The 55805-nt window shown below is 69.4% G+C and carries 64 protein-coding genes (1 of these 64 running past the window's edge); 50 read left to right on the top strand and 14 right to left on the bottom strand.

Going from position 1 to position 55805, the window contains the following annotated elements; genetic code table 11:
- Positions 1-211 carry the final stretch of a shikimate dehydrogenase gene (locus tag E1202_RS20720; protein ID WP_132684807.1) on the top strand. Its footprint begins 635 nt before the window's first position, so 211 of the gene's 846 nt are visible here — the last part of the coding sequence; its start codon lies off the left edge, out of view; it ends in the stop codon at positions 209-211.
- A gap of 134 nt (positions 212-345) precedes the next feature.
- On the opposite strand, the gene E1202_RS20715 is transcribed toward E1202_RS20720, so the two are convergent.
- The 3 genes from E1202_RS20715 to E1202_RS20705 form a co-directional block, all read right to left on the bottom strand.
- Positions 346-609, bottom strand: coding sequence for an HPr family phosphocarrier protein (locus E1202_RS20715; protein WP_132684806.1), 264 nt, complete (start codon positions 607-609; stop codon positions 346-348).
- Positions 610-651: 42 nt separating this feature from the next.
- Positions 652-1908, bottom strand: coding sequence for a PTS transporter subunit EIIC (locus E1202_RS20710; RefSeq protein WP_132684805.1), 1257 nt, complete (start codon positions 1906-1908; stop codon positions 652-654).
- A gap of 88 nt (positions 1909-1996) precedes the next feature.
- A complete protein-coding gene (locus E1202_RS20705; protein WP_132684804.1) occupies positions 1997-2764 on the bottom strand; it encodes a GntR family transcriptional regulator in 768 nt (255 codons plus the stop codon).
- Between the two features lie 244 nt (positions 2765-3008).
- Here E1202_RS20705 and E1202_RS20700 point away from each other — a divergent pair, with 244 nt between their 5' ends.
- The 8 genes from E1202_RS20700 to E1202_RS20665 all read left to right on the top strand — a co-directional run bounded on the left by E1202_RS20700 (position 3009) and on the right by E1202_RS20665 (position 9340).
- Positions 3009-3245 (top strand): glucose PTS transporter subunit EIIB, encoded by a 237-nt coding sequence (locus E1202_RS20700; RefSeq protein ID WP_132684803.1) that lies wholly within the window; start codon positions 3009-3011, stop codon positions 3243-3245.
- Entirely contained in the window at positions 3242-3697 is a 456-nt protein-coding gene (locus E1202_RS20695; RefSeq protein WP_132677596.1) for a PTS sugar transporter subunit IIA, read from the top strand. The genes E1202_RS20700 and E1202_RS20695 overlap by 4 nt, the downstream gene beginning before the upstream one ends.
- Before the next feature lie 155 nt (positions 3698-3852).
- Positions 3853-4434, top strand: coding sequence for a prepilin peptidase (locus E1202_RS20690; RefSeq protein ID WP_132684802.1), 582 nt, complete (start codon positions 3853-3855; stop codon positions 4432-4434).
- A 48-nt stretch (positions 4435-4482) separates the two neighbouring features.
- Entirely contained in the window at positions 4483-5688 is a 1206-nt protein-coding gene (gene aroC / locus E1202_RS20685) for a chorismate synthase (protein ID WP_132684801.1), read from the top strand.
- Entirely contained in the window at positions 5688-6206 is a 519-nt protein-coding gene (locus tag E1202_RS20680; RefSeq protein WP_235878734.1) for a shikimate kinase, read from the top strand. Before aroC ends, E1202_RS20680 begins: the two co-directional genes overlap by 1 nt.
- Positions 6207-6351: 145 nt before the next feature.
- Positions 6352-7461, top strand: a complete 1110-nt coding sequence (aroB, locus tag E1202_RS20675; RefSeq protein WP_132684799.1) for a 3-dehydroquinate synthase — start codon at positions 6352-6354, stop codon at positions 7459-7461.
- Positions 7458-7892: a type II 3-dehydroquinate dehydratase gene (aroQ, locus tag E1202_RS20670; RefSeq protein WP_132684798.1), complete on the top strand. Its 435-nt coding sequence runs from the start codon at positions 7458-7460 to the stop codon at positions 7890-7892. Before aroB ends, aroQ begins: the two co-directional genes overlap by 4 nt.
- Positions 7892-9340 carry a glycoside hydrolase family protein gene (locus tag E1202_RS20665; RefSeq protein ID WP_235878732.1) on the top strand — a complete coding sequence of 483 codons (1449 nt, stop codon included), beginning with the start codon at positions 7892-7894 and terminating at the stop codon, positions 9338-9340. The genes aroQ and E1202_RS20665 overlap by 1 nt, the downstream gene beginning before the upstream one ends.
- Before the next feature lie 37 nt (positions 9341-9377).
- Here E1202_RS20665 and E1202_RS20660 read toward each other — a convergent pair whose 3' ends face one another.
- Together E1202_RS20660 and E1202_RS20655 are read right to left on the bottom strand one after the other, a co-directional pair.
- Positions 9378-10034 (bottom strand): DUF4232 domain-containing protein, encoded by a 657-nt coding sequence (locus tag E1202_RS20660; protein WP_132684797.1) that lies wholly within the window; start codon positions 10032-10034, stop codon positions 9378-9380.
- A gap of 173 nt (positions 10035-10207) precedes the next feature.
- Positions 10208-11155, bottom strand: a complete 948-nt coding sequence (locus tag E1202_RS20655) for a GlxA family transcriptional regulator (RefSeq protein ID WP_207918810.1) — start codon at positions 11153-11155, stop codon at positions 10208-10210.
- Positions 11156-11235: 80 nt separating this feature from the next.
- Here E1202_RS20655 and E1202_RS20650 point away from each other — a divergent pair, with 80 nt between their 5' ends.
- Positions 11236-12525 carry an MFS transporter gene (locus E1202_RS20650; RefSeq protein ID WP_132684814.1) on the top strand — a complete coding sequence of 430 codons (1290 nt, stop codon included), beginning with the start codon at positions 11236-11238 and terminating at the stop codon, positions 12523-12525.
- Between the two features lie 212 nt (positions 12526-12737).
- Positions 12738-13433, top strand: coding sequence for a spermidine synthase (locus tag E1202_RS20645; RefSeq protein ID WP_132684795.1), 696 nt, complete (start codon positions 12738-12740; stop codon positions 13431-13433).
- Here the strand turns inward: E1202_RS20645 and E1202_RS20640 are convergent.
- The gene (locus E1202_RS20640) at positions 13377-13895 is read right to left on the bottom strand and encodes a methylated-DNA--[protein]-cysteine S-methyltransferase (protein ID WP_132684794.1); all 519 of its coding nucleotides are present in this window, start codon (positions 13893-13895) and stop codon (positions 13377-13379) included. The two genes, E1202_RS20645 and E1202_RS20640, sit on opposite strands and share 57 nt — an antisense overlap.
- 180 nt (positions 13896-14075) lie before the next feature.
- Here E1202_RS20640 and E1202_RS20635 point away from each other — a divergent pair, with 180 nt between their 5' ends.
- From E1202_RS20635 to nusB, 3 genes are all read left to right on the top strand, one after another.
- Positions 14076-15185 carry a M24 family metallopeptidase gene (locus E1202_RS20635; protein WP_132684793.1) on the top strand — a complete coding sequence of 370 codons (1110 nt, stop codon included), beginning with the start codon at positions 14076-14078 and terminating at the stop codon, positions 15183-15185.
- 83 nt (positions 15186-15268) lie between these two features.
- The gene (gene efp, locus E1202_RS20630; protein WP_132684792.1) at positions 15269-15835 is read left to right on the top strand and encodes an elongation factor P; all 567 of its coding nucleotides are present in this window, start codon (positions 15269-15271) and stop codon (positions 15833-15835) included.
- Positions 15832-16284: a transcription antitermination factor NusB gene (gene nusB, locus E1202_RS20625; RefSeq protein WP_132684791.1), complete on the top strand. Its 453-nt coding sequence runs from the start codon at positions 15832-15834 to the stop codon at positions 16282-16284. Before efp ends, nusB begins: the two co-directional genes overlap by 4 nt.
- Positions 16285-16677: 393 nt before the next feature.
- Here the strand turns inward: nusB and bldD are convergent, their stop codons facing one another.
- Positions 16678-17166, bottom strand: a complete 489-nt coding sequence (gene bldD, locus E1202_RS20620; RefSeq protein ID WP_010311046.1) for a transcriptional regulator BldD — start codon at positions 17164-17166, stop codon at positions 16678-16680.
- A 288-nt stretch (positions 17167-17454) separates the two neighbouring features.
- On the opposite strand from bldD, the gene pyrR reads away from it, so the two are divergent.
- The 10 genes from pyrR (at position 17455) to E1202_RS20570 (ending at position 28988) form a co-directional block, all read left to right on the top strand.
- Positions 17455-18045 (top strand): bifunctional pyr operon transcriptional regulator/uracil phosphoribosyltransferase PyrR, encoded by a 591-nt coding sequence (gene pyrR / locus E1202_RS20615; RefSeq protein WP_132684790.1) that lies wholly within the window; start codon positions 17455-17457, stop codon positions 18043-18045.
- Positions 18045-18977: an aspartate carbamoyltransferase catalytic subunit gene (locus E1202_RS20610; RefSeq protein WP_132684789.1), complete on the top strand. Its 933-nt coding sequence runs from the start codon at positions 18045-18047 to the stop codon at positions 18975-18977. The genes pyrR and E1202_RS20610 overlap by 1 nt, the downstream gene beginning before the upstream one ends.
- Before the next feature lie 136 nt (positions 18978-19113).
- On the top strand, positions 19114-20412 hold the full coding sequence (locus tag E1202_RS20605; protein ID WP_132684788.1) for a dihydroorotase: 1299 nt from the start codon (positions 19114-19116) through the stop codon (positions 20410-20412).
- Positions 20412-20933: a PH-like domain-containing protein gene (locus tag E1202_RS20600; protein ID WP_132684787.1), complete on the top strand. Its 522-nt coding sequence runs from the start codon at positions 20412-20414 to the stop codon at positions 20931-20933. Before E1202_RS20605 ends, E1202_RS20600 begins: the two co-directional genes overlap by 1 nt.
- A gap of 71 nt (positions 20934-21004) precedes the next feature.
- Positions 21005-22126: a glutamine-hydrolyzing carbamoyl-phosphate synthase small subunit gene (gene carA / locus E1202_RS20595; protein WP_132677579.1), complete on the top strand. Its 1122-nt coding sequence runs from the start codon at positions 21005-21007 to the stop codon at positions 22124-22126.
- Entirely contained in the window at positions 22126-25452 is a 3327-nt protein-coding gene (carB, locus tag E1202_RS20590) for a carbamoyl-phosphate synthase large subunit (protein ID WP_132684786.1), read from the top strand. Before carA ends, carB begins: the two co-directional genes overlap by 1 nt.
- Before the next feature lie 6 nt (positions 25453-25458).
- The gene (gene pyrF / locus E1202_RS20585) at positions 25459-26310 is read left to right on the top strand and encodes an orotidine-5'-phosphate decarboxylase (protein WP_132684785.1); all 852 of its coding nucleotides are present in this window, start codon (positions 25459-25461) and stop codon (positions 26308-26310) included.
- 182 nt (positions 26311-26492) lie between these two features.
- On the top strand, positions 26493-27251 hold the full coding sequence (locus E1202_RS20580) for a hypothetical protein (protein WP_132684784.1): 759 nt from the start codon (positions 26493-26495) through the stop codon (positions 27249-27251).
- 301 nt (positions 27252-27552) lie between these two features.
- Entirely contained in the window at positions 27553-28635 is a 1083-nt protein-coding gene (locus tag E1202_RS20575) for a serine/threonine-protein kinase (RefSeq protein ID WP_132684783.1), read from the top strand.
- Complete coding sequence (locus tag E1202_RS20570; protein WP_132684782.1) at positions 28632-28988, top strand: hypothetical protein; 357 nt, start codon at positions 28632-28634, stop codon at positions 28986-28988. The genes E1202_RS20575 and E1202_RS20570 overlap by 4 nt, the downstream gene beginning before the upstream one ends.
- A gap of 190 nt (positions 28989-29178) precedes the next feature.
- On the opposite strand, the gene E1202_RS20565 is transcribed toward E1202_RS20570, so the two are convergent.
- Positions 29179-29985: a hypothetical protein gene (locus tag E1202_RS20565; RefSeq protein WP_132684781.1), complete on the bottom strand. Its 807-nt coding sequence runs from the start codon at positions 29983-29985 to the stop codon at positions 29179-29181.
- Positions 29976-30185, bottom strand: coding sequence for a hypothetical protein (locus tag E1202_RS20560; protein ID WP_132684780.1), 210 nt, complete (start codon positions 30183-30185; stop codon positions 29976-29978). The genes E1202_RS20565 and E1202_RS20560 overlap by 10 nt, the downstream gene beginning before the upstream one ends.
- 360 nt (positions 30186-30545) lie before the next feature.
- Here E1202_RS20560 and helR point away from each other — a divergent pair, with 360 nt between their 5' ends.
- Positions 30546-32714: an RNA polymerase recycling motor ATPase HelR gene (helR, locus tag E1202_RS20555; protein ID WP_235878728.1), complete on the top strand. Its 2169-nt coding sequence runs from the start codon at positions 30546-30548 to the stop codon at positions 32712-32714.
- 84 nt (positions 32715-32798) lie between these two features.
- Here helR and E1202_RS20550 read toward each other — a convergent pair whose 3' ends face one another.
- Together E1202_RS20550 and E1202_RS20545 are read right to left on the bottom strand one after the other, a co-directional pair.
- Positions 32799-33452, bottom strand: coding sequence for a maleylpyruvate isomerase family mycothiol-dependent enzyme (locus E1202_RS20550; RefSeq protein WP_132684779.1), 654 nt, complete (start codon positions 33450-33452; stop codon positions 32799-32801).
- 169 nt (positions 33453-33621) lie between these two features.
- Positions 33622-34347 carry an alpha/beta fold hydrolase gene (locus E1202_RS20545; protein ID WP_132684778.1) on the bottom strand — a complete coding sequence of 242 codons (726 nt, stop codon included), beginning with the start codon at positions 34345-34347 and terminating at the stop codon, positions 33622-33624.
- Positions 34348-34471: 124 nt separating this feature from the next.
- Here E1202_RS20545 and E1202_RS20540 point away from each other — a divergent pair, with 124 nt between their 5' ends.
- Both E1202_RS20540 and E1202_RS20535 read left to right on the top strand, forming a co-directional pair.
- A complete protein-coding gene (locus E1202_RS20540) occupies positions 34472-35311 on the top strand; it encodes a helix-turn-helix transcriptional regulator (RefSeq protein WP_132684777.1) in 840 nt (279 codons plus the stop codon).
- 36 nt (positions 35312-35347) lie between these two features.
- Positions 35348-36178 (top strand): SDR family NAD(P)-dependent oxidoreductase, encoded by an 831-nt coding sequence (locus tag E1202_RS20535; RefSeq protein ID WP_132684776.1) that lies wholly within the window; start codon positions 35348-35350, stop codon positions 36176-36178.
- On the opposite strand, the gene E1202_RS32255 is transcribed toward E1202_RS20535, so the two are convergent.
- Positions 36165-36536, bottom strand: a complete 372-nt coding sequence (locus tag E1202_RS32255) for a hypothetical protein (RefSeq protein ID WP_235878726.1) — start codon at positions 36534-36536, stop codon at positions 36165-36167. The genes E1202_RS20535 and E1202_RS32255 overlap by 14 nt on opposite strands.
- A 173-nt stretch (positions 36537-36709) precedes the next feature.
- Here E1202_RS32255 and E1202_RS20525 point away from each other — a divergent pair, with 173 nt between their 5' ends.
- Positions 36710-37387 carry a hypothetical protein gene (locus tag E1202_RS20525; protein ID WP_132684775.1) on the top strand — a complete coding sequence of 226 codons (678 nt, stop codon included), beginning with the start codon at positions 36710-36712 and terminating at the stop codon, positions 37385-37387.
- A gap of 122 nt (positions 37388-37509) precedes the next feature.
- Here the strand turns inward: E1202_RS20525 and E1202_RS20520 are convergent, their stop codons facing one another.
- Positions 37510-38088 (bottom strand): dihydrofolate reductase family protein, encoded by a 579-nt coding sequence (locus E1202_RS20520; protein WP_132684774.1) that lies wholly within the window; start codon positions 38086-38088, stop codon positions 37510-37512.
- A 231-nt stretch (positions 38089-38319) separates the two neighbouring features.
- On the opposite strand from E1202_RS20520, the gene E1202_RS20515 reads away from it, so the two are divergent.
- From E1202_RS20515 to E1202_RS20490, 6 genes are all read left to right on the top strand, one after another.
- Entirely contained in the window at positions 38320-39030 is a 711-nt protein-coding gene (locus E1202_RS20515; RefSeq protein WP_132684773.1) for a hypothetical protein, read from the top strand.
- 43 nt (positions 39031-39073) lie between these two features.
- Positions 39074-39400: a type VII secretion target gene (locus E1202_RS20510; RefSeq protein ID WP_235878724.1), complete on the top strand. Its 327-nt coding sequence runs from the start codon at positions 39074-39076 to the stop codon at positions 39398-39400.
- On the top strand, positions 39393-40160 hold the full coding sequence (locus tag E1202_RS20505; protein ID WP_132684771.1) for a hypothetical protein: 768 nt from the start codon (positions 39393-39395) through the stop codon (positions 40158-40160). Before E1202_RS20510 ends, E1202_RS20505 begins: the two co-directional genes overlap by 8 nt.
- 104 nt (positions 40161-40264) lie before the next feature.
- Positions 40265-40711, top strand: a complete 447-nt coding sequence (locus E1202_RS20500) for a hypothetical protein (protein ID WP_132684770.1) — start codon at positions 40265-40267, stop codon at positions 40709-40711.
- A 130-nt stretch (positions 40712-40841) separates the two neighbouring features.
- Positions 40842-41699: a hypothetical protein gene (locus tag E1202_RS20495; RefSeq protein WP_165943923.1), complete on the top strand. Its 858-nt coding sequence runs from the start codon at positions 40842-40844 to the stop codon at positions 41697-41699.
- 2 nt (positions 41700-41701) lie between these two features.
- Positions 41702-41896 (top strand): hypothetical protein, encoded by a 195-nt coding sequence (locus tag E1202_RS20490; RefSeq protein WP_132684768.1) that lies wholly within the window; start codon positions 41702-41704, stop codon positions 41894-41896.
- A gap of 38 nt (positions 41897-41934) precedes the next feature.
- On the opposite strand, the gene E1202_RS20485 is transcribed toward E1202_RS20490, so the two are convergent.
- The gene (locus E1202_RS20485; RefSeq protein ID WP_132684767.1) at positions 41935-43248 is read right to left on the bottom strand and encodes a hypothetical protein; all 1314 of its coding nucleotides are present in this window, start codon (positions 43246-43248) and stop codon (positions 41935-41937) included.
- Between the two features lie 194 nt (positions 43249-43442).
- Between E1202_RS20485 and E1202_RS20480 the strand changes: the two genes are divergently transcribed.
- The 16 genes from E1202_RS20480 to metK all read left to right on the top strand — a co-directional run bounded on the left by E1202_RS20480 (position 43443) and on the right by metK (position 55519).
- A complete protein-coding gene (locus tag E1202_RS20480) occupies positions 43443-44294 on the top strand; it encodes a helix-turn-helix domain-containing protein (RefSeq protein WP_132684766.1) in 852 nt (283 codons plus the stop codon).
- 17 nt (positions 44295-44311) lie between these two features.
- Positions 44312-44527, top strand: a complete 216-nt coding sequence (locus E1202_RS20475) for a DUF397 domain-containing protein (RefSeq protein ID WP_132684765.1) — start codon at positions 44312-44314, stop codon at positions 44525-44527.
- 239 nt (positions 44528-44766) lie between these two features.
- Positions 44767-45165 (top strand): hypothetical protein, encoded by a 399-nt coding sequence (locus E1202_RS20470; protein ID WP_132684764.1) that lies wholly within the window; start codon positions 44767-44769, stop codon positions 45163-45165.
- A gap of 63 nt (positions 45166-45228) precedes the next feature.
- Positions 45229-45738, top strand: coding sequence for a DUF3558 domain-containing protein (locus E1202_RS20465; RefSeq protein ID WP_235878739.1), 510 nt, complete (start codon positions 45229-45231; stop codon positions 45736-45738).
- A gap of 850 nt (positions 45739-46588) precedes the next feature.
- On the top strand, positions 46589-46936 hold the full coding sequence (locus E1202_RS31870; protein ID WP_207918805.1) for a hypothetical protein: 348 nt from the start codon (positions 46589-46591) through the stop codon (positions 46934-46936).
- 298 nt (positions 46937-47234) lie between these two features.
- The gene (locus E1202_RS20455; protein WP_132684761.1) at positions 47235-48008 is read left to right on the top strand and encodes an ESX secretion-associated protein EspG; all 774 of its coding nucleotides are present in this window, start codon (positions 47235-47237) and stop codon (positions 48006-48008) included.
- A 113-nt stretch (positions 48009-48121) separates the two neighbouring features.
- Complete coding sequence (locus E1202_RS20450) at positions 48122-48322, top strand: hypothetical protein (RefSeq protein WP_132684760.1); 201 nt, start codon at positions 48122-48124, stop codon at positions 48320-48322.
- Between the two features lie 69 nt (positions 48323-48391).
- Entirely contained in the window at positions 48392-49297 is a 906-nt protein-coding gene (locus tag E1202_RS20445) for a DUF6346 domain-containing protein (protein ID WP_132684759.1), read from the top strand.
- A 23-nt stretch (positions 49298-49320) separates the two neighbouring features.
- On the top strand, positions 49321-49740 hold the full coding sequence (locus E1202_RS20440; protein ID WP_132684758.1) for a YbaB/EbfC family nucleoid-associated protein: 420 nt from the start codon (positions 49321-49323) through the stop codon (positions 49738-49740).
- A gap of 15 nt (positions 49741-49755) precedes the next feature.
- Positions 49756-50061: a type VII secretion target gene (locus E1202_RS20435; RefSeq protein WP_132684757.1), complete on the top strand. Its 306-nt coding sequence runs from the start codon at positions 49756-49758 to the stop codon at positions 50059-50061.
- Positions 50062-50066: 5 nt separating this feature from the next.
- On the top strand, positions 50067-51320 hold the full coding sequence (locus E1202_RS20430) for a WXG100 family type VII secretion target (protein WP_132684756.1): 1254 nt from the start codon (positions 50067-50069) through the stop codon (positions 51318-51320).
- Positions 51321-51771: 451 nt separating this feature from the next.
- The gene (mihF, locus tag E1202_RS20425) at positions 51772-52089 is read left to right on the top strand and encodes an integration host factor, actinobacterial type (protein ID WP_093154362.1); all 318 of its coding nucleotides are present in this window, start codon (positions 51772-51774) and stop codon (positions 52087-52089) included.
- On the top strand, positions 52086-52688 hold the full coding sequence (gmk, locus tag E1202_RS20420) for a guanylate kinase (protein WP_132684755.1): 603 nt from the start codon (positions 52086-52088) through the stop codon (positions 52686-52688). The genes mihF and gmk overlap by 4 nt, the downstream gene beginning before the upstream one ends.
- A gap of 52 nt (positions 52689-52740) precedes the next feature.
- Positions 52741-53034 (top strand): DNA-directed RNA polymerase subunit omega, encoded by a 294-nt coding sequence (gene rpoZ, locus E1202_RS20415; RefSeq protein WP_132627363.1) that lies wholly within the window; start codon positions 52741-52743, stop codon positions 53032-53034.
- Positions 53031-54281, top strand: coding sequence for a bifunctional phosphopantothenoylcysteine decarboxylase/phosphopantothenate--cysteine ligase CoaBC (coaBC, locus tag E1202_RS20410; RefSeq protein ID WP_132684754.1), 1251 nt, complete (start codon positions 53031-53033; stop codon positions 54279-54281). Before rpoZ ends, coaBC begins: the two co-directional genes overlap by 4 nt.
- A 41-nt stretch (positions 54282-54322) precedes the next feature.
- Positions 54323-55519, top strand: a complete 1197-nt coding sequence (gene metK / locus E1202_RS20405; RefSeq protein ID WP_207918803.1) for a methionine adenosyltransferase — start codon at positions 54323-54325, stop codon at positions 55517-55519.
- Positions 55520-55805 lie beyond the last annotated feature (286 nt).

Below are 55805 nucleotides of genomic sequence, written 5' to 3'. Positions count from 1 at the left end.
GGCCGCGTGCGTGCTCGACGTCATCTACCACCCCTGGCCGACCCCGCTGGCCGACGCCGTCGGGGCCGTCGGAGGCCGGCTCGCCACCGGCCTGGACATGCTGCTGCACCAGGCGTTCGGCCAGGTCGAGCACTTCACCGGGCAGGCGGCCCCGCGGAGCACCATGCGGGACGCTCTGGCCGCGGCGACCGGTCACGCCCTGCCCCTCTAGGGGCTGTTCAGGGGTGGCTCTGCTTGGAGCCCCACACCTGAAGAGCGGCTCCGCCGCCTCCATGAACAGCTGCTAAGACCGACGAACGGCGGCGCCTCCGGGGAAGGAGGCGCCGCCGTCGTGTCGGTCCTGGATCAGTCCATGTCGGTCGCCACGAGCTTGGCGACCTCGTCGAGGGCTGCCTCGGCGCCCTCACCCTCGGCGGCCAGGATCACCTCGTCGCCGTGGGAGGCGCCCAGGGTCATCAGACCGAGGATGCTGCCCGCCTCGACGGGTTCGTTGCCCTCCTTGCGGATGGTGATCACCACGGGCTGGGACGCGGCCGTCTTGGCCAGCAGGGCCGCGGGCCGCGCGTGGATCCCGACCTTGCTCGCTACGGTGACCCGTCGTTCAGACATGTCCCTCCTTCGTCGGGGGCGGGGGCACCGGCCCGCGCCGCCTCACTTCTTCTCAGTGGCCGGCGCGGCGCCCCCACCGGCATTATCCGCATCGGTCGAGGCGCTGTCGTCCTCCTCGCGACCCGGGGTGCGCAGGTTCCACCTGGTGATGACGAACCGGAACACCACGTAGTAGACGACCGCGTAGCCCAGCCCGATCGGGATCAGCCAGATCGAGCCCTGGGAGATGCCGAAGTTGAGCAGGTAGTCGATCGCACCGGCGGAGAACCCGAAGCCGGAGTGGATGTCCAGCGCGTTGACCAGCGCCAGCGACGTGCCGGTCAGCACCGCGTGGATCAGCAGCAGCGGCCACGCGACGAAGATGAACGAGAACTCCAACGGCTCGGTGACACCGGTCAGGAACGAGGTCAGCGCGACCGAGATCATCACGCCGCCGACGACCTTGCGCTGCTCCGGCTTGGCCGACTGCCAGATCGCCAGCGCCGCCGCGGGCAGCGCGAACATGAAGATCGGGAAGAAGCCGGTCATGAACGTCCCCGCGGTGGGGTCGCCCGCGAAGAAGCGCGCGATGTCGCCCTTCTCGCCGTTGTAGTCGCCGAAGAGGAACCAGACCACGTTGTTCGGGATGTGGTGCAGCCCGAACGGCAGCAGCAGCCGGTTGATCAAGCCGTAGAGCCCGCCACCGATGACGGCCTGCTGGGTGACCGCGTCCGAGAAGGCGGTGAGCAGGGCGTCGAACAGCGGGAACAGCAGACCCATGATCACGCCGATGACGAGCATCGCCACCGCGGTCACGATCGGCACGAACCGCCGGCCGCCGAAGAAGCCCAGGTAGTCCGGCAGCTTGATGCGGTGGTAGCGCTGCCAGAGCCAGGCGGCCACCAGACCGGCGACGATACCGCCGAGCACGCCGTAGGGGCTCTTGTTGAGCGAGGTGCCCTCCTCGGTGCCGGCGATCTGGGTCAGCACTCCGTGCAGCACCAGGTAGCCGACCGCGCCGGACAGGGCCGTCGAGCCGTCGGCCTTCTTGGCGAAGCCGATCGCGACACCGATGGCGAACAGCAGCGGCAGGTTGTCGAACAGCGCGCCACCGGCAGCGCCGATGACACCGGCGACGGTCTGCAACCAGGTCAGGGAGGCTCCGAGACCTTCCGCGCCGAGCAGGTCGTCCTGGCCGAGCCGCTGCAGCAGCGCGGCGGCGGGCAGCACCGCGATCGGCAGCATGAGGCTGCGGCCGATGCGCTGCAGTTGCGCGAGTCCTCTGTTGCTCCCCTTCGCCTTGGCGGCGGTGGAACTCATCGGATACCTCCTGCTTGGTTCACCGGGGTTGGGAGATCATTGCAAACGATTTCGGTGGTGCGCTGGTTCGTCTTGTCCGGTTCTCGCCTCACGGCTCGCCCGGTTCGCGGTCGAGCTGCATGGTCACCTGGTATCGGTCACCGCGGTACCAGGACGTCATGTCCTCCACCGGCCGTCCGCGCGCGGTGGAGATCCGCCGGAACACCAGCAGCGAGCAGCCGGTCGGGATGCCCAGCAGGCGTGCGGTTTCGGCGTCGGCGTCGTCGGCCAGCACGGTCTGCGTTCCCGACTCCAGCTGGAGCCGGTACCGCTGGGACAGCAGCGTGTACAGCGAGGCGGTGAGGTCCTGGTCGAGCAGGTCGGGGACCGATTCCGGGTGGTACCAGCCGCGTTCGACGGCCATCGGCATCCCGTCGGCCTTGCGCAGCCGGAACAGCCAGAACGCGGTCTGCTGCGGTGCCAGGCCCAGCGCCTGCGCGGTGGCCGGGGGAGGAACGGCCTCGGCGGCGTCGAGCAGCACGGTCTCCGGGTGCATGCCGCGGCGGCGCATGTCCTCGGTGAACGAGGCCAGGTGCACCTGCCAGTCGATGCGCGGGCGCGTGGTGAAGGTGCCCTTGCCGCGCACCCGGACCAGCAGGCCTTCGGTGACGAGCTGGCCGATCGCCTCGCGCACCGTCAGCCGGGAGACCCCGTAGCGCAGCGCCAGTTCGCGCTCCGACGGCACCGCGGCGCCGTGCGGGAGCTCGTCGCCGGCCAGCTCACGCAGGATCTCCCGCAGCTGCACGTGTTTCGGCATCGGCCCGTCAGGCAGGCCGCGAGAGGCAGCGTGCCGGAGAGAACTCGGTTCTTCTCCCATGCCGCCTCCTGTCGTGCCACCCTGGCGTGAGCTCGCTGTCGTGAACTCGCCGCCGGTTCGGATGAGAACCGAGACCGGGCGTTGGTACTGTCCGGTCTAAACCAGTTGGTTGCGAAGAATGCGCCGTCATGCGATCAGGTGTCAACAAGGCTCTGCTTTCGTTGCCGCATCGACATCCCGTGGCGCAAGATCGTCGCGTCGCGGCCCTCCGGCCGCGGTGGCGAGAGCACGAAGGGAGCACGTGGTGGCTCAGGACAAGGCCGAGGCGATCCTGTCCGCGCTGGGCGGCGGGGACAACATCGTCGAGATCGAGCCGTGCATCACGCGGCTGCGCTGCGAGGTCGAGGACGGCTCGAAGATCGACGAGGCGGGCCTGAAGGCCGCGGGCGCGCACGGCGTGATGCTGCAGGGCACGGTCGTCCAGGTCGTGGTGGGACCGGAGGCGGACACGCTGGCCGGCGACATCGAGGACCTGATGTGAGCACCGAGGTCGGCAGTCCGGTAGCGGGTCTGACCACGTCGCTCAGCGACGTCCCGGACCCGGTGTTCTCGCAGGCCATGGTGGGACCCGGTGTCGCGGTGAAGCCGTCCGGCGGCGAGGGCGACGCGGTCGCCCCGGTCGCGGGCCAGGTCGTGACGCTGCACCCGCACGCGTTCGTCATCGCGGCGTCCTCGGGCGGCGCGGTGCTGGTGCACCTGGGCATCGACACGGTCAAGCTCAAGGGCGAGGGCTTCACGCTGCACGTCGGCAAGGGCGATGCGGTCGAGGCCGGGCAGAAGATCATCACCTGGAACCCGACGGAGATCGAGGCCCAGGGCTACTCCTCGATCTGCCCGGTGGTGGCGCTGGACGCCCCGGCGGAGTCCCTGGCGGACCTCCGCGAGGACACCCAGGTCCTCCCGGGAGACGTGCTGTTCACCCTCGAGGGGTGAGGCGGAGGGCGGTTCTGGTCTGAACCGGGCGCAGCGAACTTCGATCGTGGACGGTTCGGGCCGGTGCTGACCACTGCCCCGCGCGGGTGCCGACACGCGAGCCTTCGGGTCGTTCGTCCGCCGCGCGGGGCGGGAGCCCCGGCACCGTACCCGGGATGAGCGCGTTGATCGCGGCCGGAGCCCTCGCCGGATGGGCCGGACGCCACCTGCTGAGCCGACTCCGCCGCGGCACCGCCGTTCCGCCCGGCTGGTGCGAGGCGGGGGTGTCGCTGGCGTGGGCGCTGGTGGCCCTCCGGCAGCCGCCCGGGTGGTGGTTGCCGGTCCCGCTCGCGCTGGGCTGGCTCGCGGTCGTCCTCAGCGCCTGCGACCTGCGGGTTCGTCGTCTGCCCGACGCCCTGACCCTGCCCGCCTACCCCGTCGCCGCCGCGCTGCTCGTGGTGGTCGCGGCGCACCGGCCGGGTGTCGTGCTCGGTTCGGCGGCCGGGCTCGTCCTGCTGGGTGGGACGTACCTGGTGGTCAGGCTCATGTCCCCGCCCGCGATGGGCGCGGGGGACGTCAAGCTCGCCGGGGTCCTGGGCGCGGTGGTGGGTGCGGTGTCGGTTCCCGCCGTCGCCGGGGTCGTCGCGGTCGCGGCGGCGTTCACCCTGGTCGGCGCGCTGTGGAGGCGCGCGGGGGCGGTCGCGCACGGTCCGGCGGTGCTGGTTCCGTCCTGGCTGGTGACGCTGAGCTGGCCGTGACCCACCCGGGCGGGTTCCCCCAGGGCAGAGCGTGGCAGGATCTAAGTTGTGTTGCGCTGGATGACCGCTGGAGAATCGCACGGCCCCGCCCTCGTCGCGGTGCTGGAAGGCATGGTGGCCGGGGTCGAGGTGACCTCGACCGAGATCGCGACCCAGCTGGAGCGCCGCAAGCTCGGCTTCGGGCGCAGCCCGCGGATGAACTTCGAGGCTGACGAGCTGGAGATCATCGGCGGCGTCCGGCACGGCCGCACGCAGGGCGGTCCGATCGCGGTGCGCATCGGCAACACCGAGTGGCCCAAGTGGGAACAGGTCATGGCCGCCGACCCGGTCGACGAGGACGTGCTGGCCAACCTGGCCCGCAACGAGCCGCTGACCCGCCCGCGTCCCGGCCACGCCGACATCGCCGGCATGCAGAAGTACGGCTTCGACGAGGCCCGCCCGGTCCTGGAGCGCGCCAGCGCCCGCGAGACCGCCGCGCGCGTGGCCGTCGGCACCGTCGCCCGGCAGTTCCTGCGCCAGCTGTTCGGCGTGGAGATCGTCAGCCACGTGGTCAGCCTCGGCGGCGTGGACGCCACCGGCGAGGTGCTGCCCGGGCCGGACGACCTGGCCGCCATCGACGGGAACCCGGTCCGTGCCTTCGGCGACACCGCCACCGAGCGGATGATGGCCGAGGTCGACGCCGCGAAGAAGGACGGCGACACCCTCGGCGGCGTCGTCGAGGTCATCGCCTACAACCTTCCTCCGGGCATCGGCTCGCACGTGCACTGGGACCGCAAGCTCGACGCCCGCCTGGCCGGTGCGCTGATGAGCATCCAGGCGATCAAGGGCGTGGAGATCGGCGAGGGATTCGCCAACGCCCACCGCCGGGGCAGCGCCGCGCACGACGAGATCTACCCCGACCAGGGCGTCAACTGGGTCCGCCGCGACAGCAACCGCGCGGGCGGCCTCGAAGGCGGCATCACCAACGGCGAGCCGCTGATCGTGCGCGCCGCCAAGAAGCCCATCTCCAGCCTTCCGCGCGCACTGGCCACTGTGGACATGGTGACCGGCGAGCCCGCGCAGGCGATGCACCAGCGCTCCGACATCACCGCGGTGCCGCGCGCCGCCGTGGTCGCCGAGACGATGGTGGCGCTGGTGCTGGCCGAGGCCGCGCTGGAGAAGTTCGGCGGCGACTCGCTGCCGGAGACCCGCCGCAACGTCGAGGGTTACCTCGCCTCGCTGCGCGAGCGCGCGGAGAAGCGGCAGGTGCGGTGATGTCGCCGCGCGCGATCGTGATCGGCCCGCCCGGCGCGGGCAAGACCACCATCGGCAGGCTGCTGGCCGAACGCCTCGGCGTGACGTTCCGCGACACCGACGCCGACGTCGTCGGGAGCACCGGCCGCGAGATCGCCGACATCTTCGCCAACGACGGTGAGCCCGCCTTCCGGGCGCTGGAGGAGCGGGCCGTCGACACCGCGCTGCGCGAGCACGACGGCGTGCTGGCGCTGGGCGGCGGGGCGGTGCTCTCCGAGCTGACCCGCGAACGGCTCGCCGGGCACCCGGTGGTGTTCCTGTCGGTCGGGCTCGCCGAAGGCGCGCGCCGCGTGGGGCTGTCCAGCGCGCGCCCGCTGCTGGCCGGGATCAACCCGCGCGCGACGTTCAAGGCACTGCTGGACGCGCGCCTGCCGATCTACCGCTCGGTGGCCGCCGTGGAGGTCACCACCGACGAGCTCGAACCCGCGCAGGTGGTCGACCAGGTCGTCGACGACCTCGCGGCGCTGCCGTCTCGCTAGGGGGTGTTTCGTGGCGGAGCCACCTTCTCCTTCGGTGAGCGGGCAAGCAACTGGCACCCCTGAGGACCTCAGTTCTCCTACCCGCACCGCTCAGCAGTACGACCCCGATACTCTCCAGACAAGCCCGATTGCCGAAGGGACGATGATGACCGAGCCGGTTCGGATCAGCGTGAACGGCCAGCAGCCCTACGACGTGGTCGTCGGCCGGGGGCTGCTCGGTGAGCTGGTGGAATTCCTCAGCGGGGCGTCGAGCGTCGCGCTGGTGCACCAGCCCACGATCACCGCCACCATCGAGGCGGTCCGCGAGGAGCTGACCGAGGCCGGCATCGACGCGCACCGGGTCGAGATCCCCGACGCCGAGGACGGCAAGAGCCTGCAGGTCGCCGGGTTCTGCTGGGAGGTGCTGGGCAAGATCGGCATGGACCGCGACGGCGTCGTGGTGTCCTTCGGCGGTGGCGCGGTCACCGACCTCGGCGGGTTCGTCGCGGGCACCTGGATGCGCGGTGTGAAGGCCGTGCACGTGCCCACCACCCTGCTGGGCATGGTCGACGCCGCCGTGGGCGGCAAGGCCGGCATCAACACCGACGCGGGCAAGAACCTGGTGGGCCTGTTCCACGAGCCGAGCCTGGTGCTGTGCGACCTGGTGACGCTGGAAGGCCTGCCGCGCAACGAACTCCTGGCGGGCATGGCCGAGGTCGTCAAGGCCGGGTTCATCGCCGATCCGGAGATCCTGAGGCTCATCGAGGAGGACCCGGACACCGCCACCGACCCGAGCGGTGACGTGCTGGCCGAGCTGGTCCGCCGGTCCATCCAGGTCAAGGCCGACGTCGTCTCGTCGGACCTCAAGGAGTCGCACCTGCGCGAGGTGCTCAACTACGGGCACACGCTGGCCCACGCCATCGAGCGCCGCGAGCGCTACCGCTGGCGCCACGGTGCCGCGGTCAGCGTCGGCCTGGTCTTCGCCGCCGAACTGGCGCGGCTGGCGGGACGTCTCGACGACGAGACCGCCGACCGGCACAAGCGCATCCTCGATCTGCTCGGCCTGCCCACCACCTACGACCCGGACGCGCTGGGCTCGCTGATGGAGGGCATGAAGGCCGACAAGAAGAACCGGTCCGGCGTGCTGCGGTTCGTGGTGCTCGACGGTCTGGCCAAGCCGGAACGGCTGGAAGGCCCGGACCCGTCGCTGATCGCGGCCGCGTACTCGGTGATCACCGGTGGTGAGAGCAAGTCCAGCACGGAGGTTCTGCTGTGAAGGTCCTCGTCCTCAACGGACCCAACCTCGGCCGGCTCGGCAAGCGCGAGCCGAGCGTCTACGGCAGCACCACCTACGCTGACCTGGTGTCGATGTGCGAGAAGGCCGGCCAGGACCTCGGCGTCGAGGTCGAGGTCCGGCAGACCGACCACGAGGGCGAGATGGTCGGCTGGCTGCACGAGGCCGCCGACGCCTCCTGGCCGGTGGTGCTCAACGCGGGCGCGTGGACGCACTACTCGGTGGCGGTGCGCGACGCCGCCTCGCAGCTGACCGCTGATCTGGTCGAGCTGCACATCTCCAACGTGCACAAGCGGGAACCGTTCCGGCACACCAGCTACCTGTCCGACATCGCGACCGCGGTGATGGCGGGTCTGGGCGTGGCCGGGTACCCGCTGGCGATCCGCTGGCTGGCCGAGAACGCGGGGGAGTAGTGCGCGGCCGGCTGCCGTTATGCCTGGTCGCCGTCGCGCTGCTGGCGGGCTGCACGCAGGTCGACGGCAGCCCGGTGACGCAGGTGGTGCAGCGGCAGCGGCCGGTTCCGGTGCCGCAGCCGGTGGAGCTGCGGACCGCCGCCGAGCGCGGGAGCCCCGGTGTGGTGGCGGCGGGCGGGTTGCCCGCGCCGTACAACTACGGGCCGTCGGTGCTGTCCGAGGGCGGCCGGTACCGGGCGTGGTGGTGCAGTCAGCTGCCGGGGGTGGGGCCCGCGGGCGACGACGTCCTGCACGCCTCGGCGGCCTCGCCGGACGGTCCGTTCACCGAGGGTGCGGCGCCCGCGGTTCCGGTCTTCGCCGGTGAGCCGGGGCGTTTCGACGGGATGCACACCTGCGATCCGTCGGTGCTGCACGTGGGCGGCCGCTACTACCTCTACTACACGGGCGCGGCGGGCGATCACGCGCACGGCAACGCCATCGGGGTCGCGACCAGCGCGGACGGCATGGCGTGGACGCGCGGTGCCGCGCCGATCGTGACCGCGGCGGGCGAGGTCCCGCGCGGCAACGTCTACGGCGCCGGGCAGCCCTCGGCGGTGTTCGTGGACGGCTGGTTCTACCTGCTGTTCACCGACACCACCGCCAAGGGCGCCGGCTGGAACGGGGCCGGGCAGTTCGTGCTGCGCTCGCGAGACCCGTTGTTCGGCGAGGACGTCCAGGCGTTGACCGAGCGCGGCTTCCGGCCTGCCGGTGGCGAGCGCGGCCGGTCGGTCGTCGACGCGTTCAGCGCGGACTGGGCCTACTCGCCGACGCTGGACGCCTTCGCCATCGCGCACCAGACCACCGGCGGAACCCAGATCACCTTCTGGGACAGGGAGTTCACCCGCCACCCCTACGCGCCGGTGACGATTCCCGGGCCGTGGCAGGAAGGTCCGGGGCTGGTCCGCGACGGCGAGGGGTGGATTCGTCCATCCACATCGGACCCGTGCGGGACGGTGCCGCTCGACGTCCTGCGCGCCACCGCGCTCGCCCCGGCCCCCACCGACATCCGGCACTTCGGCCTCGACATCACCGATGCCGGCGGCTGCGGCACCGCTCCGCGAGCGGCACGGGCGCTGGACGGCGTCGCGGTGCCCTCACCGGTCCGCACGGTCGACCTCGTCCACGACGGTGCCAGGGTCCGGCTCGAACGCCGCTCGGTGGCCGAGACGGTCGCGGTGACGGTCCTCGACGACCGCCCGGACCCCGTGGACGCCCTGCCGGTGATCGCCGAGATCGCCTCCGGTGCCCCGGCCCTGCGCTCCCCGACGGGCGAGGTCGGTCTGCTCGACACCCGCGGCGGCCTGTGGCGGATCACCCCGGAAACCGCGCGGGCCAACACCTCTCCGATCGCCGACGTCACCGAGGCGCAGTGGCGATCCCATCCCGCCCGGGGCGACCTCCGGCCCTGACCCTCGCGCTCCGCCGAGCGAGGGGGTGAAAGGCCGATCAGGACGGTGCGCCCGGCTGGAGGGTCTTGACCGTGAGCTGCTCGCCCGGGAGGTCCGGGTTGGCGCAGGCCGTCCCGGTGAGGGGAACGAACATCGAGTCGTACTCCTGGGGCGGGTAGACGCGCAGGCCGCGGGCTTCCTCCGGGTGGCAGGTGGCGGAGTCGTAGTTCTCCGTGCGCGGGGCCGCCAGCGGCGCCCACGCCTGCCCGCCGGGTCGCAGGGTGATGGCCGGGCCCTTGGTGCCCTCGCGGTGGGCGGGCCGGCCGATCTGGTGGCCGTCGTCGCCGCCGACGTAGGACACCCCGGCGAAGCCCTGGATCTCGCAGGTGCTGCCGCCGGAGTTGGTGAACCGCAGCGCGTGGTGCGCGGTTCCCGCGCCCGCGTCGACGTATTCGACCGCCACGGCGAGATCCCCCACCTCGCACAGCCGCGTCTGCGGTGCCGGGTCGGACCCGGTCTTCGCGGTCGTGGTCTCGGCCGGTGGTGGTACCTCGGCGGCCGGGGTGCTCCCGGTCGCCTCGGAGCGCGTCTGCGGCTCCGGCGACGAGCCGCCGACGATCCTGCTGGACGAGGTCGCACCGTCCTCGTCGCAGGCGCTGAGACCGACGGTGAGCAGCGCGGCGGTGGCCGCCAGGATGATCCTCTTGCGAGTCATGTTCTCCGCCTCTCCGTACCGATCACTCACTTGAGAGGACGCGCATCGGTCGGGGAGGTTGCTCGACCCGTGAGCGGAGGTAACCAAGGGCTGGTGATGAATGGGCGGAGCCGCATCCTCTTCCACCACCTGAGCAACCGGCACCGCCGCGCAAAGCAATTCCTCAGCAGTTCTTAGTCCTGGTGGAAGGTCCGGCGGTAGGCGGCCGGACCGATGCCCAGCCGGGCGCGCAGGTGCTTGCGCAGCGAGGTGGCGGTGTTGAGGCCGGAGGCGACCGCGACCTCCTCGATCGGCAGGTCGGTGTGCTCCAGCAGGTGCCGTGCGTGCTCGATGCGCTGTCCCAGCAGCCAGTCCAGCGGCGAGGTGCCGGTCTCCTCGCGGAACCGCCGGGTGAAGGTCCGCACGCTCATGCCCGCGTGCGCGGCGATCGCCTCCAGCGTCAGCGGTTCGGCGAGCCGGTGCAGCAGCCATTCGCGGGTCGGCGCGGTGCCGGTGGCGCCGGGGGAGGGCAGCGGGCGTTCGATGAACTGGGATTGCCCGCCGTCGCGCCAGGGCGGGACGACGTTGCGCCTCGCCGCCCGGTTGGCGATCTCGCTGCCGTGGTCGTGGCGGACGACGTGCAGGCACAGGTCGATCCCGGCGGCCACCCCCGCGGAGGTCAGCAGGTCGCCGTCGTCGACGAACAGCACGTCCGGACGCAGCTCGACGTGCGGGAACCTCTCGCGGAACCGGTCGGCGTGCGCCCAGTGCGTGGTCGCCGGACGGCCGTCGAGCAGGCCCGCGGCGGCGAGCACGAACGCGCCGGTGCAGATCGACATGATCCGGGTGCCCGCGGGCAGGTTGCGCAGGTAGTCGGTGACCTTGGGGTCCTCGGTGAACGTCTCGGCGTCGACGCCGGGCACGATGACCGTGTCGGGCTCGCGCAGCGCGTCGGTGCCGCACTCGGGCAGGATCGTGAAGCCCCTGTTGGTGGCCAGCGGCCCGCCGTCGATGCTGCACACGCGCACCTCGTAGAGCGGTCCGTCCGGTCCGGTGGCGCCCGCGAAGATCTGCGGCGGTATCGCCAGGTCGAACCCGACGACGGTCTCCACCCCGAGCACGGCGATCCGATGCGGCCTCATGGCCGAATCTTCCCACATTGTGTCCCTCCGGCCACTGGTTCGGCCTCCAGCGCTCGATCACGCTGGTCAGCATGGTTCGCATGCTGCCCGCGCGGGTCCACCCCGCCTGGTCGATCGCCGTCGTCGCGTTCATCGCCCTGGTCGGGGCCGCCGCCTTCCGGTCGGCACCCGGGGTGCTGATGGACCCGCTGCACCGGGAGTTCGGCTGGCCGCACGGGCTGATCTCGGCGGCGGTGTCGCTGAACCTGCTGCTGTTCGGGCTGACCGCGCCGTTCGCCGCGGCGCTGATGGTGCGCTTCGGCGTCCGGTGCGTCACCACCTCGGCGCTGCTGCTCGTGGGGCTGGGCAGCGGGCTGACGGTGTTCATGACCGAGCCGTGGCAGCTGATCCTGTGCTGGGGCCTGCTGGTGGGGCTGGGCACCGGCTCGATGGCGCTGGCGTTCGTGTCCACGGTGGTCGACCGCTGGTTCGTGGCCCGACGAGGGCTGGTCAGCGGCGTGCTCACGGCCGGCAGCGCGACCGGTCAGCTGGTCTTCCTGCCGGTGGAGGCGATGCTGGTGGAGAGCTGGGGCTGGCGAGCGGCCTCGCTGACCATCACCGCAGCCGCGCTGCTGGTCGCCGTCATCGTCTGGCTCGTGATGCGCGAACACCCGCGCGATCTCGGGTTTTCCGCCTACGGAGCCACCGGGGACGAGCCGGAGCCCGCGCAGGACAGGGGAAATCCCGCCGTGGTCGCCGTCAGAACCCTCGCGGAGGCCGCCCGCACGCCCGCTTTCTGGCTGCTGGCAGGCGGTTTCGCGATCTGCGGAGCCAGCACCAACGGCCTGGTCAACACCCACTTCGTGCCCGCAGCGCACGACCACGGCATGCCCACCACGATGGCCGCCGGGCTGCTCGCGCTCATCGGCGTCTTCGACGTGCTCGGCACCGTGGCGTCGGGCTACCTCACCGACAAGATCAACCCGCGCGTGCTGCTGGCCGTCTACTACACGCTGCGCGGCGCCTCGCTGTTCGTGCTGCCGCAGCTGTTCGCCCCGACGCCGGGGGCGGAGATGGTGATGTTCGTCGTCTTCTACGGCCTGGACTGGGTCGCCACGGTGCCGCCGACGATGGCGCTGTGCCGCGAGCACTTCGGGCCGAAGGCCTCGGTGGTGTTCGGATGGGTGTTCACCTCGCACCAGGTGGGTGCGGCGGCCGTCGCCGCCGGGGCCGGGCTGATCCGCGACCACTTCGGCGACTACGCGCTGGCCTGGTACGGATCGGGATTGCTCTGCCTGCTGGCGACGGCCTTCTCCGTATCGATCCGGAGAAACGCCCCCAGGCGACCCGCCGCGGACCGGGGCGCGAATCCGGCCCGGACGGGTGCCTGAGGCAACGACAGTTCTGAGAGCGCTCCCAAGATCGGAAAAGAGGCTGAAGAGATCGGCGGGGCGTGCACCGGGTGGGCTCAGCGGACCGGTTCCCGGCCGTGTGACCAGCGGGTTCACCGCGGTAGTCGCGGGAGGATCGTTCCAGATCCGCTGACCTGCGAAATTGCCAGTTGTCGTCGCCCGGTGGGAACGGCGGGGTAATCTCCGGGGTCATGTCTGAGCTTCTCGCCCGTGCGGTCGGCGAGCGCGGTGAGCTCGTGCTGATGCGCCGCGACGACGCGCTGGAACTGCGGGTCAACGGCGTGTTCGTGATGGACACCGCGCACACCGAGACGGAACGCATGCTGGCCACCGCCACCCTCGGCCACCTCGCGCGCTCCGGCGGGCTCCGGGTGCTCATCGGCGGGCTCGGCCTCGGGTTCACCCTGCGCGAGGTGCTGGCCGACGAGCGCGTGCGCGAGGCCCACGTGGTGGAGATCGAACCCGACCTCGTCGCCTGGCACCGCGACGGGCTGGTCCCGGACACCGCGGACGCGCTGGCCGACGAGCGGGTGCGCATCAGCGTCGGCGACATCGCCGCGGTCCTGGGCGAGCAGCCCGACGGCGGGTGCGACGTGCTGCTGCTCGACGTCGACAACGGCCCGGACTTCCTGGTCTACGAGGAGAACTCGGCCCTCTACGGACCGGGTTTCCTCCGGCGCTGCAAGGACAAGCTCGCCCCCGGCGGCACGCTGGCGGTGTGGTCGGCCGACGCCTCGCCCGAACTGCTCGGCGCGGTGCGGGACGTCTTCGGCGACTGCACCGAACTGGTCATCCCGGTCACCCTCGGGCAGCGCGAGTCGACCTACCACCTATTCGTCTCGCACCAGGTCGAGCTCGAGCAGGCTGGGCTCCAGTACTCCCTCTAGCACCAGCAGTTTCCGCTTGGCCTCCAGGCCGGGCCCGAATCCGCCGAGCCCACCGCCGGAGGCCAGCACCCGGTGGCACGGCACGATCAGCGGCACCGGGTTGGAACCCATGATCGACCCGACCGCGCGGGACGCCTCCGGTCTGCCGGAGAGCTCCGCGAGGCCCTTGTAGCTCACGGTCTCGCCGAAGGGCACCAGCTCCTGCAGCGTCCGCAGCACGTGCGCGCGCAGCCCGTCGAGCTCGGTCCAGTCGATCGCGAGCCGGAACTCCCGGCGCTCGCCGGAGAAGTACTCGCCGAGCTGCGCCGTCGCCTCGCCCGCGAGACCGCCGGGCGCGGCCGAGCCGAACTCGGCGAGCGCGACCTCGGGACCGGCGAAGGCGACGTGCCGCACACCGGTCTCGGAGGCCACCACGGTGATGTCCCCGACCGGTCCCGCCACGGTGCTCCACGTCAGCTCCACCGGCTCAGCGTAGCGCCCGCCACCGACACCCCGGCCGCGCTCGCGAAGATCCGCTCACCTGCGAATTTCCACGCCCCCGAGTTGCGCGGAGCGGGTCCGGGGCGCAAGGTCCTGGCGGCTTTCAGCAAACGGCCGTCAGACGAAGGCCAATCCCGTGTCCTGCGAGTTAGGCTCCGAAACATGCCCGAAACGCACGCCCACCGACGAGACGCACTCCGCAGCCGACTGCGGGAGCGGGACCTGGACGCCCTCCTGGTGACCGACCTGCTCAACATCCGCTACCTGACCGGCTTCACCGGTTCCAACGCCGCGCTGGTGGTGCACGCCGCCGACGGTCCTGGCGGTGAGGACCGCACGGTGTTCTGCACCGACGGCCGCTACCTGACGCAGGCCGAGGAGCAGGTCGCGGACCTGGAACGCGTCATCGACCGGGCGAGCGACCTGACCATCGCCCACCGCCTCGGCGAGGAGAACACCGACTACCGGCGGGTCGGCTTCGAGTCCCAGCACGTCACCGTGGACGACCGCGACGTGCTCGACGACGCCGCGGGCAAGTCCGAGCTGGTCCGGGCCCCGGGCATGGTCGAGCAGCTGCGGCTGATCAAGGACGCCACCGAGATCGAGGCGCTGCGGATGGCCTGCGCCGCCGCCGACCGCGCGCTGACCGACCTCATCGAGCACGGCGGGCTCCGCGCGGGGCGCACCGAGCTGGAGGTGGCCCGCGAGCTGGAAGCGCGGATGCTGGACAACGGTGCCGCGGGCCCGTCGTTCGAGACCATCATCGCCGCGGGCCCGAACTCCGCGGTCCCGCACCACCGGCCCACCGACGCGGTGCTGGCCCACGGCGACTTCGTCAAGATGGACTTCGGAGCGCTGGTCGACGGCTACCACTCGGACATGACCCGCACGGTCGTGCTGGGCAAGGCCGCCGACTGGCAGCGCGAGATCTACGAGCTCGTCCGCGCCTCGCAGGCGGCCGGCCGCGCGGCCGTGAAGATCGACACCGAGGTCCGCGACGTCGACTCCGCGGCCCGCCAGGTGATCGCCGACGCGGGGTACGGGGAGCAGTTCCTGCACGGCTTGGGACACGGCGTGGGGCTGGAGATCCACGAGGCGCCCACGTTGTCGCAGCGCGGGGACGGTAGAATCGCCGAGAGGATGGCGGTCACCGTCGAGCCTGGCGTCTATCTGGCCGGGCGGGGCGGGGTCCGCATCGAGGACACGCTGGTCGTGCGGCCCGGCACACCGGAGCTCCTCACCCTGACGACCAAAGAGCTCGTCGAAGTCTGACGCACGACGAGTGCGCGGAATTTCGCCGGCACCCCGTCGCGGCCCGGCGCAACACCAAGCCATCACCACAGGAGAACCCCCACGTGGCTTCCACGAACGACCTGAAGAACGGACTGGTGCTCAACCTCGACGGCCAGCTGTGGTCCGTCGTCAACTTCCAGCACGTCAAGCCCGGCAAGGGCGGCGCCTTCGTCCGCACCACCCTCAAGAACGTGCTCTCCGGCAAGGTCGTCGACAAGACCTTCAACGCCGGCGTGAAGGTCGACACGGCCAACGTCGACCGCCGCGAGATGACCTACCTGTACTACGACGGCAACGACTACGTCTTCATGGAGCCGGAGACCTTCGAGCAGGTCAACGTCACGCCTGACGTCGTCGGCGACGCCGCGAAGTTCATGCTGGAGAACAGCCAGGTCGTCGTCGCCCGGCACGAGGACGCTCCGCTGTACGTCGAGCTGCCCGCCTCCGTCGAGCTCGTCGTCGAGCACACCGACCCCGGCGTGCAGGGCGACCGCTCGACCGGTGGCACCAAGCCGGCGACGCTGGAGACCGGTGCCGAGGTCCAGGTCCCGCTGTTCCTGAACACCGGTGACAAGGTCAAGGTCGACCCGCGCGACGGCCGGTACCTCAGCCGCGTCAACTCCAAATGAGCGGCTCGCGCAGCAAGGCCCGTAAGCGCGCGGTCGATTTCCTCTACGAGGCCGATCTGCGCGAGACCGATGCCGTCACGCTCATGTCCGACCGGATCGGCGCGCCCGAGACCGCCCCGGTCCCGGACTACACGATCACCCTCGTCGAAGGCGTGAACGAGAACCGGGAGCGGATCGACGAGCTGCTCACCCAGCACATCGAGGGCTGGACGCTCTCGCGGATGCCGGTCGTCGACCGCGCCGTGCTGCGGCTGGGCCTCTACGAGCTGCTGTGGTGCCCGAAGGGCGACGTGCCGCCGGTGGTGGCCGTGGACGAGGCGGTGGAGCTGGCCAGGGCGCTGTCCACCGACGACTCCCCGCGCTTCGTCAACGGCGTCCTGGGACGTCTGGCGGGGATTCGGGACAGGCTCCGCAAAGCCCTACCCAAAGAGGAAACCCCGGTCGACTGATCTTCTGCTCTCGGGGTCGCTTTGCTCGGCGGTGCGGGTGGCGGAACCTCAGCGGTCCTCTGGGTCCGGGCGCCACTCCTGATGTATGCCAATACACGGCGTCGCGGCGTCCTCCCCAGAGAACCGCTGAGAACCCGCGGCGGTGCCGGTTGAGTCCCGCACTTGAAGAGGCGGCTACTGCCGCTCACAAAACACCGAAGAGGGGCACCTGCCGTGCGGCAGGTGCCCCTCTTCGGTTCGTGGGGGTTCTCACTCGAACGGCGGTGTGCTGTCGTTGCCCTGTGCGAGCACTGGGAGGTCGACCGGCGACCGAACGGGTGAGGGCCCGGAAAGCCCTGGGGCACCCGTCGCGGCTTCGCCGCTGGGTGCCCCGGTCCGCCTATCGGTGTTGTTTCACTCCTCGCGAGCAGGGCGCGCCTCCGGGGGAAGCACACCCCAGTCGATGAGCTGCTCGGTGAGCTCGCCCGGCGTCATGTCGTAGATGATCGCCAGGGACCGCAGGTCTTCGGTGCGGATGGACAGCACCTTGCCGTTGTAGTCACCGCGCTGGCTCTGGATCGTGGCCGCGTAGCGGGCCAGCGGACCCACTTTCTCGGCGGGCAGTTGTTGCAGGCGCTCGAGGTTGATCACGACCTTCGTGGCCGGTTCGGCTCCAGAAGGCACGCGGCCCTCGGGCAGCAGCTCCGCGACCGGCACGCCGTAGAAATCGGCGAGTTCGGCCAGCTTCTGCACGGTCACCGCGCGGTCGCCTCGCTCGTAGGACCCGACGACCACGGCCTTCCACCGTCCGCCAGACTTCTGCTCGACGCCGTGCAGCGACAGACCCTGCTGCTGGCGGATAGCGCGGAGTTTGCTGCCCAGCGCCTTGGCGTAGTCGCCCATGTGGCGTTTCTCCGTTCGTTCGCCCCGTCAGCCGATAACGGCGACCGGGGAGCAAAGCTCAGATCGATACGGAGAGTAATGTTCGCTCGCGAGCGTCACCAGGTCAAGTTGGTCTTCGGTGCCGATGTGGCGAGCGCCAACACACCACCCGGTCGATTGACCCGTTGTCGCTGATAGCGTACGGGGCAGCCCGGTGATGCGCAGGTTCATCACGAACCCGGATTGCGGGGCAGCTCACACACCATCCTTTAAGGACCCGTCCTGTGAGGCGGAGAAGGAGGTCGCACCGTGGCGTCTCGCCATCAGGCGAGCGCGGCGGAACCGGCTGGGCAGCGGGAGTTGCTCTCGGCCGGTGACGTTGCGCGCACGATAGCCCGAATCGCGCACCAGATCATCGAGAAGACCGCGCTGGACACCGGCGACGGCTGCGTGGTGCTGCTGGGCGTTCCCACCAGGGGAACGCCGCTGGCCAGGCGGTTGGCGGACAAGATCAGCGAGTTCAGCGGCGTGACGGTTCCCGTCGGCACCCTGGACATCACGCTCTTCCGCGACGACCTGCGCTCCCAGCCCAACCGGCCGCTGGAGCCCACCAACCTGCCGCCCGGTGGCATCGACCACAAGCTGGTCGTGCTGGTCGACGACGTGCTGTTCTCCGGCCGCACCGTGCGCGCGGCCCTCGACGCCCTGCGCGACCAGGGCCGGCCCCGCTCGGTCCAGCTGGCCGTGCTGGTGGACCGGGGGCACCGGGAACTGCCGATCCGCGCGGACTACGTGGGCAAGAACATCCCGACCTCCCGCAGCGAGGACGTGGCGGTGCAGCTGTCCGAAACGGACGGCGAGGACCGCGTGGTGATCCACAAGGAACAGGAGGAGGTGTGATGCGCCACCTTCTGTCCACCGAGGGTCTGGCCGCGGCTGACGCGACCGCCGTCCTCGACACCGCCGACACGCTCAAGCAGACGCTGCTGGGGCGCGAGGTGAAGAAGCTCCCCACGTTGCGCGGGCGCACCGTGGTGACGCTGTTCTACGAGAACTCCACCCGGACCCGGGTGTCCTTCGAGGTCGCCGGGAAGTGGATGAGCGCCGACGTGATCAACGTGTCGGCCGGCAGCTCGTCGGTCGGCAAGGGCGAGTCCCTCCGGGACACCGCGCTGACGCTGGCGGCGGCCGGCGCGGACTGCGTGATCATCCGGCACCCCGCCTCCGGCGCCGCCCACCGGCTCGCCGGCTGGCTGGAGCAGGACGGCACCCAGGTCGTCAACGCGGGCGATGGGATGCACGAGCACCCCACCCAGGCCCTGTTGGACGCCGCGACCCTCCGGGAGCGCCTGGGGGACGTCTCAGGGCGTCGCATCGGCATCGTGGGCGACCTGCTGCACAGCCGCGTCGCGCGGTCCAACGTGCACCTGCTGCGGACGCTGGGGGCCGAGGTGACGCTCATCGCGCCGCCGACGCTGGTGCCCACCGGCATCGAGCACTGGGGCGCCGAGGTGCGTCACGACCTCGACCCGGAACTGCCCAAGCTGGACGCGGTCATGCTGCTGCGGGTGCAGGCCGAGCGGATGCACGGCGGGTTCTTCCCGTCGGCGCGCGAGTACTCGATCGCCTACGGCCTCAACGAGAAGCGGCTCGCGAAGCTGCCCGAGCACGCGGTCGTGCTGCACCCCGGCCCGATGCTGCGCGGCATGGAGATCGCGCCGGCGGTGGCCGATTCGCCGCGCGCCGCCATCACCCAGCAGGTCGGCAACGGCGTGCACGTGCGGATGGCGGTGCTCTACCACCTTCTCGCGGGAGAGGAGCTCGCCGCATGAGTCGTCTTGTCGCAGCTTCAGTAGTGCTCGACCGCACCTCAGGGGAACGTGACGCGAGCCAGCCACAAGAAACCGCGAAACGTGACGTTGAGCGATACGCAACCACAGCTGTGAATCGCGGAGAGGCGGGCTGCGCATGAGCCGGGTACTGCTGAAGGACGTCCGCCCGTACGGGGAGGGCGAGCCGGTCGACGTGCTCGTCGAGGGCACGACGATCGCCGAGATCGGCGCCGACATCACCGCCGACGCCGACGAGATCGTGCAGGGCGGCGGCGCGGTCGTGCTGCCGGGCTTCGTGGACCTGCACACCCACCTGCGCGAACCGGGCCGCGAGGACGCCGAGACGATCGAGACCGGCTCGATGGCCGCCGCGCTGGGCGGCTACACCGCCGTGTTCGCGATGGCCAACACCGACCCGGTCGCCGACAACGCCGTGATCGTCGAGCACGTGTGGCGCCGAGGCCGCGAGGTCGGCCTGGTCGACGTGCACCCGGTGGGCGCGGTGACCGTCGGCCTGGCGGGGGAGAAGCTCGCCGAGCTGGGCACCATGCGGCACTCGGTCGCCGAGGTGCGGGTCTTCTCCGACGACGGCAAATGCGTGCACGACCCGCTGCTCATGCGCCGCGCGCTGGAGTACACCCGCTCGTTCGGCGGGCTGGTCGCCCAGCACGCCGAGGAGCCGCGGCTGACGGTCGGCGCGCAGGCGCACGAGGGGCCGAACGCGGCCCGGCTGGGCCTGGCGGGCTGGCCCGCTCCGGCGGAGGAGTCCGTCGTGGCGCGCGACTGCCTGCTGGCCGCGCACACCGGCGGGACCCTGCACGTCTGCCACGTCTCCACCGCCGGCACCGCCGAGCTGCTGCGGTTCTTCAAGGGCCGCGAGACCGATGGCACCGTCTCGGCCGAGGTGACCCCGCACCACCTGCTGCTCACCGACGAGCGGCTGCAGACCTACGATCCGGTCAACAAGGTCAACCCGCCGCTGCGCACCGACGACGACGCCCTGGCCCTGCGCCGGGCGCTGGCGGACGGGACCGTGGACTGCGTGGCCACCGACCACGCCCCGCACGCGGCCCAGGACAAGGACTGCGAGTGGTCCGCGGCCAAGCCGGGAATGCTCGGACTGCAGACCGCGCTGGGCATCGTGACTCAGACGATGGTGCGGTCGGGCCTGCTGGACTGGCGCGGTGTCGCGCGGGTGCTCTCCGAGCGTCCCGCCGAGATCGCCGGTCTGACCGGGCAGGGACGGCCGATCGCCGTCGGCGAACCCGCCAACCTCGCGCTGGTCGACCCGGACGCGGAGTGGACGGTGCGCGCCGCCGAGCTGGCCAGCCTGGGACAGAACTCGCCCTTCGAGGGAATGCGGCTGCCCGGTCGGGTCGTCGCGACGCTGCTGCGCGGTTCGGTGACCGCGCACGAAGGCAAGGTGAGGCGCTGATGGAACGCTTGTTGTGGGTGCTCGCGCTCGCCGCGCTGGCGGCGCTGGTGTTCTTCGGGATGCGGCGCGGCTGGTTGGCCCGAGCCCGACGACAGGCGGCCGAGCTGCCTCCCTTCCCGGAGCGGCCGGCCGACCCCGGCGCCGAGACCCTGACCCCCGCCACCGGCATGTACATCGGCACGACCAGCGCCGATGACTGGCAGGACCGCATCGCGGTCGGCGACATCGGGCACCGCGCCAACGGAACCGCGCACCTGCACACCCGCGGCCTGCTGATCGAGCGCGACGGCGCTTCGGCGGTGTGGGTCCCGGCCGAGTCCGTGGTGGACGCCCGGCTGGACCACAAGCTGGCCAACAAGGTCGTGCCCGGTGCCGGTCTGGTGGTGGTGACCTGGCGTCTCGGCGATCAGCTGCTGGACACCGGATTCCGCGGCGACGACAAGCAAGCGCAGACCGAGTGGGTCGAGGCGATCCGATCGCTGCCCGCTCGCACGACTTCGAACGAGTCGGAGGACGGATGAACGACGTTCTCGCCGACGTTCATCCGACCGACCGGGGCGTGGATCATCCCCACGCCGGCACAGGAGGAGAAATGACCGCGTACACACCGGCCGCGTTGGTGCTGGAGGACGGCCGGATCTTCCGCGGGGAGGCTTACGGCAAGGTGGGCCGCACCCTCGGGGAGGTCGTGTTCACCACGGGCATGACCGGCTACCAGGAGACGCTGACCGACCCGTCCTACCACCGGCAGATCGTGGTGCAGACCGCGCCGCAGATCGGCAACACCGGTTGGAACGACGAGGACGACGAGTCGGACAAGATCTGGGTCGCCGGCTACGCCGTGCGCGACCCCGCCCGCCGCCCGTCGAACTGGCGCTCCACCCGCAGCCTGGACGACGAGCTGACCAACCAGGGCGTCGTCGGCATCTCCGGGATCGACACCCGCACCCTGACCCGCCACGTGCGCGAGCTGGGCGCGATGCGCGGTGGCATCTTCTCGGGCCCCGAGCTGGTCTCGGACGAGCAGATGGTCGCCGCGGTGAAGGACTCCTCGGAGATGGTGGGCGCGTCCCTGGCGGGCGACGTCACCACCGGCAAGTCCTACGTGATCCCGGCCAACGGCCAGAAGCGGTTCACGGTGGCAGCCTTGGACATGGGGATCAAGGCGAACACGCCGCGGATGATGGCCCAGCGGGGCATCGAGATCCACGTGATGCCGCTGGCGTCCACGATGGACGAGATCCTGGAGATCGCGCCGGACGGGCTGTTCCTGTCCAACGGTCCCGGTGACCCGGCGACCACCGACGCGCAGGTCGAGCTGACCCGCCAGGCCCTGGACCGGAAGCTGCCGCTGTTCGGCATCTGCTTCGGCAACCAGGTCCTCGGTCGTGCGCTGGGCCGCGGCACCTACAAGCTGCAGTACGGCCACCGCGGCATCAACATCCCGGTCATCGACCAGGAGACCGGCAGGGTCGCGATCACCGCGCAGAACCACGGTTTCGCCGTGGAAGGCGAGCCGGGCGAGGAGTTCGACACCGACTTCGGCCGCGCGATCGTGTCCCACCACTGCGCCAACGACGGTGCCGTCGAAGGTCTGCGGCTGCTGAACGGCCCGGCCTTCTCCGTCCAGTACCACCCCGAGGCGGCCGCGGGTCCCCACGACGCCGCGCCGCTGTTCGACAAGTTCGTTGATCTGATGAGCGAGGCTCGGTAATGCCAAAGCGTACTGACATCAAGCACGTTCTGGTGATCGGTTCCGGGCCGATCGTCATCGGCCAGGCGTGCGAGTTCGACTACTCCGGCACCCAGGCGTGCCGGGTGCTGCGGGAGGAGGGCATCCGCGTCTCGCTGGTGAACTCCAACCCGGCGACGATCATGACCGACCCGGAGTTCGCCGACGCCACCTACATCGAGCCGATCACGCCCGAGTTCGTCGAGAAGGTCATCGACGCCGAGCGCCCGGACGCGATCCTGGCGACCCTGGGCGGGCAGACGGCGCTGAACACGGCGATCGCGCTGCACGAGCGCGGCGTGCTCGACAAGTACGGCGTGGAGCTCATCGGCGCGGACGTGGACGCGATCCAGCGCGGCGAGGACCGGCAGATGTTCAAGGACATCGTGCGCTCGGTCGGCGGCGAGGTGCCCTCGTCGAAGGTCTGCAAGTCGATGGACGACGTGCGCTCGTTCGTCGCCGAGTCCGGTCTGCCGGTGGTCATCCGGCCCAGCTTCACCATGGGTGGTCTGGGTTCGGGCATGGCGCACACCGAGGAGGACCTGGAGCGGATGGCCTCCTTCGGCCTGTCCGAGTCCCCGGTGCACGAGGTGCTCATCGAGGAGAGCGTGCTCGGCTGGAAGGAGTACGAGCTGGAGCTGATGCGCGACCACGCCGACAACGTGGTGGTCATCTGCTCCATCGAGAACGTCGACCCGATGGGCGTGCACACCGGTGACTCGGTGACGGTGGCGCCGTCGATGACGCTGACCGACCGCGAGTTCCAGCACATGCGCAACGTCGGCATCGACGTGCTGCGCGAGGTCGGCGTGGACACCGGCGGTTGCAACATCCAGTTCGCCATCCACCCGACCACCGGCCGCATGGTCGTCATCGAGATGAACCCGCGCGTGTCGCGGTCCTCGGCGCTGGCGTCGAAGGCGACGGGCTTCCCGATCGCCAAGATCGCCGCGAAGCTCGCCGTCGGGTACACCCTCGACGAGATCCAGAACGACATCACCGGTGAGACCCCGGCGTCGTTCGAGCCCACGCTGGACTACGTGGTCGTGAAGGTGCCGCGGTTCGCCTTCGAGAAGTTCCCGGGCGCGGACCAGGAGCTGACCACGACCATGAAGAGCGTCGGCGAGGCGATGGCCGTGGGCCGCAGCTTCTCCGAGGCGATGGGCAAGGCCCTGCGCTCGATGGAGACCAAGTCCGTCGGCTTCTGGACCAAGCCCGATCCCGCCGGAGAAGACGGACAGCCCGCCACGCTTCAATCCACTCTGGAGGAGATGCGCACCGCGCACGACGGCCGGATCTACACCGTCGAGCGCGCGCTGCGCTTCGGCGCCACCGTCGAGCAGGTGCACGAGGCCTCGGGCATCGACCCGTGGTTCGTCGACCAGATCTCGGCGTGGGTGGAGCTGCGCCGCGAGCTCGTCGACGCCCCGGTGCTGGACGCCTCGCTGCTGCGCGTCGCCAAGCGCGCGGGCCTGTCGGACCGCCAGATCGCCGCGCTGCGCCCGGAACTGGCCGGTGAGGACGGCGTTCGCGCGCTGCGCCACCGGCTGGGCGTGCGTCCGGTGTACAAGACGGTCGACACCTGCGCCGCCGAGTTCGCCGCGAAGACGCCGTACCACTACTCGGCCTACGAGTCCGACCCGGCGGCCGAGTCGGAGGTCGGCGAGCAGCGCGAGAAGCCGAAGGTGATCATCCTCGGCTCGGGCCCGAACCGCATCGGCCAGGGCATCGAGTTCGACTACTCGTGCGTGCACGCGGCCATGGCGCTGCGCGAGGCCGGGTACGAGACGGTGATGGTCAACTGCAACCCGGAGACGGTCTCCACCGACTACGACACCTCGGACCGGTTGTACTTCGAGCCGCTGACCTTCGAGGACGTCCTGGAGGTCGTGCACTCCGAGCAGCGGTCGGGCACGGTCGCGGGCGTGATCGTGCAGCTGGGCGGCCAGACCCCGCTGGGCCTGGCGCAGCGCCTCGCGGACGCGGGCGTGCCGATCGTGGGCACCCCGCCGGAGGCGATCCACCTGGCCGAGGAGCGCGGCGCGTTCGGCGACGTGCTGGTCGCGGCCGGTCTGCCTGCCCCGCAGTACGGCACCGCGACGTCCTTCGAGGGCGCCAAGCGGATCGCCGACGACATCGGCTACCCGGTGCTGGTGCGCCCGTCCTACGTGCTCGGCGGCCGGGGCATGGAGATCGTCTACGACGAGGCGTCGCTGGCCAACTACATCGCCCGCGCCACCGAGGTGACCCCGGAGCACCCGGTGCTGGTGGACAAGTTCCTCGACGACGCGATCGAGATCGACGTCGACGCGCTGTGCGACGGCAACGAGATCTACCTCGGCGGCGTGATGGAGCACATCGAGGAGGCCGGCATCCACTCCGGCGACTCGGCGTGCGCGCTGCCGCCGATCACGTTGGGGCGCCAGGACATCGAGATGGTCCGCCGCTCCACGGAGGCCATCGCCCGCGGTGTGGGCGTGCACGGTCTGCTCAACGTGCAGTACGCGCTCAAGGACGACGTGCTCTACGTGCTGGAGGCCAACCCGCGCGCGTCGCGGACGGTTCCGTTCGTCTCGAAGGCCACGGCCGCTCCGCTGGCCAAGGCCGCCGCGCGAATCATGCTGGGCGCCAAGATCTCCGAGCTGCGCTCCGAGGGCATGCTGCCCGACGAGGGCGACGGCGCGGACCTGCCGGTCGAGGCTCCGGTGGCGGTCAAGGAAGCGGTCCTGCCGTTCCACCGCTTCCGGACCCGCGAGGGCGTCGGGGTGGACTCGCTGCTCGGACCGGAGATGAAGTCGACCGGCGAGGTCATGGGCATCGACACCTCGTTCGGCCAGGCGTTCGCCAAGTCGCAGGCCGGTGCCTACGGCTCGCTGCCGACGTCGGGCAAGGTGTTCGTCTCGGTGGCCAACCGGGACAAGCGCTCGCTGGTGTTCCCGGTCAAGCGGCTGGCCGACCTCGGGTTCGAGGTCCTGGCGACGGAGGGCACCGCCGAGGTGTTGCGGCGCAACGGCATCACCTCCACCGTGGTCGCCAAGCACACCGAGTCGGTCGAGGGGCAGCGCGACGTCGTCGACCTGATCAAGGCGGGCGAGGTCGACATGATCATCAACACCCCGTACGGCAACCCGGGTCCGCGGGTCGACGGCTACGAGATCCGCACGGCCGCGGTGTCCCGCGACGTCCCGTGCATCACGACGGTGCAGGGCGCTGCCGCGGCGGTGCAGGGCATCGAGGCCGCGATCGGCGGCAACATCGGCGTCCGCCCGCTGCAGGCCCTGCAGGCCGCGCTGCGGCAGGGGCGGTGAGCGGCGATGCCTGATGCTCCGCTGCGCGCCGGCTTCGGCGCCCGGCTCGCCGATGCGGTGAGCCGGCGCGGGCCGCTGTGCGTGGGCATCGACCCGCACCCGTCGCTGCTGCACGCCTGGCAGCTGGGGGAGAGCCCCCATGCCCTGGAGCGGTTCGCGATGACCGTGGTGGAGGCGCTGGCCGACCGGGTGGCGCTGCTCAAGCCGCAGTCGGCGTTCTTCGAGACCTACGGGTCGGCGGGCGTCGCGGTGCTGGAGAAGGTGATCGCGGAGTCGCAGCAGGCCGGCGCGCTGGTGCTGCTGGACGTCAAGCGCGGTGACATCGGCTCGACGATGACGGCCTACGCGATGGCCTACCTCGACGAGCGCGCCCCGCTGGCGGTCGACGCGATCACGGTCTCGCCGTACCTCGGCTACGGCTCGCTGGCCCCGGCCATCGGCCTGGCCGAGCAGAACGGCAGGGGCGTGTTCGTGCTGGCCCGCACCTCCAACCCCGAGGGCGTGGGCCTGCAGCAGTCGGTCCACGGCAGCGGCGACACCGTCGGCCAGTACATCGTGGACTCCGCGGCGGAGACCAACCTGGGCAAGGAGCCGATGGGGCACGTGGGCGTGGTGGCAGGCGCCACCATCCCCGCGGGAGAACTGGACTTCTCCGACCTCAACGGCCCCATCCTCGCCCCGGGCCTCGGCGCCCAGGGCGCCACGGTCCGGGACCTCAAGGCCGTCTTCGGCCGGGCTCTCCCGCACGTCCTCCCGACCACGTCGAGAGACGTCCTCCGCCACGGCCCGGAGGTGAAGTCCCTGCGAGAGACCCACACCCGCCTCGCGGACGAGATCACCCGCCAGCTCAACGACTGAGCCGACCACAACACCCGTCCCCGGCACGACACATTCGCGCCGGGGACGGGTGTTCTCGCGTCGAATTCCCGATGCGGTCGAACCCCGACGAGCCGACCGAACGACGCCTTCACCGAACCCCCACCACTCCACCGACACCTCGGATACCGTCGCCGCAGCGAAGTCGATCAGGGGAGGATCGGATGGCCGGCGCGGCCGAGCGCATCCAGGAGATGCTGCGCAACTTCGAGGAGCAGGCGGTGAAGGCCGGCCGGCTCCAGTCCGCGGTCCAGGACATGCGGGGAACCGCCACCAGCGATGACCGCTCCATCACGGTCTCCGTGGCGCCATCAGGTGCCGTCCTCGACCTCGCCGGCGAGAACTTGGCCTTCATCATCGGTTGCCCGCAGAAGTCCGGTTGGTTCGGTGCGATCGTCGGAAACGAAAGCCACGCCCCACACGGGGCCGGGGATGACCGGGGCCAGCCGCCGTGGCCGCAGGTGAATCCGCAGGTAGCAGCGGGTGATTACCTCGCGGACGAATGGGTGCACGACCCCGCTGTGTTCGGTTGGGCGCACGCTGGCGACTCGCAGCAGTCTGCTCCGCAGAGCGTCGCGGCCTTGAACAGCGGCGGGCATCTCGCCTGGCTGGTGTGCAGCGACCAGCGACTCGCCGTGGTCGTCGAAGCGGATGCGCTCTCGGAGGCGGAGAGCTCTGGCGAACGTCCAGGTCTTCTTGGAGGGTGGTTGGGCAAGGGCAAGGCCAACAGCGGCGAGGTCGAACCGGTCGAAACCTGGTGGCAGCTGCCGGGCAACGGCATCGCCGAGTTCAGCGCAGCCGCTCTGGGCCGAGGATTCGAGCCCATCGAGTTCTTCCGGATCAACTTCACCGACCGTTCCACGCTCGAGTTCCGGCTCAAGGACGCGGCGGAGCTGGTGGAGATCGCCGGACAGCGCATCTGACGTTGTCGTGGCGCTCCGCCAACCGAGGTGATCTTCCTCGACGTCGCAGCGCGGGTGCGGCCGGGCCGTTCGAATTTCGCGCGAAATGTGAATGAACTGGTCCGTTCGGATGATCGCTGCTGGGCGCTGTTCGGCGGGTGCTCCGAACCTCCCCGTCGTGGCCGGAATCGCCTGAGCAGCGGGGATTCTTCCGGTGATCACCGGTGTCCGGCCGGCTCGTTGGAGGGGTGCAAGCTGGTGATCGCGGAGTGATCTTCACCCGTTAGGGTCGCTGTGTTGAGGGGTTCGGAGGGTTGGCTCGATGACCGACGATGCTCCGCTGCTGGGCGCGCGGTACCGGTTGGGGTCTCGTCTCGGCGGCGGTGGGATGGCCGACGTGCACCGGGCGATGGACACCCGCCTGCAGCGGTTGGTCGCGGCCAAGGTCTTCCGCTCGGCGACCGATGAGCTGGGGCGCAAGCGCTTCGCGGAGGAGGCGCGGATCCTGGCGGGGCTGAGCCACCCGGGCCTGGTGACCGTGCACGACTTCAGCGCCGACGAGGACGAGCTGTACCTGATCATGGAGTTGATCGAGGGCGGCACGTTGGCCGACGTCACCGAGTCCGGGCCGATGCGCCCCGAGGACGTCGCCGACATCGGGGGCAAGCTCGCCGACGTGCTGGCCTACGTGCACGGCAACGACGTCGTGCACCGCGACGTCAAACCGACCAACGTCCTCATCGGCAACGACGGCCGCGCCTACCTGGCCGACTTCGGGGTGTCGCGACTGGCCGACGCGGCGGGTCGGCTGACCGACTCGCGCATGGTCGTCGGCACCACCACCTACATGGCTCCGGAGCAGGTTTCCGGTGGAGACGTGGGGTTTCCAGCTGACGTGTACGCGCTGGGCCTGGTGCTGCTGGAGTGCGTGACGGGCCGCGTGGAGTACCCGGGCGGGCCGGACGCCGCGGTGGCGCGGCTGGTCCGGCCGCCGCAGATCCCGTTCGGCATCCCGGCCCGGCTGCGACGCGGTCTGCTGGCGATGCTCGCCTCCGACCCGGCGCGCCGCATCACCGCCGAGCAGGCCGGTGACCTGCTCAACGGCCGCACCACCGAGGTCATCGCCCCGGTCCCGCCGCCGCTCCCGGTCCCGCCTCCGCGCATCCCGCAGCAGCGGGCGCACCGCCCGCCGACGCAGTCGATGCCTCTCCAGCCGCAACCCTCGCGCCCATCGGTCGCACCCATCGCGGCCGGACTGCTGGCGGTGGTGGCCCTGGCCGCGCTTCTCGTCGCCTTCTGGCCCGGCAGATCCGAAACGCCTGGGTTGCCACCGGTTTCCGGAAGTCCCGGTGTGGAGCGCTTGCCCGTGGACCTGGCGAACCTGGAGAGGCTGGTGCGCGGATGAACCGGTTGCTGCCCGTTCTGCTCCTGGTCGTGTTCGTGCTGGTCGGCTGCGGTGACGACCCGCAGGTGCGGACGCGGTTGAGCGCCCGCGTCGCCCAGGTGAAGGCCGCGGCCCTGGCGCAGAACCGCCTCGACACCGAGACCGCGCTGGCCGCACTGCACCGCGAGATCGCCGAGGCGGTCGCCGACGGTGAGCTGGACGCCGACAGCGCCGGATCCATCATGACCGCCGCCGACCGGGTCGCCGAGGACGTGCGCACGATCCCGGCACCCGGTTCGGGCCCGGTCACCGTGACGGTGAACCCGTCCGAACCCCGCAGCGAGGACAAGAAGTCACGAAGCGGCGACGGCTGACCACCCTCCACCCCAACCCGCAATCCCCGGATTACTCCGGTTTTCCGGCACCCGATTACGGCGGTAATCAGGGTGCCGGCGGAATACCGCAGGTTTCAGGTCCCGGATTACCGCGGTTTTCCGGGTACCCGATCACGGCGGCCGGATCCCGGCGGTAGTCCGGCCTTCGGGGGCGGTGCGGCGGGCCGGGTCACCAGCGCAACGCCCACGGGGTCACGTCCGCCAGCGGATCAGCGGGAAGTCGTGCCGGGCGGACGTATTCGACCCGCACCACCGGCCCCGGCGCGGGCAGCATCTGACGGTGGACGAAGGCGGGCAGCAGCGTCGCCGGATCGACGAAGTAGGTCAGGTCCGCGCCGGCCCCGGTGTTGTCGGCGGGCTGGAACGGGTACGTCCTCGGGTCCACCCCCGCGTCGTGCAGCGCGAACAGCAGGTGCTGCATGTCCCACGCCGTGCCGTCGTGCTCGGTGGGTCGCGCCCGCACCGGAACCCGCAGGTAGCGCTTGCCGCCGACGTCGACCGGTGTCGGGGCCATCGGGGTGAGGAACCGGTGCTCGCCGCGCAGCGACTCCACCACCGCGTCGGCCTGCGCGTCCGACAGACCCCCGGGGATGATCCCGTCGCCGAGCAGCGGACGCGTGCTGACCTGGCACAACGAGCTCGATTCCGGTTCGTCCCACGTCTTGCGGGAGGGCAGGTAGCCGTGGCGGACGCCGTCGACGCACCTGGTGCGCACGACGCTCTCACCGCGCCAGTGCTCGATGGTGGTCCCGACGTGGTGCCCCGACCGGTGGTCGAAGATCTCGTCGCTGACCAGCACCATCCGCCGCGCCGCGGCGGCCTCGGGCGTGTTGAAGCGTTCGCGGCGGGTGTGCACGACGGGCTGGGTGGCTTGCCGCCGGTAGACCTCCCAGAACAGGTCCTCGGGCCGCTCCGGCGCGTCGGTCGCGCACCCCGCCAGCAGCGCCCACAGCATCAGGCAGGTCATCAGTCGCACAGCGCTTCCACCACGTCGCGGGCCTCGGCGCGGAACGCCTGGTCGAGGAAGTAGAGCTTGTCGGCGACGTCGGTGAGCTGGCTGCGCGCGACCACGACCTCCACGCCCTCCTGGGCGATGGAGATCTCGTCCCGCACCAGCAGCGTCACCACGACCTCGCCGCGACGCTCGCAAGCCGGAATTCGCCAACTGGCGCACATGTTCTCGTCCCTCCACAGTGGAAACAGTGACGGGATCGAATGTCCGCGCGTGACGGTCGGGCACGCAACATCACGTTCCGGGGACCCCGGCGACGTGACCTCGGGGCAAGCCCGGGGCGGCGCGATCAGCGGGAACGCTGGGGCGCGATCGGTGATCGGCAAGAGGAGACGGCGAACTTGCCGAAGAATTGTCGCGGAATGCGAGAGGGAGAGAACACTTCCCCTCTTCCCGCTCTCATTTTACAGCGGGGAGGGGGATTTGCGGCAAGGCCCCAGGTGTGCCGCACAATGCTCGGCCTGGGCCGAGACCAGCGAAAACGCGGTGCCCGGCTGGGGGAATCGATCAATTGCGAGGAACACGTGTCCCAGCACGACCAAGAACTGACGTCCGAACGCGCCTACGTCGCGGGGCTCTACGAACAGCTCGACGCCGAACGCGCGCGCGTCGAGACCCGCTACAGGGACGCGCTGCGGGGGACCGGCGCGTCCGCGATGGAACGCGACGTGGAGGTCCGGGCGCAGGCCAGGGAGCTCAAGCGGCTCGGCGTGGCCGACCAGGGCCTGTGCTTCGGGCGGCTCGACGCCGTCGACGGTGAGCGCCGCTACATCGGCAGGATCGGGTTGTTCGACTCCGACGACGACTACCGGCCGCTGCTGCTGGACTGGCGTGCCCCGGCGGCACGCCCGTTCTACACCGCCACCGCGGCGACCCCGGAGAACATGCGCCGGCGACGCCAGTTCCACACCCGAGTCCGCCAGATCACCGACTTCACCGACGAGGTCCTCGGGCGCCCGGACGGGGAGTCCGGCGGTGACGCGGCGCTTCTGGCCGCGGTCAACGCTCCGCGCGGGGAGGGGATGCGCGACATCGTCGCCACCATCCAGGCAGGGCAGGACCGCATCATCCGGCTCGACCACGCGGGTGTGCTGGTCATCGAGGGCGGTCCGGGAACCGGCAAGACCGTCGTGGCGCTGCACCGCGTCGCCTACCTGCTCTACACGCAGCGCGAGCGGATGGAGCGCAGCGGCGTGCTGGTCGTCGGGCCGAACCCGGCGTTCCTCACCCACATCGGTCGCGTCCTGCCGTCGCTGGGGGAGTCCGACGTCGTGTTCGCCACCACCGGAGACCTGGTGCCCGGCCTGCACGTCACGGCCGAGGACGCGCCGGAGGTCGCGCAGCTCAAGGGCTCGCTGGAGATCCTCGACGTGCTCAACGCGGCCGTCGCCGACCGCCGGCGGTTGCCGGAGCAGCCGCTGCACATCGAGCTGGAGGACGTGACGGTCCGCATCGACGCCCCGACCGCCGAGTGGGCGCGCCAGGAGGCCCGCGACAGCGGCCTCCCGCACAACGAGGCCCGCGCGGTGTTCACCGACATCGTCACCTACGTGCTCACCGAACGCGCCATCGGACGCATCGGAAAAGGCTGGTTGACCAGGGACAACAAGGAGGTGTGGGAGAACCTGCGGGCCGACCTGCTCGCCGAGCTGGGCGAGCACCCGGCCTTCACCGAGGCCCTCGACGAGCTGTGGCCGATCCTCACCCCGCAGCGGCTCCTGGCCGACCTGTACTCGTCGCCGGAGCGGTTGCGGGCGGTCGGCGCGGAGCCCCTGCACCGGGCTGATGGCCAGGCGTGGACGGTCTCCGACGTTCCGCTGCTCGACGAGCTCGTCGACCTGCTGGGCGTCGCGAAGACCTCCGACCCGGTGGCCTCGGAACGAGCCGCCGAGGCCGAATACGCCGCCGGAGTCCTGGAGATCATGCAGACCGAGCGGCACGACATGATGGACGACGAAGACCACCTGCTCGCCCAGGACCTGCTGCACGCGGAAGACCTGGCGGAGCGATTCGTCGAGCACGGCACCCGCGATCTCGCCGAACGCGCCGCCGCCGACCGGGACTGGACCTACCGGCACGTCGTGGTCGACGAGGCGCAAGAACTGTCCGAAATGGACTGGCGAGTCCTGATGCGCCGATGCCCGAGCCGCTCGTTCACGGTCGTAGGGGACCTGGCGCAACGCCGCTCAGCGGCGGGCGCCGTGGCGTGGGGTGCGATGCTGGACCGCTACGTCCCCGGCCGCTGGGCGTACCGCGAGCTGACGGTCAACTACCGCACCCCGGCGGAGATCATGCAGGTCGCTGCGTCTCTGCTGGCGGACTTCGCTCCCGACGTGTTGCCCCCGGAATCGGTCCGCTCCTGCGGAGTCGCGCCCTGGCACCGCCAGGTCGCGGAGTCCGAGAGGGCCGCAGCCGTGGACGAGTTCACCCGGGACGAAGCGCAACGCGAGGGGACCAGCGTCGTCATCGGCCCTCCGGACGTCCCGGGCGCGGTGTCCCCGGCGGACACCAAGGGGCTCGAGTTCGACGCGGTCCTGGTGGTCGAACCCGCCCGGATCCTCGCCGAAAGCCCGCGAGGCGGCGCCGAGCTCTACGTGGCCCTCACCCGAGCGACCCAACGCCTGGGGATCCTGCACCAAGACCCCCTCCCCGCGGCCCTCTCCGGACTCACCGACCCCGCCCAAGTCGCGTGACCGGATTTCAGTGGAACTCGGGACCCGGGTTTCCACTGGAACCGGGTTCCCGATGTCCACTGAAATCCGGAACCACGAGGTGGGTCAGTCCGTGATGCGTTCGCGGAGGAGCTCGACGCCGGGGCCTTCGAGGTCGGGGAGGGCGACGGCGCGGCCGGTGACGGCCAGCGTGAGGGCCTCCGACGGACCGTGGATCTCGCTGCCTTCGCCCCAGGCCCAGTCCTGGTCGGTGGCGATGAGCCGGAGGCCGTTGAGGCGGCTGGCGGGCAGGAAGGCGCGGGCGCCCGGCTTCGAGACGAGGAAGTCCATCGCTGCTCGCCACGAGCTCGGTGGCGGGTTGACGTCGAGACCGAGCGGCCGGGCGGCGTCGCGCAGGTGGATGCACGTGTCGGTCATCGGACCGAAGGGCCCGACGAACGGCACGTTCAACTGCCGACCCGCCAGCCGGCGGATGCCGGCCACGAGCTCGTCCGTGGGGCGCTCGGCCCATTCGCGGGTCTGCTCGTCGAGGTACCGGTCGAGGTCACCGCGGTAGCGAATGACGGTGCGCAGCACGCGAAACCAGCTGAACCGGGTTTCGAGCGGAGCGAGCAGGTGCGCCGCCACCTCCCGCACGGTCCATCCCGAGCACAGGCTCGGCGTCGCCCACTGCTCCGGTGTCAACGATGCGAACATGTCGGCCGCCAGCCGACGATTCTCTTCCGAGATCCGGAAGAGCTCTTCGAAATCCGTCTTCACCCGCCGACCGTACGACACCCGACCGACACCAAGCCCCCTCTGCCCCAACTCTCCTCGCTCCGGGACGAACCCCGCATTCCTCGCCCCACACCCCTCACGCCCGGTACCGGCACCCGGATTACCGCCGTATTCCGGGTCATCCGAGACGGGACCCGGGGGCGGGGCCGAGTCAGTTCGGGTTCTCCGGGGTGAGGCGTAGCAGGAGGTCTGTCAGCTCGTGGGGCGTGGTGATCATGCAGTCGTGGCCGGTGGGGAGTTCCCAGACGACTTCGGGGTTTCCGTTGGGCTGCACGGCCGGGACGGGGCGTCGGGCGAATCCTTCGGGGGCGTCGGTGCAGTGGATGTGGACGCGGGGGATCCTTCGCACCGCCGGGTTGTCCAGGCGAACGGGTTCGCGGAGCGCTCCGACGGGCTGGTCGGACAGCATCGTCCGCAACCAGGCCAGGTCGGCGGGGTCGATGACGCCGAACAGGCCTTCCGGGGTTTCGGGCGGTGGTGGGACGCGGAATCCGCTGTCGGAGTCGAGCGCCCGCTCGACGGCCTTGCGCGCCTGCGGCATGACGTCGGCCGCGGTTTCGCCGTCGACGGGGACCATCGCGTCGAGGTAGACCAGCTGCGCGATCCTGTCGGGGATCTGGTTGGCGGCGTCGGAGATGACGAGCCCGGCGTAGCTGTGCCCGACGAGGACGACGTCGCGCAGGTCCTCGGCGAGGATCAACCGGACGATGTCGGCGGAGTGGGTGTGCAGCCCCACGTCCGGGCTCAGCAGGTGGGTGGTGTCGCCGTATCCGGTCAGGGTCGGGGTGAGCACCCGGTGGCCGCGGAGCAGCGGAACCACCCGGTCCCACGCCCGACCGCAGTGCCAGGCGCCGTGCACCAGCAGAAACGTGGACATCCATGCACTCCTTCGTCGATGTGCCGACCACGCTGCCGCCGGCCTGCCACCCCAGCCAGAGCCCCCGTGAGCCTGGGGTTGGCAGGACCAGGCACGCCCACATCCGCGCGCCTACGCTGGAGTCATGGGTGAGCAGAACCTGCTGGGCGAGTTCGTGCGCGCACGCCGTGAGCTGGTCACGCCCGAGCAGGCCGGGATCCCGGCGACGGGAGTGCGGCGCGTGCCCGGGCTGCGCAGGGAGGAGGTCGCGATGCTCGCCGGCATCAGCGCCGACTACTACCTGCGGTTGGAGCAGGGCCGCGACCGCAACCCATCGGTGCAGGTGCTGGAGTCGCTCGCCCGCGTGCTGCGGCTCGACGAGGCGGCGACGGACCACCTGCTGCGCCTGGGCGCCACCAAACCCCAGCGCCGCCACAAGCCGCCGGTGCAGAAGATCGGGCCGAGCACGGCGAAACTCCTTGATTCACTGGCACTTCCGGCGTTCGTCGAGAGCCGCTACATGGACGTCCTCGCAGCCAACCCCCTGGCGACCGCGCTGTCACCACGCCTGGTGGCGGGCACCAACCGGCTGCGCGAGATGTTCCTCGACCCCGCCGAGCAGGCGCTCTACCCGGATTGGGAGAACGATTCGGTGAGCGCGGTCGCGGGTTTCCGGAAGGCGGTCGGCACGGACACCGACGATCCCCGCTACATCGAGATCGTCGGGGAGCTCAGCCTCGCCAGCACCCGGTTCAGCAGGATCTGGGCCCGCCACGACGTTCTCGTGTGCGCGGCAGCGCCCATGCGCGTGGACCACCCGCAGGTCGGGCAGCTGGTGCTCAACCGGGAGCGCCTCGGCGCCGAAGGCAGCCCGGGCCAAGCGCTGGTCATCTTCCACCCCGACCCCGGGACGGACAGCGCCGAGAGGCTGACCCTGCTCGCCACCACCTCCGTCACGCGCGAGGCCTCCGAGCCCGCTCTCTGATCCCCTGAGGAAGCTTCCGAACGATGGGAGGACCACATGCCCCGGACGATCGCGATCACCGGTGCCACCGATGGGCTCGGCCGTGCCCTGGCCCTGCGCCTGGCGAGCGCAGACGTCCGGCTCGTCCTGCACGGCCGTGACGCGGGCAAGGTCGAGCAGGTCGCAGCCGAGGTCCGGGCCCGCGGTGCCGCTGCGGTCACCGCGACAGCCGACCTGACCGAGCTCGCCCAGGTCTCGACGCTGGCCGACACGATCGGCAGCAGCGTCGACAGGCTCGACGTGCTGGTCAACAACGCGGGCATCGGATCGGGCGAGCCGGACGGGCGCGAGCGCCGGACCAGCGCGGACGGTCACGAGCTGCGCTTCGCGGTGAACTACCTGGCCACCTTCGCGCTCACCGAGGGCCTGCTGCCGCTCCTGCGCTCCTCGGCAGCGGAGGGACGTGCCGCCCGGGTGGTGCACGTGGCGTCGCTGGCGCAGGACCCGCTCGACTTCGACGACCTGATGCTCGAACGCGACTACTCGGGCTCCCGCGCCTACGGTCAGAGCAAGCTCGCGCAGATCATGCACAGCTTCGACCTCGCCGAGCGGTTCGCGCCGACCGAGCTGGCCGCGACCTGCCTGCACCCGGCGACCTTCATGCCGACCAAGATCGTCCTGTCGGAGGTCGGCAGGAGTTCGGACTCGCTGGGAACCGGCGTGGAGGCGACCCGCAGGCTCGCCGTTGACGAGTCGGTCGAAGGCGTCACCGGCCAGTTCTTCGACCGACTCCGTCCCGCTCGGGCGCACGCCCAGGCCTACGACGCCGAGGCCAGAGCAACGCTGCGCGCCCGCACCCTCGCTCTCGTCCGGACTAGCGGCGGATGATCTTGATGATGATCTGCCCGACGATGAACCAGATCAGCGCGGCCAGCGCGTAGTTCAACACGACGCCGAGGAGCGCGTCGTCCGGGGTGAAGACGTCACCGAGCCCCAGCACGAAGGTCTGCGCGAGGGTGTAGATGAACGACACGAAGCCGTTGCCCTGGTTCGCGTCGAGCACCACGAACAGCACGTGCAACGCGAACACCAGCACCACGATCGACACCACGATCCGCACGACCCGCGCGATGGTGTCCCCGACCTGCCCCGGACGCCGAGGAGGGCGCCGGTCGCCGTAGTCGTCCCCGTACGGGTACCGCCCGGGGTCGTTCCGGTCGTAGGGATCGTGTGGCTGGTAACTCATGGTGCGGATTGTGTCACGCCCCGCACGCAGGACAAGTCTGGCGAACAGGTGTGTTTCCGAGGGAGGTGAGTTCGTCGCCTCGCCGGCCGCAGCCCGCAGCGCCTCTTGACCGTGCCCCGAGGGCACGCCGTTGACTACCGCAGGGGATGGGTTCTACGACGAGAGGCACCCGAATGGTCAACAAGCTGATGAGGCGCAGGCAGCTCGTCAAGGTCAGATCCGGCGACGGGAGCCCGCTTCGCGATTACCGCCTCTGGCAGCTCTTCGCCCGTTCCCTGTTCTTCCTCGAACTCGCCGACCACGACGGGATCAGCCACACCTACGCGGTCGATGTCCGGTACCTCGCCGACGCGAAGACGAGGAAGCAGCACGACAACGGGGAGGGCAAAGCCCCCGCCGCGCTGTACCGGAACGGCGTGCAGGTGTCCCGCTCCAACGTGCCGACGGCGTTCCCGGTGCCCGGCGGCGTCATCGAGGTCACCACCACCGCCTTCGGCCTGAAGCGCATGCACTTCGTCTCCGAAACCGGCGCGCAACGGGCGCTGCGCCCGCACCACCGCTCCCAGGAAGGCCTCCGCGCGAGGTTCGGGCAGCGCTTCCCCCGCGCCAGCGCCGTCATCGGAGCGACAGCCGTGGTCATCCTCGTCGTGGCGCTCGCGGTGAACATCCTCCACGGCGTCGAGGTCCTCACCCACAGCCCGGTCATCGCCGAGAAGGTCGGCACGTTCACCTCGCCGATCCGCCTTCCGACCTGGGCGAACGCCACCCTGATCACCGCCGGAACCCTCGCCGCCCTCGAACGAGCCACGAGACTCCGCCACAACCGCTTCCTCGACATCGTCTCGTCCTGACCCGCTACCAGTCGAAGAACCTCAGGATGCCGCTGCGCGGGCATGCGCATCGTCCATTCGCTTGGCGGAGTCGTCGAATCGGTTCTCTCCCGCGGGGGATCCCACCACCCAAGCGAAGAGCATCAGGACGACGGGAGCACTCGGTAGTGCAGGTGTGTGACGCCGGGTGCGTCGAGCACGCGCGTCAGCTCGAGCTCGACGTGGTCTGTGCCGAACAGCCGTCGCCCGTCGCCGAGCACGACCGGGACCAGCTGGATCTCCAGCTCGTCGAGCAGCCCCTCGCGCAGCAGCGACTGCGCGAGGGCGGCCCCGTGCACCATCACGTCCTCGGCCCCGGCGGCCTCCTTGGCCTCGCGCATCGCGGTCGCGACATCGGGGACGTAGTGCACCCAGCCGCTCTGCGGTTCCGGCGGCGTGCCGCGCGTGGGCACGAAGATCGGCACACCGTGGTGGTCACCGTCCCAGTGGCCGGCGTAGTCGAACGTCTTGCGGCCGACGACGACGGCACCGGTCCTCATCGCCTCGGCGAACACCTGCCCGCTCACCCCCGGAGGGTCGAAGTGCGGATACCCCGCGACGGGCTCGCCGAGCCATTCGTGCAGCCGGAGGCCACCGTTGCCGAGCCCGTTGCCCGGCCCGTCCTCCGGACCGGCGATGAACCCGTCAAGCGACATCGCCATGTACAGAACCGACTTCGCCATGCCGTCTCCTCCAGTATCGACACACAGGCGGTAGACCAGCCCAGCTGGAGGAATTCATCGTAGGCAGTGTTTTTGGTGGAACCCGCTTGGAGCCGACTGTCGAGGAGCCTGAGGTGGGTCGTATCACCCGTATAGCGGTGCTGAGGGACACAGTTGGTCGATTCGCCTGCAAGGGTTGTTCGATGCACGGCACACTCGCGCGCGCACTCGAAACCTCGGGAGGTAAGCCGTATGGCTCGCGGCAGGCAGGACCCAGACGATTGGGACATTGAATACGACCCGACAGCGGAGTTCGATAGCACCTGGCACAGGGACGATTCCGTCTCGGTTTCGGGCTCGGAGGCTTCGAGTGCTGAACCGCCCGTCACCGTTGAGGTCGACGATGCCGGCGTTGTGGTCGGCGTTTCCCTGGCAGCTGACTGGAAGAAGTCGGTTGATCCGCGCGCGCTGCACACGGCTGTGGTCTCCGCTGCGCAGACGGCGACCATGCAGGTGCTCGCGCGCAACGCGGAGCAAATGGGTCTAACTGCCGAACGCTCAGCGTCGGGTGCACCGGTGGATGTTCCCGACCTCTCGCCGCTGAACCCCTCGGACGTCCAGCGTTTGCTGGATGAGGTCTACGTCGACGTCGATCGATTTGCGGAGCAAGTATCGCAGCGCTTGGACCGCACAGCATCGGTCACGAGCGCAGGTGGACACGTGCAGGGTTCTGCTACGAAAGGGCAGATCCACGATCTTTCGATTGATCCGAACTGGTCCTCGGCGGCCCGGAAGGCCGAGATCGAGTCCGAACTCAACGACGTGCTCAGCAAATTGGGTGAGCAGTCCTCTGCAGGTGATTTGGCGCAAGGGCCGCAGAGCCGCGCAATTAGTGAGTTGAAAGGCCTCGTCAGTGATCCCCAGTTGTTCCTTCGGCGGATCGGACTACCGTCGCAGTACTGATCTTGAATCCTTTTAGGGGTGGTGTATGAGCCCAGGTGGTGGCGTGAATGTTGCCTTGGAGGCACTGCGCTCGGATGCAAAGAAGTGGGAATCTGCCGCGCAGGGTTTGTCTGGTCCGTTGAATGCGGTCGGGTCCCTTGATGTTGAACTTGCGGACGTGTCAATCTTCGCGCAATGGGCGGGACTCGATCAGAGCTTCAACGATGCGACTTCGGCCATGGAGGAAGTGATAGAGAAGGCGGCTGATTATTTCCGCAAGATCGGATCTGACCTCAACGAGGCAGCGAAGGAGTACCAGGCCGACGACGAAAAGGGCATGCACCAGGTTCAGGGTGCCTACCGCATGGAAGGAGACCTCTACGGTGGCTGATACCACGGTTGCTGAGATCAACGCGAAGGTCAAAGAGGTCGAAAGGAAGATCCAGGAGTTCTTCGACCAGCTCAATGACACTCTGAGTTGGGTTCCTAGTGCTCTTGAATGGGTGATCAAAGCTGTTGAGGACGGGCTGAAGGTCTTCAAGGAGAGGCTCCAGGAGTTTTGGAAGGAGTTGAACAAGTTCTTTGCCTGGATGGGCAGCGTCCCAGCGCTTCAGATGAAGGCTGATATGTGGGAGCGTCTGGTTTCTCAGCCTCTTGGCGAAACTGCAGGGGACATCGCGTTGAACAGGCTTCGTGCGCCGATTGAGTGGCAGGGGCGCGCGTCCGAGGCGTACAAGGCAGTCGTTCCTTCGCAGGCGGACGGTCTGACTGCGCTAAAGACGCTTGCTCGGCAGGTGCAAAGCTCTCTGGACAGTTTGGCGAATGCACTGACAGCGTTCTACGTTGCGACTGCGGCAGCGCTTGCTGTCTTCCTCGTCGGGCTCATCGGTGCTATTGCTGCATGCTGCACCGGGGTTGGGGCTCCGCTTGGGGTTGCTGAGATTGCTGGCGTCCTCAGTGTCGTCATCGGGTTGATCACCGCAGCGAGCACTGCGGTCGTCGCCTTTGCCAACTCTCTGGCTACTGATCAGAATTCCCTTACGCAGAAGATTCACGATGTGGGAAATACCTGGCCGAAGTCGGTGTTGGGTGACCTTTCCGATGGAAGTGTGAGTGATGGCGACGGTTCCGATTGGCGGGTGAACCAGTGAATCCTACGCCGCCCTGGCCTCAGGGTAATTACATGGCCTCAAATCACGAGTTCGTTCCGGTTCCACCTGAGTTCGTTGGTCGAATTCGGAAAGTTGCCCGATCGATGGGCGTTTTGTCGGTACTTTTGGTTGCTGCCGTCATGATCGGGATCGCGGTGACTTGCTTCATGCTTCTTGCGGTGATGCCAGCAGCGGCGATCTTTTCCGTTGTTTTGGGGTGGCTAGCTGGGGCTTTCGCTGTCTCCTCGGCGCTCGCGCTGGCCACAAGTTCGTCGTGCGTGAACACAGGGGCATTCAATCTGAAATTTGCCCGGCGGTCCCGGCGGACGCTGCTCTTTCTGGCGGTTTCGTCGATTCTTCCGACCGGAATTGCCGTTCTCATTCTCGCTGCAGGTAGCGGGTCGGCAGGCGAGTTCCCGCCCGCAGCTGCGGTATGCCTGGTTCTTCTTCCTTTTCCATTTGCTATTTCCGTGATCGACATGTTGGTGGGGAGGCGTTTGCTCGATCTGAACCGGGTGGGTGCTGGGCGGTACGGGGTGCCGCAACGGTGACGTTCGGTCTGCGGTCTGGCTAGAAGTGGAAGGCGCGATGTCCGGTTTTCCGGGGTCACCGTCCAAGATCGCCTGATTCAGGAGGAGTTGACAGGGCACGCTGATCGGCGGCTTGCTTTTTGCTGCGGTAATGCTGTGGGTGGCGTTGGAACGGGTGTTCGCGCGCTTCCAGAGCACGGCGGGTGGTATCTCCTCGGTGAGGAAGGACTTGGCCGGCCGTCGTCGAGCAGGTGACGGGCAGGTCGAGGTCACGGTCTGGCGTGCGCATCCCCTCTCAGACCACATGATCAAGGAGCTGGCCAGGCGCGAGGGGTTCCAATTCACGGGCGAGGTCAGTCGGTACGGCAGCTTGATGCTGCGCTTTGTCCGCACCGCGAAGATCACCGTGGTCACAGTCGCGACCACCCTCGGTACTCCTCGCGGCGTCCGTGCCAGTCGGAGGGAACGCCAGCTGGCACGGCTTGAGCAGCTGGCGCAGGAGCGGAGGGCGCGTCAGCAAGCAGTCGAGATCGACTGGCTGGATTACCGGGAGATCCCGATGGCCGAGATCGTCGACATGCTTCGAAAGCACGGCTGGGCATACCGGGATGATGAACTCGGCAAGAAGGGTGGTTGCTGCGATTCGACCAGAACTCGGCAGGAAACCACGCCAATGCTGGACACGGGTGATTCCCTGAGTTGGCTCAACGTCGAGCTGAGGGATGCTGAGATGGACGACATGGGATGCTATCACCTCGATACGTCCCAGCACTCGGTTCTGTCGCTGACGGATATCGGGATGGCGGTCGACGCGGCCGGGTTGACCGTCGTCAGGACGATCCCCAATTCCGCGGGGCGCATGCTGGTTCTCGCGCATCCGCAGACACGACGTTGTCCCCGAGCGATGGCCCGTTCGTACCGAGACCCGGCCTGTCAAATCAAGAGCTCAACTGGGCACGCGAGCGCCACAAGGTCTGGGCGAAGAAGTTCAACAGGCAATTCGGCCTGACGTTGTTCTACGGCTTTGTGGGTGTGTTCGTTCCCGTCGGAGCGCTGAGCTCTTTCGAGCCCTCCGATGGCGCCCGATACTACGTCTCCCTGGGCATCGCAATGATCGTGCTCATGCTCTTCGGCATCGCCGTGTTGAAGGCCATCGGCGCGCGGAGAAAGCGCCGGGAAGAGATCGGCCATCTGCTAGAACGCTAGCTCGTTCGTGGGCGAATCGGTTAGTTCCTCCGACTCCATCAGCCCGCGAGGTTTGTGGCTACCTGCTGGGCTAGGGGCATCAGGCGTTGGGCTTCCTGTGCCGGGTCTGCCAGGGGGTCGGAGACTGAGAGTTCGGCTGTGGTGTGGCCGGCCTTGAAGGTGAGGAGGGTTGCGCCGTTGCCGGTTTGCAGGGTGCAGACCGGGCCGTCGCCGAGCTGGGCCTGTACTGGGATCGGAGCAATGCCGCCGATCGTGTCACGGCATAGTGCGGTTTGGCGGTTGGTCGCGCCTTGGCTGTCCTGCCAGGTGCTGAGGGAGAGCTTGGCTTCGCCGTCGCCGTCGCCGATCCTGCCGCCTTCGGTGAGGGTGTGGCGGGTGCACTTGTTCTCGACGCGGTAGGAGACCGAACCGTCGAACTCGGTCATGACCGTGTCGCCGACGCGGTAGTTCGCCCACGCCTGCGGTTTGACCGGCTTGTTGAGAACTGCTTCGACGCCTTGGGCGGGAAAGACCTCGCAGGCGTCCCTCTGGCCGGAGTAGGGGCCGGTGAATTCGTACTGGCGGTGCGGAGTCGGCCCGGCGAGCGCCCTGGCCAGCATCGGTTCAACGAGGGCGTCGGCGATGGGCTTTCCGTCCCGTCCGCTTTCGCTGCGACCGCCAGCGGTATCGCGCGGCCCCTTCACCGTTGCCCTGACGACCAGGTCAGGACGGGCGAGGCGCACGTCCCACCAGTGGTTCCCCGGGTCGTAGTAGTTCTGCACGCTGAAGTCGCGGTCCTGCATGATCGGTCCGTCCTCCGGATCGGGCTGCCAGGCCCGCATCCGATCCGGGGCTGTGTAGGGAGGCTGGAAGACCTCGATCGTCACCCCGGCCTGCTTCGGGAACGCGTAACTGCACACGCTCGGAGCCAACGAGTCTTCTTCGACGGTCCGGTCGGGTGGGACGTCTCCGTCGAAGTAGTTGTGCAGCACGGTCATCTCCGGCGATGGCGGCAGCCCCAGGTTGTCCAGCGCGTCCATCGGCAGGAATTCGCACGCGTCGTACATCGCGGTTCCGCCGTAGCTGTTCGGAGACCCGGCCCCCGGTGACTGAGCAAGCGCAACCACGTGGTCCCGGTAGTTGGCGGCCGGGGCGGTCGGCCCGTCGTCGGCCTGCTTGGACTGCCTCTCGACGATCACGAAGCCGAGCCGGGTCAGGAAGGCGATGAACAGCACGCCGAAGACCGCGAAGACGACGCGCGGCCACTTCTTCTTTCCCCTGGGCGGCTGAGGCGGTGGGCCCCAGGGTTGCGGTTGCCAGTTCTGCTGCGGCTGTTGCGCCCAGTGTTGATTCCAGCCCGGCTGATTCGGCACAGAAGTCTCCCCCTCGCAGACGTTCTCGTGAACGGCGCCATCGTAAGGAGGGCGAGGGCATCACCAGGAGTGATTGGTGAAACTGTTGGGTTCGCCTCGTTGTATCCGGTGGCTGAATTCGGGGTCGTGGTCTTTCGTGCCCTTGCGGCAAGTGCCGATCTTGGTCGCGTTGTTGATCGTGATCGGGAGGATCGATGAGTGGTCGTGTGGGTGTGCCGGTTCGGGTTCGGCGGGTGTCGAGCGAGCTGCGGGAGCTTCGGCTGCGGAGTGGGCTCGGGGCTGAGGAGGTTGCCGGGGCTCTTGGCATGTCCATGAGCAAGCTGTCTCGGATGGAGTCCGGGCAGCGCGGATTGCAGGTCGATGACGTGTCGGCGCTCCTCGGGCTCTACCGCGTTCCGGCGCGGCGCCGGGAAGAGCTGTTGAGCCTGGTGCGGAACGCGTCGATGCCGAACTGGTGGCGCGTGCAGGAAGGGCGTATGCCTGCGATGTGGGAGGAGGCGACCAGGTTCGAGCGGGAAGCGGCGGCGATCTTCAACTACGAGACGATGCTCGTACCAGGCATGTTGCAGACAACGGGGTACGCGTCGGCGCTCGTCGGTGGAACGGACCCTGATCTGAACATCGCTGAGATCGAAACGTTGGTCACCTCTCGTCTCAGCCGTCAGACAGTGTTGAACAGGGCTAATGCTCCGCACTTCGAGGCGTTGATCGAGCAGAGCACGCTTGAGCGGCTGGTGGGCGACGCAGGTGTGATGTACCAGCAGATTCGCCACCTCGTTTCTGCGGCCAGACAGGACAACATCACGGTCCGGGTAGTCGAAACCCGCGCAGGTGCGCATCCCGGTTTGGACGGCCCCTTCGTCCTCTTCGACTTCGACCAGCATCCGAGCCTGGTCCTTCTGGAGAACCGCGGTAGCAGTGCGTTCCTGGAAGAACCCGAGCATGTCGCTGCGACGAGAGAAGCCCTTCGGCGGTTGCACGAAGCCGCGTTGCCTACCCACGATTCAATTGCGCTCATGAACGACATCGCCGACAAACTCGTTTAAAACTCAAGGAGCGGATTGTGACTGAGCCGGAACGGCATGCGCTTCAGTGGCGTAAGAGCACTCGGAGCAGCAACTACGCGAACTGCGTTGAAGTCGCCTTCGCGGGCGACACCGTGCACACCCGTGACTCGAAGAACCCTGCTGGTCAGCACCTGATGTTCGGGCAGCCGGCGTGGTCATCCTTCGTGCAGGGGCTGCAGGACGACCGGTTCGTCAGCCCTTTTCGCAGGTGATCATGTAGTTGATAGGGGTCGATAGGGGCTTGAACACAAGATCAACTGGTTGAGAAGCCCCTAGCGGCGATCTGAGACCCATTTCACTCGGTTGCCGGTTCCTGTTTTGCCCAACTTCGCTACACGCGCGTACACCCGTGCGCTAACGTTTGCCACGCTGGCAAGTGGATGTCCGTCGCCCTCATCGCGACGGCACCTGGACAAGGGGAGTTCAGCGTGAGTAGCGAGGGAGGCGCGGCATGACGTTCCCGAACATCTGGAGCGGGCTTGTCGAAACTGTTGACCGCATGGCTGACAAGGCTGCACTTGCGCAGTCGCAGTCCGCAGGCGGTTCGATGCGCATCGAACCTGACAAGGTCGACGAGCTTGCGTCGTTCTTCGAAGCTGAAGCGCTCGCGATGGAAGCCCGCGAGGCCGACGTCTTCGAGCTGGCGACCGTGCCGACGGCGGGCAAGGACCCGGTCAGCGTCAGCGCGGCTTCGACCTACGGGCAGGTCGCTGAGGGCGATGAGCAGGCATACCTGACCAACTACCGAAAGCTTGCACGTGTCTTCAAGGACACTGCAGCAAACCTGCGCGCGAGTGCTACTCAGACGCGCACGAATGACCAGGACTCGGCGGACAGCCTCCGGTCTTGAGACCGGACAGAGGAGGAAACCTTGCGTAAGGGGCTCGCTATCGGCTCGGTTCTGGCCAGCTTTGTGCTGGCTGGTTGCTCGGGGAATGGTGGTACCACGGAAACCCCTAGCAGCGCCCCGGCCGAGTCCCCGGCTCCGCCGAGCTCGTCGCGTCAAGCGCCCGCCAAGTCGGTGCAGCTCGCGGATCAGTGCATGAGTTTGCCGCAGGACCAGCATCAGGCTCTTGGGGTCACGATGCCTCCGCAGCCGCGCGAGTCGAATGGCAAGCCCGGTTGCACCTACGTTTCTGGCCAGGCCGGTTCTGACCAGGGTTGGAACGCATTCGTCACTGTCACGACGACTGAGACGATGCAGGGCTTCACTGAGACCACCGCAAACGTCGTGCCTGCTGAGGTAGCCGGTTACCCGGCGGCGCAGTCGGGCAACGAGGGACGGAACTGCATGGTCTCCGTTGACGTCTCAGACCAGGGATCCGTGTTCGTGAACGCCATCTCTCGGGTCCAGAACGTCAACGCGTGCGACGTGGGCAAGCAAATCGCAGGTGCGGTTGTTCAGAATCTTCCGAATGCCTGACTGAGGGGGTAGGCGGTGACAGGTAGGCAACTTGAGCCTGCGGACTTTGAAGGTGCGCAGCTCGACCAGATGCGTAAGTGGGCCAACAGCGGAGCTGGGGCTGAAGGGCTCTACGAGGTCTCGACTGGGTGGAACAAAGAGGACGAGTATCTCCGTGAGCTGAAGACCCGGCTTGAGGACAAGCTGAAGCAGGTCGGCGCGGTCATGCAGTCCGAGTCCGGCGAGGCCATGAAGAACCAGGCCATGCCGGTCGTCCTGTGGACTGAGGTCACGGCGGACAGCGCAAAGCTTCAATCCGAGCAGATGACTGCTCAGGGTGACGCTTTCGGCAAGGTCCAGACCTCGATTCCAGGCGAGGGCGAAGAGCAGGCTGTTCCGGATGACAACTGGCTTGAAGAAGGCTGGGACACCCTCACGACTGGATCCACAGACGCTGAGGACGCCAAGGCGCACAACGAGAAGTTGCGTCAGGAGGCCGTACAGGCTTTCAGCACGTACCAGGAGACCAGCCAGAACAACGTTGCTGGCAGTGCCGTCTTCACTCCGCCGCCAGACGGTGGCATGAAGACTACTGTGACGGGCTCGTCCGGCCCCGGCGTCGGTGGTGTTGGTTCGCCGTCTCCGTCGTCCACCTCCAGTGCTTGGGCTGGTGGCTCCGGTGGTTCCGGCAGCCTTGCCGGTGCTGGCTCGGGTGCCGGCGGCTCCTACGGCGGTGGTGCTTACGGTGGCGGTGCCGCTGCGGGTACCGGTGCTGCTTGGGCGACTCCGCCTGGTGGCGGCTCGGGTTCGGGCCAGAACCCCGGTGGCGCCGGTCGCGTCCCGGGTGGGCCTGGTACTCCGGGTTACCCCGGTGGCACTCCTGGTCTCGGCGCCGGTCGTCCCGGTGTTCCGGGTTCGGGTGCCGGCGGGCGGCCGGGTGCCGGTAGCGGTGCTGGTGGCCGTGGTGGTGCTGGTGCGGGTCGTGGCCTGGGGGCCGGCTCGGGTGCTGGTGCCGGTGGTCGTGCGGGTGCCGGTGGTCCCGGGATGGGCGCCGGTGGTCGTGCGGGCATGGGTGGTCTCGGTGGTGCTGCCGGGGCCGGCGGTGCTGCAGGCGCCGGTGGCCGCGGTGGTGCTGCCGGTGCCGGTGCGGGCGCGGGTGCGCGCGGCCGGGGTCAGGAAGGCGAGGACGATCTCGAGCACGAGACTCCCGACTACCTGATCGGCGACCAGGGCGTCTTCGACGAGGACCTGCCGAAGGTCGCCCCGCCGGTCTTCGGTGACTGGGACAACCAGCGGTAATCGCTCGTCAACGCAGATCGGCCAGTGGGCGGTACCGCTTCGGTGCCGCCCACTGGTTCTTGCGAGAACGTGGACGATCAGGGCTCGGACTGTGGGGGACGGCCGTGCGTCATGGGCTTCCGAACGGCTGAGAACTGGACGGATCAGTGAACAACTCGGATCAATTCGTGGACGCTCTCGGGGCTGTGCCGTCCACACTTTCTGGCTGGGGAGAACCGGTGAAGATCGAGCTGTCGAAGCAGGGCTTCCACGAGGCGTGGAAGTACTTCAACCTCGGCACCAAGCCGCTCGTGCTCAACGTCCTGCCCGAAGGCATCCTCGAAACCGAACGGCGCCAGGTCGAGGCCCGCGCGCGAGATGAGCTGCAGGCGCTCGGTTTCGGCAACGAGATGCGCGAAGAGGACATCCAGGGGGCCCTGCTGCCGCTCACGCGCTACGAGCGGGCCTTCGACATCAACTTCCGGCAGCGCACGCCCGACGGTGGCCAGCGCACCGTCGCGGGCATGGTCGCCTCCACCCGGGGTCACGCGACGCTCGCGGTGCTCACCGAGGAAGCCGTGACCGTCCAGACGCTGCCCGCCGATTCCATGGTGCGGGCGCTGCTGAGCGTGCTGCCCGACGACGTCAAGGCCGGCCCCGGGCGGGGAGTGTCGCTGCGCAGCTCGGCGATGGAAGTCGCCGCCAAGTCCGCCGGCAACGACCGCGAGATGGGCGAAGCGCTCGTGCGGCAAGGTCTCCGCCGCGAGGAGGCCAAGACGCTGGTCGAGATGGCCGGTGGCGCTCGCAACGCCTACGCGCAGGTCGGCTACGCCGTCATGGACGGCCAGGGCAAGCGGCACCGGGCCCCGATGGTCACCAACTTCTTCGCCAACGCCAAGGGCTGGTACATGATCGAGAACAGCCACCGCAGCGACGAGGGGTGGACGACCATCGCGCCCATCGACCGGCAGCGCATGGCCGGTCGCGTGCAGGACCTCGTCAAAACGCTGTAGCGAGAGCGGAGCCCCGGGTCGCGCGCCCGGGGCTCTTTCGCGTCCGTGAAGAGCTCGTCCGCCGCCTGCTAGGTTCGGGCCGCTCGCTGAAACATCGCTGGGAGGCTGGATCCGTGGCTGATGGGGAGAAGTCGTCCGAGCGCAGAGCGCGACCTGGGTATCGCGATTGGCGGACCGGCCTGGTCGGCATCGCGATCGTGCTGGTGCTGGCCGCGGTCTTCATCAACGTCCCGGACTACGGTCCGCACATCGCCGTGGCCGCTGGGGTCGGCTTCCTCGTGTGGCGGTTCGCCACCGCCAAGCGGCGTGGCTGAGCAGCGCTTTCGGAGCCCTGCGCTTGTTGCTCGCGGGCCCAGGTGACACGGCGAGGTCGTGGGGGAGCGGTGTCGGCGGGAATCGAGCGGGCCGGTTACGTCGCGTGGCAGGTCGTCGTGCGACTCGTGGCGCTGGCCCTGTGCTACACCGTCTTCGCCGTCTCCGGCGCGCTGTCCTCCGACGGCGTCGTCACGCAGCGGGGAACGGCGCTGGCCACGCGCTGCGAGCGGGTCGGGCCCGTGAGCTCGTCGGGTCTCGGCTGGTACTGGCGGTGCGATGCCGCGATCACCTGGGACGACGGCAGCACCGGTGAAACCGTCTTCAAGCAGTCGGAACTGACCCCGCGCAACCACGCCGAGCCCGCCCCGGTCGCGTGGCGCGAGGTCGACAACTCCGGCCACATGATCACCGCGGAGAGGCCGAAGCCCTTCGCCGGGTTCGGCTGGGCCATGATGATCCCGCTGCTGGGAGTGGCGATCATGGGCGTCGAGATCCCGGGACCGCGCTCGCCGTTCGCCGAGCAGTGGGCCGGCCGACGCCGGACGACCCGCTTGCAGCTGTGGCAGCCGCTGGCGCTTCCCGTCGGCTGGGGGCTGCTGATCGCCGGAGGCCTGGCCACAGCCGCTCCGGCCGTGGTCCCCGGCCTGGCGGTGATCACGCTCCTGCTCGGCCACTTCGCGCTCGCCGCCGCGGTCGTCATGGGCATCAACCGGCGCCGCCACGGACTCGAACCACCTCCCCTGATCTCGCCGGAACGCCAGGTCACGTGCGAACGGGCGGGGAACCGGCTGCGCTGGATCGGGTCCGCCGGAACCCTGCTCGGCCTCGTCGCGGGCTTCGGCAACTGGCTCGGAGTTCTCGGAGCCGTGGCGATTCCGCTGGCCGTGCTCGCCTTCGGCCAGCGGCTGCTGCTGATCGCAGACCGGCATCGTGGGCAATTCGACGGAACCGCGAAGGACGGCGCCACGTCGTAGCAGCGAACGTGAAGGGGGTTGTGGTGGAACAGTCGCCAGAGCAGTGGCTGGCATCGATGCAGGCGCGCGCCGACGAGATGGTCCGGCAGTCGCAGGAGATCCAGCAGAGCCTGCAGGAGATGAGCGAGACAGCGGCTGAGCCGGACGGAGCCGTCGCGGTGACCGTCAGCGCCAACGGTGCGCTCAAGGACCTGCACATCGACAAGCGGGCCCTGCACCGCGGGCCGGACCGGCTGAAGGACACGATCCTGCAGCTCGCCGGGCAGGCGCAAGCCAAGGTCGCCGGACGTGTCGTGGACACCGTCGAACCCGTGGCCGGAAGCGCCGGGCTCGACTTCCTGCGCACGCAGCTGCCCGCCGACCCCGAGGCCGCCGAGCCACGACCCGCGCGGCCTGCGGACGACGACTTCGACGACGAACCACCGCAGACGTTCCTGCGCTGACGAGGAGATCCGACCATGACGCACATGACCGTCAAACCGGAGGCGCTGACCTCCCACGCGAACTACCTCGCCGAGCTCGCGGGCAAGATCTCCGACGCCGCGAGCAAGGGCGACGGGGTGGACTTCGGCGTGGAGTCCTTCGGGCTCGTGGGGCAGGCGTTCTCCACGCAGGCGCGCACGACCTCGCAGCAGGCCGTCGAGCAGCTCAACACCTTCTCCGATCGCACCGACGCGCTCGGGCAGGCCGTCGGTGAGTGCGCCACCTCCTACACCGCCGACGACAACGACCAGGCCGCCTGCCTGGGCGAGATCGAGTGGTGATCCCGATGTCCCCGATGTTCGTCGACACGGAGGCTCCGTCGCTGGGGTCGAGCGCCTGGAGCGCCGGCGCAGGGCCCGTGGACTCGGCCCGCGCCACCGCCAACGCCATCAGCCAGGGCGACTGGGGTGATTTCGCCGCCAGCGCAGGGGTTCTCGCGCTCGACGGTCTGGTGACCGCGATCGATCCGGTCGGCACCGCGCTGGCGGCCGGAGTCGGATGGCTCATGGAACACCTCGCGCCGCTGCGCGAACTGCTCGACTTCCTCGCCGGCGACCCCAACGCCATCAAGGTGGGCGCCGACACCTGGCTGGAGATCAAGGCCGACCTGGAAGGGCTCGCCGCCGACTTCCCGAGCCAGGCCGAGCAGCAGACCAGCGGGTGGTCGGGACAGGCCAAGGACGCCTACGCCAAGCAGGTCCAGCAGTACACCGAGGGCCTGCAGAGCATGGCGATCAGCGCGGGCAGCGCCTCGGCGACGATCGCCACCGCGGGCACCATGGTCGCCACCTGCCGGGCGATCGTCCGCGACATCATCGCCGCGATCGTCGCTGAGCTGGTCAAGGGCGCTCTCGCGGCGCTGGCCGGGTCGGTGATCAGCTTCGGCGCCACGGTCGCGGGCTACCTCGCCTACGCCGCCGGGCGCGTGGGCATGACCACCGCCAAGATCACCGCGAAGATCAGCCAGCTGCTGGCCAAGCTCGGCAAGGCCGGAGCCATGCTGGCCCGCGTCCTCGACGACATGGCCCAGGTCGGTGCCAAGGTCGGCGCTGACCTGACCGCCGCGGGCACCAAGGCCGCCTCGACCGCCCCTGCGGCGGCGGGCGACCTGCTGACGGCGGGGAGCCGCGCCTCGGCGGGCGCTGACGCCCTGGGCACGGCTGCCTCCGGCACGACGCGCGCCTCCGACGGCCTCGCCTCCGCCGCCGGCCGCACCTCCGACGCGGCGAGCGCGCTCGGACGGGGCTCGGAGAACCTGGCGGGAACCGGGCTGCGCTGGTCCCACGGCGCCGGCGAAGCCGGTCAGGCGGTCACCGAAGGGGTCGGCAAGCGGGCTCAGGACTGGGCGCAGAACGCCGGCTACAGCGGCCGCTACGCCGATGACATGAGCCGCGCGGCGAACGTGACCAAGCCCGAGAGCGCTCTTCTCCGCGGTGGGCTGGGGCACGAGCAGTACCACGAGCAGACCTACGACTCCGACTCCGGCTCGTACTACGACGGCTACGACCGCAGCGGTGATCCGACCGGCTCGGGTGGTTGAGCCGGCGGTGTCAGGCTCTGGCCCCGCCGCGTCTGGACGGGCGGGGCCGCGGGGTGCTTCGGTGCCGCATCACGGGGACCGCCCTTTCCGCTGAGCAGGAGAAAACAAGATCAACTTCCATCATAGAACAGGCTCTCGAACGCCGTGCGTTCGGGGACCGTTTAACGCGGTTGTGACCTGCGGAGACAACCCTCACGTGGCTCAACTGTGCGGAAATCGGACACATTCCGATAAGTTTTGCTGAGATTAGTGCACTTCAGCGGCTTTGTTGATAGGACTTGCAGCGGCCCCGTGCTCGTGCACGCCTTGTACGGGTAGAACTTCAAGGGCCAGGGCGGTGGGGCGGACTGATCCGTTCCACAAAACCGGGACCCCCGTGGGCAACCGCCTTTCGGGACTCGGTACCGTCGCCCGCACCGATCAAGAGAAACCCCACATCACGGAGGACATGGTGGCCCTTCCCCAGCTGACTGAGGAGCAGCGGGCAGCAGCTCTGGAAAAGGCGGCTGCCGCCCGTCGCGCCCGAGCTGAGCTCAAGGAGCGCCTCAAGCGAGGCGGAACCACGCTGGCGGAGGTCCTGGAGACCGCCGACAACGACGAGGTCTTGGGCAAGATGAAGGTCTCCGCCCTGCTCGAGGCCCTTCCCGGCGTCGGCAAGGTCCGTGCGCAGCAGATCATGGAGCGGCTGGAGATCGCCAACAGCCGTCGGCTGCGCGGGCTGGGCGAGCGGCAGCGCAAGGCGCTGCTCACCGAGTTCAGCGGCGAGTGATCGACGCAAAAACCGGCGCTGAGCCGAGGACCGTCCGTCAGGGCGAGCCTCGGCTCACCGTCGTTTCCGGGCCTTCTGGAGTCGGCAAGTCCAGCGTGCTCAGCGAGGTGCGCAGGCAGGTTCCGGAGGTGTACTTCAGCGTGTCCGCGACCACCAGGGCTCCGCGCCCCGGTGAGATCGACGGAGTGCACTACCACTTCGTCTCCGTCGCGGAGTTCGAGCGGATGATCGCCGACGGCGAGATGCTCGAACACGCCCGCTACGCGGGCAACTTCTACGGGACGCCCCGCAAGCCCGTCCAAGAGGCGATCGCCGCGGGCAAGCCGGCCGTGCTGGAGATCGAACTCCAAGGCGCCCGCCAGGTTCGCAAGGCCTGGCCGGACGCGCAGCTGGTCATGCTGCTGCCGCCGTCCTGGGACGAGCTGGTCGACCGGCTCACCGGCCGCGGCACCGAACCGGCCGACGTCGTCGAGAAGCGACTCGCCGCCGCGCGGGACGAGCTGGCAGCCGAACCGGAGTTCGACGAGACCGTCGTCAACGCCGACGTGGAGTCCGCGACCAGCGAATTGGTACGATTGATACTCGGCCACGAGAAGTGACGTCTCCCTTCCCGTTCTCCGAGCGACCTACTACTGAGCAGGAGCCACACCTGTGAGCACCCCTAGCGCGCTGGCTGCGCTCAACAGCAGCCCGTCGACCAACACCGTCGAGGGCATCACCTACCCGCCGATCGACGACCTGCTCGAGCAGGTCAGCTCGAAGTACGCGCTGGCCATCTACTCCGCCAAGCGCGCGCGGCAGATCAACGACTACTACGCCCAGCTCGGCGAAGGCCTGCTGGAGTACGTCGGCCCGCTGGTCGAGCCCGGCCCGCGTGAGAAGCCGCTGTCGATCGCGCTGCGCGAGATCCACGCCGGCGTGCTCGAGCACACCGAAGGCGAGTGACGTCTGGACCGACCGAGGACCGCCCGCGGGTGGTCCTCGGCGTCAGCGGTGGCATCGCCGCCTACAAGGCGTGCGAGGTTCTGCGGCGCCTGACCGAGTCCGGTCACAGCGTCCGCGTCGTGCCGACCGAGGCCGCGCTGAACTTCGTCGGCGCCGCGACCTTCGAGGCCCTGTCCGGGCAGCCGGTGGTCACCGGCGTGTTCTCGGACGTGCACGAGGTCCCGCACGTGCGCCTCGGGCAGGAAGCCGACCTCGTCGTCGTCGCCCCCGCCACCGCTGACCTGCTGGCCCGCGCGGCCAACGGGCAGGCGCCCGACCTGCTCACCAACACCCTGCTGACCGCGCGCTGCCCCGTGCTGATGGTCCCGGCGATGCACACCGAGATGTGGGAGCACCCGGCGACGCAGCACAACGTGGCGACGCTGCGCAGTCGCGGTGTGATCGTCGCCGAGCCCGACAGCGGTCGGCTCACCGGCTCCGACACCGGCAAGGGGCGGCTGCCCGACCCGGCCGAGATCGTCGACCTGGCCCGGCTGCTGCTGACCTCGTCCACCGCGCTGCCGTGGGACCTGGGAGGGCGCCGGGTGGTCATCTCCGCAGGGGGCACGCGGGAGTCGCTCGACCCCGTCCGCTACCTGGGAAATCGCTCCTCCGGGCGGCAGGGCTACGCGCTGGCGCGCATCGCCGCGCACCGCGGCGCCGACGTGACGCTGGTGGCGGCGCACACCGCTGACCTGATCACCCCCGCCGGAGTGCAGCTGATCAAGGTCGGGACCGCCGAGGAGATGCGGTCGGTGATGCTCGCCGAGGCCGACGGGGCCGATGCGGTCGTCATGGCCGCCGCCGTGGCCGACTTCAAACCGGTCAACCGGGTCGAGCACAAGATCAAGAAGACCGAGCGGGACCCGGAACCCGTTGCGCTGGCCCGCAATCCCGACATCCTCGCCGAGATCGTCGAAGCGCGGTCGGCCGGCAAGCTCTCGGCGTCGCTGATCGTCGGATTCGCCGCCGAAACCGGTGATGCCACCTCGTCCGTCCTCGACCACGGCCGGGCGAAGCTCGCGCGCAAGGGCTGCGACATGCTCGTGGTCAACGCCGTGGGCGAGGGCATGGCCTTCGAGGTCGAGGACAACTCCGGCTGGCTGCTCGGCGACGACGGGACCGAGGAGCGCATCGCCTTCGGCGCCAAGTCCCTGCTGGCGTCCACATTGTGGGACTCGGTCGGTCGGCGGCTCTCCGACCAGTAGTGTTTGTCGGCAACGAGGCCGCAAGCACCAGAGGAGAGTCGTTGAGCCAGCAGCGGTTGTTCACCAGTGAGTCGGTGACCGAAGGGCATCCCGACAAGATCTGCGACGCGATCAGCGATTCCGTCCTGGACGCGCTGCTCGCGCAGGACCCGCGCTCCCGCGTCGCCGTGGAGACCATGGTGACCACCGGGCAGGTGCACGTGGCCGGCGAGGTCACCACCGAGGCCTACGCCGACATCCCAGCGATCGTGCGCGAGAAGATCCTCGAGATCGGCTACGACTCCTCGGCCAAGGGCTTCGACGGCAACTCCTGCGGGGTCAACGTCGCCATCGGTTCCCAGTCGCCCGACATCGCTCAGGGCGTCGACACCGCGCACGAGACCCGCGTCGAAGGCGTCATCGACGAGATCGCCCAGCAGGGCGCCGGTGACCAGGGCCTGATGTTCGGCTACGCCTGCGACGACACGCCCGAGCTCATGCCGCTGCCCATCGCGCTGGCCCACCGGCTGTCGCGTCGGCTCACCCGCGTCCGCAAGGACGGCGTGCTGCCCTACCTGCGGCCGGACGGCAAGACCCAGGTCACCATCGAGTACGACGGCGAGAAGGCCGTGCGGCTGGACACCGTCGTGCTGTCCACCCAGCACGCCGAGGAGATCGACCTCGACGGGCAGCTCGTCGGAGACATCAAGGCCCACGTCGTGGAGCCGGAGGTCTCGTCGCTCCAGCTGAGCACCTCCGACACGCGACTGCTGGTCAACCCGACCGGCCGGTTCGTCGTCGGCGGTCCCATGGGCGACGCAGGCCTGACCGGGCGGAAGATCATCGTCGACACCTACGGCGGCATGGCCCGCCACGGCGGCGGCGCCTTCTCCGGCAAGGACCCGTCCAAGGTCGACCGCTCCGCGGCGTACGCGACGCGGTGGGTGGCCAAGAACGTCGTCGCCGCCGGACTCGCCGAGCGCATCGAGGTCCAGGTCGCCTACGCCATCGGCAAGGCCGCGCCGGTCGGCCTGTTCATCGAGACCTTCGGCACCGAGACCGTCGACCCCGACCGGATCCAGACGGCGGTCAACGAGGTCTTCGACCTCCGCCCGGCCGCCATCATCCGCGACCTCGACCTCCTGCGCCCGCTCTACTCGGCCACCGCCGCCTACGGCCACTTCGGCCGCACGGACGTCGACCTCCCCTGGGAATCCACCACCCGGGCCGAAGCCCTCAGGACAGCAGCAGGCCTCTAACAGCCGACCTGGAGAAGGCGTCCCAGAGCTCCGCTCCGGGACGCCTTCTTGGCGTTCCCACGCCGTGCCACGCGCCGAACGGAGGCACCCGTCACCGGGAACACCGCCGTAATCAGGGATCCGATTACGGCCGGTTTCCGGTACCGGATTGCGGCGGTATTCGGGGTTGTGGGTGGAGTGCCGCCGCAATCGGGGGACCTGGTGCCGAGCGCGACGTGCCGATGAGTGTTGGGGGCATCGACCCTTTTCTGGCTCGGTGCCGGTGTGCGCGGGTGCGGGTTGGGCG

It is taken from the genome of Saccharopolyspora karakumensis (assembly GCF_004349225.1).
GTDB lineage: Bacteria > Actinomycetota > Actinomycetes > Mycobacteriales > Pseudonocardiaceae > Saccharopolyspora > Saccharopolyspora endophytica.
This window is presented reverse-complemented; position numbering and strand designations above follow the sequence as displayed.

Excerpts from the sequence above, each read along its gene's own strand:
- E1202_RS20710 (WP_132684805.1), bottom strand. The coding sequence starts at position 1,908 with ATGAGTTCCACCGCCGCCAAGGCGAAGGGGAGCAACAGAGGACTCGCG.
- carA (WP_132677579.1), top strand. The coding sequence starts at position 21,005 with ATGACCGCGTACACACCGGCCGCGTTGGTGCTGGAGGACGGCCGGATC.
- E1202_RS20520 (WP_132684774.1), bottom strand. The coding sequence starts at position 38,088 with ATGGCGAAGTCGGTTCTGTACATGGCGATGTCGCTTGACGGGTTCATC.
- E1202_RS20575 (WP_132684783.1), top strand. The coding sequence starts at position 27,553 with ATGACCGACGATGCTCCGCTGCTGGGCGCGCGGTACCGGTTGGGGTCT.
- E1202_RS20605 (WP_132684788.1), top strand. The coding sequence starts at position 19,114 with ATGAGCCGGGTACTGCTGAAGGACGTCCGCCCGTACGGGGAGGGCGAG.
- E1202_RS20570 (WP_132684782.1), top strand. The coding sequence starts at position 28,632 with ATGAACCGGTTGCTGCCCGTTCTGCTCCTGGTCGTGTTCGTGCTGGTC.
- E1202_RS20610 (WP_132684789.1), top strand. The coding sequence starts at position 18,045 with ATGCGCCACCTTCTGTCCACCGAGGGTCTGGCCGCGGCTGACGCGACC.
- E1202_RS20600 (WP_132684787.1), top strand. The coding sequence starts at position 20,412 with ATGGAACGCTTGTTGTGGGTGCTCGCGCTCGCCGCGCTGGCGGCGCTG.
- E1202_RS20635 (WP_132684793.1), top strand. The coding sequence starts at position 14,076 with ATGCCCGAAACGCACGCCCACCGACGAGACGCACTCCGCAGCCGACTG.
- E1202_RS20660 (WP_132684797.1), bottom strand. The coding sequence starts at position 10,034 with ATGACTCGCAAGAGGATCATCCTGGCGGCCACCGCCGCGCTGCTCACC.
- E1202_RS20500 (WP_132684770.1), top strand. The coding sequence starts at position 40,265 with ATGGGCGTTTTGTCGGTACTTTTGGTTGCTGCCGTCATGATCGGGATC.
- E1202_RS20655 (WP_207918810.1), bottom strand. The coding sequence starts at position 11,155 with ATGAGGCCGCATCGGATCGCCGTGCTCGGGGTGGAGACCGTCGTCGGG.
- E1202_RS20435 (WP_132684757.1), top strand. The coding sequence starts at position 49,756 with ATGACGCACATGACCGTCAAACCGGAGGCGCTGACCTCCCACGCGAAC.
- carB (WP_132684786.1), top strand. The coding sequence starts at position 22,126 with ATGCCAAAGCGTACTGACATCAAGCACGTTCTGGTGATCGGTTCCGGG.
- E1202_RS20525 (WP_132684775.1), top strand. The coding sequence starts at position 36,710 with ATGGTCAACAAGCTGATGAGGCGCAGGCAGCTCGTCAAGGTCAGATCC.
- aroB (WP_132684799.1), top strand. The coding sequence starts at position 6,352 with ATGACCGAGCCGGTTCGGATCAGCGTGAACGGCCAGCAGCCCTACGAC.
- E1202_RS20430 (WP_132684756.1), top strand. The coding sequence starts at position 50,067 with ATGTCCCCGATGTTCGTCGACACGGAGGCTCCGTCGCTGGGGTCGAGC.
- E1202_RS20650 (WP_132684814.1), top strand. The coding sequence starts at position 11,236 with ATGCTGCCCGCGCGGGTCCACCCCGCCTGGTCGATCGCCGTCGTCGCG.
- bldD (WP_010311046.1), bottom strand. The coding sequence starts at position 17,166 with ATGGGCGACTACGCCAAGGCGCTGGGCAGCAAACTCCGCGCTATCCGC.
- E1202_RS20545 (WP_132684778.1), bottom strand. The coding sequence starts at position 34,347 with ATGTCCACGTTTCTGCTGGTGCACGGCGCCTGGCACTGCGGTCGGGCG.
- nusB (WP_132684791.1), top strand. The coding sequence starts at position 15,832 with ATGAGCGGCTCGCGCAGCAAGGCCCGTAAGCGCGCGGTCGATTTCCTC.
- E1202_RS20560 (WP_132684780.1), bottom strand. The coding sequence starts at position 30,185 with ATGTGCGCCAGTTGGCGAATTCCGGCTTGCGAGCGTCGCGGCGAGGTC.
- E1202_RS20580 (WP_132684784.1), top strand. The coding sequence starts at position 26,493 with ATGGCCGGCGCGGCCGAGCGCATCCAGGAGATGCTGCGCAACTTCGAG.
- E1202_RS20540 (WP_132684777.1), top strand. The coding sequence starts at position 34,472 with ATGGGTGAGCAGAACCTGCTGGGCGAGTTCGTGCGCGCACGCCGTGAG.
- E1202_RS20495 (WP_165943923.1), top strand. The coding sequence starts at position 40,842 with ATGCTGTGGGTGGCGTTGGAACGGGTGTTCGCGCGCTTCCAGAGCACG.
- E1202_RS20645 (WP_132684795.1), top strand. The coding sequence starts at position 12,738 with ATGTCTGAGCTTCTCGCCCGTGCGGTCGGCGAGCGCGGTGAGCTCGTG.
- E1202_RS20515 (WP_132684773.1), top strand. The coding sequence starts at position 38,320 with ATGGCTCGCGGCAGGCAGGACCCAGACGATTGGGACATTGAATACGAC.
- E1202_RS20535 (WP_132684776.1), top strand. The coding sequence starts at position 35,348 with ATGCCCCGGACGATCGCGATCACCGGTGCCACCGATGGGCTCGGCCGT.
- pyrF (WP_132684785.1), top strand. The coding sequence starts at position 25,459 with ATGCCTGATGCTCCGCTGCGCGCCGGCTTCGGCGCCCGGCTCGCCGAT.
- E1202_RS20480 (WP_132684766.1), top strand. The coding sequence starts at position 43,443 with ATGAGTGGTCGTGTGGGTGTGCCGGTTCGGGTTCGGCGGGTGTCGAGC.
- E1202_RS20470 (WP_132684764.1), top strand. The coding sequence starts at position 44,767 with ATGACGTTCCCGAACATCTGGAGCGGGCTTGTCGAAACTGTTGACCGC.
- E1202_RS20705 (WP_132684804.1), bottom strand. The coding sequence starts at position 2,764 with ATGGGAGAAGAACCGAGTTCTCTCCGGCACGCTGCCTCTCGCGGCCTG.
- E1202_RS20690 (WP_132684802.1), top strand. The coding sequence starts at position 3,853 with ATGAGCGCGTTGATCGCGGCCGGAGCCCTCGCCGGATGGGCCGGACGC.
- E1202_RS20715 (WP_132684806.1), bottom strand. The coding sequence starts at position 609 with ATGTCTGAACGACGGGTCACCGTAGCGAGCAAGGTCGGGATCCACGCG.
- E1202_RS20680 (WP_235878734.1), top strand. The coding sequence starts at position 5,688 with ATGTCGCCGCGCGCGATCGTGATCGGCCCGCCCGGCGCGGGCAAGACC.
- E1202_RS32255 (WP_235878726.1), bottom strand. The coding sequence starts at position 36,536 with ATGAGTTACCAGCCACACGATCCCTACGACCGGAACGACCCCGGGCGG.